This window comes from Oceaniradius stylonematis (assembly GCF_003149475.2).
Taxonomy (GTDB): domain Bacteria; phylum Pseudomonadota; class Alphaproteobacteria; order Rhizobiales; family Rhizobiaceae; genus Roseitalea; species Roseitalea stylonematis.
Genome location: NZ_QFWV02000004.1, coordinates 1 through 56,473 on the forward strand (window position 1 = coordinate 1; position 56,473 = coordinate 56,473).

Sequence of the window (56,473 nt, forward strand, 5' to 3'; positions counted from 1 at the left end):
CTTCATTCGTCCATCTCCTTTGATCGACGGACTCTACCAAAATCTGGAGGAGGTTCAGGGGCTCAGGTCACATACTCACCACGAAATACCCCAGGTCTCGCGCTTCGAGCAGCGCGGTTTCGCCGCCGGTTGCCCTGCGAATGTCTTCTACTTGCAGGAGTGGGCGGGACTGTTCGGATAGGTTGTCGCCCGAGCCGTTCACCTGATTGTTGTTCACATTAAAGCCGCGCACCATGACACTCGTGCGGCCTGATCGGTGTTCGATTTCTCGGAGCGTGTCGGTGTCTGGCAAGCCGCGATAAAGGGTGTAAGCGACGGCCTTGCGCCAGATGCGCGCCGTTTCCTTCCCGTATTTGGATTCAATCTGCGCGGCAGCGTTTTGAAAGACGCCAAGGAAATTGATGCCGCCTTCGCGGTAAAGCGTCAGAATTTCATGGAAGTTGGACACATAAAGCTGTCCCCACTCTTCGCCAACGACCAACGCGCGCAGCGAACCATGCGCATCGGCAAAACGTTCGATAACGGCGGCAGTCATCGCGCCAACAAAAGTGCGGCTTGTTTCGCTTCGTGCAGAACCGAGAATAAAGAGTGCCGAGCGTTCGCGTTTCATATCGGCAGGATCGAATGAATTTTTCTCTGTCGCCTGACGTTGAGCAGAGCCGGGTTGAAAACCTTGAAGCCGTTCGATGATGAGAGAAGAATAGGCGTTCCACTGATCGCGCGATTGCGTGAGGCTGGCGAGCTGTCGGCACATACCAGCGTCGTCTTGCATCCGATTGTCCGACGCCCAAACGAGAAGATCGTCGGCAATCTCATCCGCGCCGCGACCATAAAAATCCCAAAGACCACCTGGCGAGCATGACCAGCGCTCGGATGGATAGAGCGCAGTGATTTTGTTGTAGGTGGCAAAAGCAGATCGAACGCCTTGTCCAATCCACCGATGCGCAGGGTTGGGATCAATCGGTACGAGATAGCTCGCTGCATCATACGCCGCTTCACCGACAATCGCTCTTAGCTTTGGTTGCTGAGCGATTTCGAGAAGCCGCGTGTTGATGTTGAAGGTTTGTCCCGGGTAGCCGTAAAGCTGACCGGGGTTGATGAAGAGGACGCGGTAGCCTTGCCGTTCCAATGTCTTCCATGACACCCAGGCAAGCTCTGCATCTTTTGGATCAGTGACAATCTTTGAAAGATGTTCAGTGCGCGGCGACACCAGATTGACGCCGAGGAAGCGCGTCAGTTTTCCTTTGCCTGCTTGGGCGTCAATCGCAACCGGCTCTGTGCCGTCATAGATAATGGGCGTTCCATTCATAAACCCGATTTCAATGCCGTGTTTGATGGTGCGGGAGACCGGCACAAGATCGTTCATAGCAAGCCATCCTTTTTCAGTGCGTCGGTATCGTTCAACCTTGAATGACCGAGCGAGCCACTTGGATTGGCTTTGAGCATCGCTTCCATTTGCTCGGCAGCGCGCGCATCCGCCTTCGCTCTGGCGATGCGCGCCTCGGCGGCATCCTTCCAGGCGAGGCGTTGCTGGTGATGGGATTCAAGGCTCCAAAGAAACTGGTGCGTTTCTGTGAGAAAGCGGAGGAGCATCATTGGTGTTCCTCCTCATCGTTCCAGCTTGCATAGTGGAAAGGCTGGCGCGGCTGCGGAGGTTGCGGCGGCAATTGCTGAACGATCTGCCGGGGTTCAGGCACGACCGGTTGCACATCGTCGTCTTCCTCATCGCCAAAGTAGAACGAGAAGAGCGATCCAAACGCATAACCGCCAACAGCAGCGATCAGATAAAAGTGTGGAACGAAATCCTCGCCCATGATGAGCTGAACCGCGAGGACGCCGAACGGGCATCCGACAGAAGACATCACGCCGCTAAGAAGTATGAGCCGTGCTTTGAAAGGCGTGAAGAGGATCGAACCGACGCGCTTGGGCTTTTCCCACGCGAACAACGCAACCATTGAAATGAAAACGCACGCCACGACAGCGGCAGCGATGAACACAAAGGCGAGAACTGCAATCCCAATAAGTAGGATCGATAATTGCGCCGAGAGGGCGGCGTTTTGGTCATTGTTGTAAGACATTTGTCTTCTCCTGAAATGGCCTAAAGACCGAGCTTGAGGCCGGTTGACGTTTCCCGGCCTCGCGCCGGGGACGAAATGGATTTGGAAAAACGCAGGAAGCGGCCAACGTCTTTGCGAAGCTCGCGCAGTTGGTCGGCTTGCTCGTTGCGCAAGTCTTTGATGCGCTCTTGCAGCCTTGATCGCTGTTCAAGCTGCGTTTGGATGAGCGATTGACGTTGTTCCGCGTGACGATCTCTCGTGGCGGCGGCTTCACTCTCGTTGAAGGCGCGCACTTCCTGAAAGCGCCCGGTGAGCCGGTGCCACAGGCCGCGCAGACCGCGTGGCAGTCTTGCCGTGCGAATGAGATTTTCCCGATCCCATTCGGTGCGTTGATTTTGTTTGAGCGCAGCGCGCTCCAGCCGGTGGCGTTGAGTGAGCGCGGTTTTTTCATCGTTCAGTTCTTTCGCGCGCGTCGAAAACGCGGTGCGAGATTCTTGAACATGCCGACGAATGGCAGGCGTCATGCGCTCGCCGATGACTTTGCGCGTTTCTTCGACACCTGGAAGATCGTCGGGCTTACCAAGCCGCGCGGTGACCTCTTTGGTCTTGCAGTTCAGAAGCCGTGATAGAGCATAGACCTCGCCGTTATGGTCGAGCGCGACGAATCCGCGTCGATCACCCTTTGCGAGGAACAGGCCGTTCTCTTGCAATGCGCTGGCAAAGGCGCGCGCACCGTCCGATAGTTTCCAAGCCTCTTGTGCGACTTGCTTCAACCAGCGCGGATCAATCCCCTGGCGTTTGGCTTGCTGCCATTCCGCTAAATTGAAGTTTGTCGGATTGCGTTCGGAAGCGCTCTTTAATCCTTCCGGCAGCTTCCAACCGTTTTCGAGATAGAGATCGCGCGATACCGATTGCAGCTTGGTTTTGAAAAACGAGAGCTGCTTTGCCGTCATGGTCTGCGCGTCGATACGCGACCACACGCAATGCGCATGGCGACGACCTTCTTTCTCATGGAAGACAATCGCGCGTGGCTGGCCTTGGAGTCCGAGCCGGTCTTCGATGCGATTGATGGTCTCCTCGAAGAGCTCCACCGGCACCTGTTCTTGTTGCGGCGGATTAAGGCTCAGCGAGAAAAGATACTGACGGCAGTTCGTGCCGCGTGAGATCGCTTCACTTTCCTTGAAGGCGTCTTTGAGATTGTTGGACGCGAACCCGCGCAACTCGTGCAGCGCAATATGCTCGTTATCATTGAGCTTCATAAGATGGGCGGCCAGGTCTTGACCGCCGCCGCGTTGGGAGGCTTTCAAAATCATTGATCCGCCTCCTGCAATCCGAGCGCCTGGACAAGAAGGCGGCGCACGCCACGCACGTCCTGAACGGCTCTCAGAAGTACGCTTTCGGTTTCCGGCGTGAGCGGCAGAACGCCGATAGATGCGGCGTGAGCAATTTCGCTCAGAGATTTGGCGAGGTCGCCATTGCCGAGAAGAGCAAGGGCTTGCGCCAATGCTTGACGGTCTTTGATAGACAGCCCCGACCGGCGCAGCCGAAGCGGTGCGCCGAGTGCCTTGGCCTTGATATATGCACTGAGAGGCGCGCCTTTCGCTTCATCCAGCAGCTTTGCGAGTTCAGCATCATTCAAACGAATGCTGAACGGCGCAGGCCGCTTGCGCTTTGGTTTATGAGGTTTAGGTGTGGCCGATGCCGCAAATTCAGTGACTACGGACATGGCGGCACCGGAGGCTTTTGCCTCAGGTGCTTAAGTTGGGTGTCCCAATCGGCCAGGACTTCGAGCAATTCGTTCGAAGTGTCGCCATCAAGGCGCGCCATCATTTGAACCCTTCGCAGCGTTTTGCCGGGCATGTCGGCCGCGGCAGCATCCGGTCGATGCAATGCACTGGCGGGCTCGTGTCGGCTCGCGTGTTTTTTCGCCGCCCGGGATCCGCCTTCGGGACCGGCGGCGTGCGTCTGCGTCCCTGTCCGGCAGCCCGCGGGACATTCCCGCCCCGGAAAAGGCCTTGACACCTTCGTGCCCCGACGACCGGTGCGGGGTGGATGCGGCCGCCGGCGGCGATGCCGGCGCGCGGCGCCACAACCGACCGCTTGAATTTGGAAAAGGCCTGTCAAGGCAATATTAGAACAATAAATGGAAATAAAAATACAACTTGTGATAGCGTATACAAATCGAGATGCTTATAGTCGCTCCATCACCAAAGGAGCCGGCCATGGGCATACACCCTTTTGACAACGGATTTCATGTTACGCCGGAGCAGATCGACCAGTTCCGGCGGGATGGATTTGTCAAACTCGACGGTTTCCTCAATGCGGACGCGGTGGCGACGCTGCTCGACCGCGTCGACGTCGAGATGAGCCGGGCGCCGGACAATTTCAAAAGCGAGTTCAGCCGGCTCAAATATGATTTCGAAAGCGAGAAGACCGATGTCTACGAGCTCCTCGAACGCCCCTACTTCCAACAGGCACTCACATCACTGGTCGATCGCGATCTGTTCCTGACTTTCGAATTGTGTTTCGAACTGGAAAAGAACGTCAGCAAGGGTTTTCCCTGGCATGTCGGCGTGCAGAGCTTCGGCTATCAGGTCGCCGAGGAATTCGGGTGCACCATCTGGGCGCCGCTCCATCCGATCGACACGAAAAGCCAGCGCGGCGGCATGGCCTATGTGCCCGAACATGTCGTCTCCGGCCGGTTCATTTACGACCAGATCGAGCCGGCGATCATCTCGACCCTGGAAGCCAAGGAACGGGCCGGCATCAAGACGAGCATGGACGACTATTTCGCCATGCGGTCGGGCATCCTGAATTCACCGACCATGATGGATATTCTGGCCTTCCATCAGGTGGAGGACGATTTCGCGCCGGGCGACGTTCTGTTGTTCAACAAATATGTCGTCCATCGCAGCGTCATGCTCGGCGAAGGCGCGTTGCCGCGGCGCGCCGCCTTCGTCATGCGGTTCGTCGACATCGACTCCCATTACGACCTGCAGCGGGCCATGAACCTGGAATATCCGGCCGAGAAATACGGCTACAAGGCCTTCACCCGCTCGCATATCGAGATCGGCGCGCCCGACGGCGCCCGCCTTGCCGATTGCTCCTATTTCGCCGACCGCGACCGCCGGATGATCCGGCGCGCGCCCACCCCGCCAACCCAGTTGAGGGCCGCCCATGGAAACCCGTAACGTCGTCTTCATCGCCCTGTTTGCGGCCATCGTGGCGGCCCTGGCGGTCTTTCCGCCGATCACGCTTCCCCTGGTCGGCGTTCCGATCACCGCGCAGTCGCTCGGCGTGATGCTGGCCGGCGGCGTTCTCGGCGCCGTCCGCGGCGGGCTGGCGGTCGTCCTGTTTCTCGTTCTTGTTGCGATAGGCCTGCCGCTTCTGGCGGGCGGCCGGGGTGGCTTCGGCGTGTTTCTGGGGCCGAGCGGCGGTTTCCTTGTCGGCTGGATCGTCGCGGCCTATGCGATCGGATACATGACGGAACGGCTTTGGCATCGCCTCAACTACCTGGTTGCGGCGGGCATATGCTTCGCGGGCGGCGTGGTGCTGCTCTATGCGATCGGTGTTCCGTGGAGCGCGTTCGTTGCCGAAATCCCGATCGGAACGGCCCTTGCAGGCTCTCTGCCCTTCATCCCCGGGGATATCATCAAATGTCTGATCGCAGCCGGCGTCATGGTCATCGTCAAGCGCTCCTACCCGATCATCACGCCGAAATCGCCGGCCATGCCCCAGACGGGAATGTAACGCCCGCCCGTTCCGTCGTGATCGAGTTTGCCGACGTCTCGGTGGAAAAGAACGGCGTCCCCATTCTGAAAGACATCACCGTTCGTCTTTCGGAACGGCGCATCGGCGTCATCGGCCGGAACGGCTCGGGCAAGAGCACGTTTGCGCGGCTGTTCAACGGCATCGAAGCGCCCAGCGCGGGGACGGTGACGCTCAACGGCGTCACCGAACGCAAGGCGCTCAGGCGGCATGTGGGTTTCGTGTTCCAGAACCCGGACAACCAGATCGTCTACCCGATCGTGTCAGAGGATCTGGCATTCGGGCTCAAGAACCTCAAACTGCCGCGGGACGAAACGCAGGCCAGGATCGACGAGGTGCTGGCCCGGTTCGATCTCGCCCATCTGCGCGACCGCTTCACGCACCAGCTCAGCGGCGGCGAAAAGCAGATGGTCGCGCTGGCCGGCGTTCTGGTAATGCGGCCGACGATGATCGTTCTGGACGAGCCGACCACGCTGCTCGACCTGTGGAACAAGCGGAAATTCATGGCGGCCATCGACGCGTTGGACGAGCCCGTCGTCGTCGTGTCGCACGATCTCGATCTGCTCGGGCATTTCGACCGTGTCCTTCACATCGAAGACGGTTCGATCGCGGGCGACGGCAGGCCCGGACCCGTGCTGGCCCGCTATGTGGCAGGCTCGCAATGCTGACCGACCTTTACGTGTTCGGCGACAGCCCGCTCCACCGGACCCGGCCGGTCGTCAAGATCACAGCGCTCGTGGTGTTCTGCAGCACGCTCTTCATCGTCGAGGGCTGGGCCTCCGTGCTGGTGGCGGGCGCGCTGGTTGTGACGGGCTTCGCGGTCGCCGGGCTGAAGCCCCGACATGCCTTCGTGTCCGTTCGCCCCGCCTTGTGGATTCTGGCCGCGATCTTCGCCGTTCAGGCCTATTTGACCGATGTCGTCTTTGCCGGGTTCGTCGTTGCGCGCTTCGTCGTCCTCATTCTGGCGGCGGCTCTGGTCACCCTGACGACGCGGACCAGCGAGTTCGTCGACGGCATTTTGTCGGCACTGACCTACGCGCCGGCCTGGGTCCCCAAGGAACAGATCGCGCTGGCGATCTCGCTGTGCCTGCGGTTCATTCCGCTGGTGCGTGCGGTGCTCGAAGATGTGCGGCAGGCACAGAGCGCACGCGGGCTCGACCGAAACCTGACCGCCCTTCTGGTGCCGCTGGTGGTCCGCACGCTGAAGACCGCGGACGAAGTCTCCCAGGCCGTCTATTCCCGGTCGTTCGACTGAACGCAGACGCCAATCAGCGCACGAAGATCGCGCGGAAATCGTTGACGTTGGTGCCGGTCGGCCCGGGCACGAACAGATCGCCGATCCGGTCGAAGGCGGACCAGGCGTCGTTGTTTGTCAGAAAGGCTTGCGGATCGCCGCCGGCGGCGCGCAAGCGAGCGATGCTTCCCCCGTCGGCGAACGCACCGGCATTGTCCTCGGACCCGTCGATCCCGTCCGTATCGGCGGCCAAAGCGGTCACCCCGTCGACGCCGTCGATCGTCTGGGCCAGCCCCAAGAGGAACTCGGTGTTGCGGCCGCCCTTGCCCTTGCCGCGGACCGTCACCGTCGTCTCGCCGCCGGACAGGACCACAACCGGCCTGGCGAACGGCCGGTCGCGCAGCGCCACCTCGCGGGCGATCGCGCCGTGCATCCCCCCGATGTCGCGCGCCTCGCCCTCGATGGCGTCGGACAGGATCACGGCCTCAATCCCCGCGTCGCGCGCGGCCCGGGCCGCCGCCTCCAGCGACACGCCGGCCGAAGCGATGATGCGCACTTGGTTGCGCGCAAGGCGCGGATCGTCCGGTGTGACGCCCGATTCGGCGGCGCCGCTTATGTGCCCGACGATCGCCGGCGGCAGCTCAAGACCATGCGCATCGATCATCGCAAGCGCGTCGGCGCGCGAGACCGTGTCCGGCACGGTCGGGCCGGAGGCGACCTGCGCCGGATCGTCGCCGGGAATGTCCGAGACGATCAGGCTGACGACACGGGCCGGGTGCGCCGCAAGGGCCAGCCGCCCGCCCTTGATGCGCGAGAACTGCTTGCGCACCGCGTTCATCACCGTAATCGGCGCGCCCGAGGCCAGAAGCACCTCGTTGAGAGCGATCTCGTTTGCCAGCGTGAATCCTTCGGGCGGCGCCGGCAGAAGCGCGGAACCCCCGCCGGAGATCAGCGCCACGACCAGATCGTCCTCGCCAAGATCGGAAACGGTGTCGATCAGGCGCTGCGCGGCGGCAAGGCCCGCCTCGTCCGGCACGGGATGGCTGGCTTCGAGAACCTCGATGCGCTCGCAGGACACCGCATAGCCATAGCGTGTGACGACGACGCCGCCGAGAGCACCCGGCCAGTGCCGCTCGAACGCTCGGGCGAGCTGGGCGGCGCCCTTTCCGGCGCCGACCACAACCGTGCGCCCCTTGGGCGGGGCGGGCAGGTTGGCGGCAATGCAGATCTCCGGGTCGGCGGCGGCGATGGCCGCATCGAACAGGCCGGTGAGGAAAGCGCGCGGATCGTCGATCATCAAACCTCCATATCGACGACGGTGATGCCGTCAAGGCCATCGACGGTTAGCCCGGCCAGCCGTTCCCCAATGTCCCGGTGCCGGTCATCCGCCAGATAGGCATCGCGCGCCGCCGCATCGGTGAAGTCGACCCAGAATGCGTCGCGATTGCCGCGAATGAGGTCCGTTTCCACACTGACATTGGGGCCGGCGTGGAAACCGGTCATGCCCGGCAGATGATCCCCGAGCGCGGCCAGTTCGGCGTAGAGTGCGGCCTTGGTCGCGGCGCCCACATCGTCGCGAAAGCGCAGCATCACGAAGTGGCGGATCATGCGGTGTCCCTTTCCGGCACGGCCAAGGCTCACTGACATCATCCGCACATCGCCCGTCATGGCAAGGCACGGACATTGGTACGTGCCGTCCCCGGCCCTATATTGAGCCAGCCATGACCATCGATTTCGACAATTCCTATGCGCGCCTGCCCGAGAAGTTCTTCACCCGGCAGGCGGCCGCGCCGGTGCCCGAGCCGCAACTGGTGCGGCTGAACGTGCCGCTCGCCGCCGAACTGGGGCTCGATGCGGGCTGGCTGGCTTCGCCCGCCGGCGTCGCCATGCTGGCCGGCAACGCCTTTCCGGACAATGCAGCACCGCTCTCGATGGCCTATGCGGGCCACCAGTTCGGCAATTGGGTGCCGCAGCTTGGCGACGGGCGGGCGCTTCTGATCGGCGAAGTGGTCGATGTGAACGGCCGGCGCCGCGACATCCAGCTCAAAGGGTCGGGGCCGACCCCCTGGTCGCGGCGCGGCGACGGGCGCGCGGCGCTCGGGCCGGTTCTGCGCGAATATATCGTGTCCGAGGCGATGTCCGCGCTCGGCGTGCCGACGACGCGCGCGCTGGCGGCGGTGACGACGGGCGATTATGTGATCCGCGAAGACCGGCTGCCCGGCGGGGTTCTGACCCGCGTCGCCGCCAGCCACATCCGGGTCGGCACGTTCCAGTACTTCTATGCGCGGCAAGACCATGAGGCGGTAAGGGCGCTGGCCGATCATGTGATCGACCGGCACGATCCGGACGCGCGCAAGGCGGACAATCCTGTCGCCGCAATGCTCGAAGGCGCCATTGCGCGTCAGGCGCGGCTGATCGCCCGCTGGCTGTCGCTCGGCTTCATCCATGGCGTCATGAACACCGACAACATGACCCTGTCGGGCGAGACGATCGACTATGGCCCGTGCGCCTTTCTCGACGAATACGATCCGCAGAAAGTGTTCAGTTCGATCGACCAGTTCGGCCGCTATGCCTATGGCAACCAGCCATCCATCGGCCACTGGAATCTGGCCAATCTGGCGCAATCGCTGGTGCCGCTGCTCGACGAGAATGCCGACAGATCGGTCGAGATCGCGCGGGAACTGCTCGAAGGCTACGGCACGGCATTCGCCGACGCCTATGCAGCGGAAATGACCGCGAAGATCGGCCTTGCCGAACCGCGTGACGGCGACATGAGGCTGGTTCAGGACCTGTTGAATCTGATGGCCGAAGATGGCGCGGATTTCACCAACACGTTCCGCGTGCTGTCCGCGCTCGGCCGGGAAGCGGGCGATACCGACGACGGCTTTGTCGGACAGTTTGTCCAACGGGACGCTGCCCGCGGCTGGCTCCCAGCCTGGCGGACCCGGCTTTCCCAGGAAGCGCGGGACGACGCGGCGCGGATTGCCGCCATGAAGGCCACCAATCCGGCGATCATCCCCCGCAATCACCGGGTCGAGGCGGCGATCGCCGCCGGCTATGCGGGCGATTTGTCGGTCTTCAGCGCGCTCACCGAGACGCTGGCCGACCCGTTCGCCGACCGCATGGCGGACGATCCGCTGACCCTGCCGCCGGCGCCGGAGGAGGTGGTGCAACAGACCTTCTGCGGGACTTGAACGACCGGCGGAAACCGGCAAGAGTCCGATGCGGGAGGAATGGCCATGGATGCAGCGATCACCGGCTGGGCGCATACACGTTTCGGCCGTCTGGACGATGAGACAGCCGAAACGCTGATCGGTCGGGTGGCCGAAGAGGCGCTCGACCATGCGGGCCTCGATGCCACCGAGGTCGATGCGGTCTTTGTCGGAACCTTCAATGAGGGCTTTTCGCCGCAGGGGTTTCCCTCGACCCTCGCCTCTCTGCGGGTCGGTGCGCTGCGCCATGCGCCCGCCGTGCGCCTCGAAAATGCCTGCGCGACGGGCAGCGCGGCGATCCATGCGGCGCTCGACGCGCTCGCCGCAAGACGTATCCGCACCGCGCTCGTCATCGGCGTCGAGAAGATGACGGCGGTGCCGGGCGACGAGGTGGGCGACATTCTGCTGAAGGCCTCCTATGTGCCGGAGGAAGCGGACATTGAGGGCGGTTTCGCCGGCATGTTCGGCAGGATCGCCGATCTCTACTTCCAGGCCCATGGCGACCAGCGCGACGCGCTCGCACTGATCGCGGCAAAGAACCACGCCAACGGCGCGCAGAACCCGCTCGCCCATATCCAGAAGGATCTCGGCTTCGAGTTCTGCGCGACCGTCTCCGACAAGAACCCGATCGTGGCCGGCCCCTTGCGGCGCACCGACTGTTCGCTGGTGTCGGACGGCGCGGCGGCGCTCGTCATCACCAATCTGAACGAGGCGTGGCACGCGCCGCGCGCGGTGGGCTTCCGCGCGACCGCCCATGTCAGCGACTACATGCCGATCTCCCGGCGCGACGTGATCGCGTTCGACGGCGCCCGCAAAGCCTGGGCGCAGGCCATGGAGACGTCGAAACTGTCGCTCGACGATCTGAGTTTCGTCGAGACCCATGACTGCTTCACCATTGCCGAACTGATCGAATATGAAGCGATGGGCCTCGCCGAACCGGGCCAAGGGGCAAGGGTGATCGCCGAGGGCGAAACGACGATCGACGGCTGGCTGCCGGTGAACCCGTCGGGCGGGCTGAAGTCCAAGGGCCACCCCGTCGGGGCCACCGGCGTTTCGATGCATGTGATGGCGGCCAAACAACTGTGCGGCGAGCCCGCCGGCGCAACGGTGGCCGACGCCAAGACAGCGGGCATCTTCAACATGGGCGGGACGGCGGTCGCCAACTATGTGTCGATCGTCGAGCGGCTCAGGTAGCCGAGATGGGCTCCGGTTTTCCGCGCCGCTCCGACCGGGTGATGAATCTGGGGCATTTCCTGACCCAGGCCGCCGCACGGCGCGGCGATCATCCGGCGATGATCCGCGGCAACATCGTCCGCAGCTATGGCGAGATGAACGCCCGCGCCAATGCGATCGCCCATGCCCTCGCACGGATGGGCATTGGCAAGGGCGACCGGGTGCTGATGCATTCGGCGAACGAACTGGACTATCCCGAAGCCATGTATGCGGTCTGGAAGGCGGGCGGCGTCATCGTGCCGACCAATTTCCGGCTCGGGCCCGGGGAAATCGCGCGCATGGGCGTCGCCGCCGGCGCGAAGGCGTTTGTCGGCAATGCGCGCTTTGCCGATCACGTCACCGCCGTGCGCGACGCGGGATTTGCCGGCGACCGCGAGATCATCATCGGCGGCAATTATGACGATCTGGTCGCCGCCCACAAGGCAGACGGCCCTTTCCGGGAAGCCGAAGTCGATTACAGCGACCCGGCCTGGCTCTTCTTCACCTCGGGCACGACCGGCAATCCGAAGATGGCAGTCCTGACCCACGGCCAGCTTGCGTTCGTCTTCAACAATCATGCCGCCGACCTGATGCCGGGCCTGTCGCACGCGGACGCGTCGCTCGTCATCGCGCCGCTGTCGCATGGCGCCGGGCTGCATCTGTTCATCCAGATCACGCGCTGCGCCACGAACGTCCTGATGTCCGGCGACGGTTTCGACCCCGCCGAAGCTTGGGCGCTGATCGAAAAGCATCGCATCTCCAACATGTTCACCGTGCCGACCATCGTCAAACGGCTGGTCGAGCATGAGGCGGTGCACGAGCACGATCATACGAGCTTGCGGCATCTGATCTATGCCGGCGCGCCCATGTACCGCGCCGACCAGAAAAAGGCGCTGGATGTGCTCGGGCCGGTGCTGGTGCAATATTTCGGCATGGGCGAGGTGACCGGCGCCATCGCGTGGCTGCCGGCGGACGAGCATTCGCTCGACGACGGGGCGATGCGGGTCGGGTCGTGCGGCTTTGCGCGCATGGGGATGGAACTGGCGATCCTTGACGAAGCGGGCGAGCCGAAGCCCGCCGGCGAAACAGGCGTGATCGCGACGCGCGGCCCCGCGGTCTGCGCGGGCTATTACAACAATGACGCGGCGAACGACGAAGCCTTCGTCAATGGCTGGTTCGTCACCGGCGATGTCGGTCACTTGGACGAGGGCGGCTATCTCTACATCACCGGCCGGCAGTCCGACATGTACATCTCCGGCGGCTCGAACATCTATCCGCGCGAAGTCGAGGAAAAGCTGCTCGAGCACGACGGGATCGCCGAAGTGGCGATCGTCGGCGTGCCCGATGCCGAATGGGGCGAGGTGGGCGCCGCAGCCGTCGTCGTCGAAGCGGGCACCGCGCTCGATGTGGCAGCGCTGCGCGCCTGGATCGCCGAACACGTGCCGCGCTACAAACAGCCCAAACACATCGCCTTCTGGGACGAGTTGCCCAAGTCCGGCTATGGCAAGATCGAAAAGAAGACGGTGAAAGCGCGGCTGATCGAAACCGGCGCCGTGCCGGCGGTCGCGGCGGCGCAATGATCCGGGCGCCCGACATCGAACCCTTTTACATGGTCCATCCCGGCCCGGTTGCGGCGCGGCGCATCGAATGGGCCGGATCGCGCCTGGTCGAAGCGACCGGGCACATCGATGGCGCCGGGCGCAGCCTGCTCGACGTGATCGCTGCCTTCGCCGTCGCCCATGGTGTCGAAAGCGGCACCGGGCGAATATCCGATTGCGCCCTGACCGCCACCCGCTTCACCACCGGCGGGCCGGCGCGCGACGGCAAGGCGGCCAACTACACCTACATCCGCGATCTCGGCGCCGGGCATCTGCCCTGGGGCACGTTCAGCTACGGCCGCACGCCCGACGGCGCGCCGTTCGTTCATTGCCACGCCAGGGTCGAAGCGCAGGGAATCGCGCAGCCAGCGGGCGGGCATCTTTTTCCCGCCGACTGCATGGTCGAAGGCGAGCCGAAAATCGATCTGTGCGGATTGCCGGACATCGATCTGGTCCAGATGCCGGACGCCGAGACGCTGCATTCGGTTTTTGAGGTCGAAGAAGGATCACGGGACCGCAACACCGAGGCCCTGTTTGTGCGCGTTCGGCCCAACGAGGACGTCACCCATGCCGTGGAAGCCGCGTGCCGGGCAGCCGGTATCACCGACGCCGACATCGCGCCATCGCTCGGCAGCCTGAATGCCCCGGCGCTGACCGGCGCAGGCCGCGATCGCCGCGCGCTCGCCCATGTCGGCATGGAGGCCCTTGCCTTCACCGGAACGGTGCGCGGCGGCCGCGCCGCGCTCGATGTCATTGCGGTCGACGAGGCCGGCAACCCGCACGAGGGTCGGCTGGCGCGCGGCCTGGGCCCGGTTTGCGTGACGGCGGAAATCGCCCTCGTCCGGCGCTGAACACCGTCAGCCGGTGGCGATCTCGTACAGCTTGGCCGAGCGGGCGCCCGAGCGGCAATAGGCCAGGACCGGACCCGGCATTTCGGACAGCGCCGCCTTCATGTCGGTGACGTTCTCGGGCGTCAGTCCCACCTGGTTGGAGACCGGAATGTAGCGCGCTTCGAGCCCGGCGGCGGCGGCGGCGGCGCTGATCGCGTCAAACTGCGGTTCGGCGGGCGCTTCGCCGTCTGGGCGGTTGCAGATGACGGCCTTGAAGCCTGCCTCGGCGATCGCCGGCATCTGCTCGGGATCCAATTGCCCGGCAACGGCAAAATCGTCATTGATGGTCTTGTAGAGCGCATTTTCGTCTGGCGTCGGCATGGTCGGATGTCCCCGTTTGGCATGATGTGGCGGCCGGTCAAGCCGAGCCGCCATCGGTATATTTGCAACATCTAATATAACGGGGCACCGATTGCGAGAGCATCGGCGTTTTTTCCGGGCCAACGCCGCCGGCGGGCAAAAACGGGATTTCCCCGCCGGCCGTTTGTCGGTTTGTTTACCCTGCGACAGGCTTTCGGCCCCGCTTAAGCATTTGGTTCTTTCCTTGCGTCACCATCGCGACCCGACATGCACCTTGATGGGGTGAGGACGACGTGCGCACAAACGACCAGTTTTGCGACAAGGCCACGGAGCGGATGATCCGCCGCGTCCGGCTCGGCTATTGGACCGCGCTTCTGGTGATCGCCCTGATGGCGATGGGCACGTTTCTACTGGTCGACAGCGCCATTTCGACGCAACGCTCGGTCAACAAGCTCGTCCACATCGCCGGCGAACAGCAGATGCTGTCGCAGCGCATCGTGCTGCTGACCAACACGGCGACCGTCGAACGGGGCCGCTTCCGCCGCGCATCCTCGCTGAGCCATCTGCGCGATGCGGTGAACGATTTCGAGCGCAATTTCCGGACGCTGGAGATCAAGCTCGATCGCGACAAGGCGAGCGACGCGGTGCGTGCGATCATGACCGAGGCGCCGCACGATGTGAACTTTTTCAGCCGGGACCTGCTGGTCAAGGCGCGCGCCTTCCTCGCCGAGGCGGGCGCCAACCCCCAAAGCGACGTCCGCCCGCTGCCGCAATTGTCGGCAACGGCGGTGCTGGCGGGCTATGCGATGCTCAGCGATCACGTCGCCATGGAGGCGCAGCGCGGCATCGACAGGACATCCTCCCTGCACCGCATGGTCTTCATGATGATGATGCTGGTCCTCGCGCTGGAGGCGCTTTTGATCTTCCGGCCCCTCGTCGGCGACATCGTGCTGAAAACCGGCGATCTGATCCGCACCCGCAACGACATGGCCTTCATGGCGCAGCATGACCAGTTGACCGGCCTTTTGAACCGCAAGTCGATCGAGGATCACGTGCACCGGATGACCAGCGAAGGTGCCGCCGAGCGCCCGTTCGCGCTGATGCATGTCGACATGGACGACTTCAAATCGATCAACGACACCTACGGCCATGCGGTGGGCGATGCCTTCCTGATCGAGATCGCCAAGCGGATCAGCAAGGGGCTTCGCGAAAAGGATGCGGTGGCACGCTTTGGCGGCGACGAGTTCGTCGTCGTGCTGGACGGCGTCAGGACCCATCAGAACGCCCGCGCCGTCGCCGAGCATGTCGCAACGCTGATCGGCAAGCCGGTGCATTTCGGCGACATCACGATCGATCCGAAGGCCAGTATCGGCACCGCGCTGTGCCCGGAGGACGCGGACGGCTTCGACGAACTGATGTTCGCCGCCGATCTGGCCATGTATCACGCCAAGAGCGGCGGGCGCGGCCGGTTCAGTGCCTTCGACCCCCAGATGCGCGCCGACTATGAAAGCCGCCTGAAGGCCGGCTCCGCACCGGTCGGCGACGTGCCGCTCAAGCGCACGGCCTGATCGCCCTTCGCCGCAGCAGCCTGTTCATAAGGCGGACATGAGCGTGTGCGCCGGTTCTCCGGCGACCGCGCCTTGCCTATATTGCGGCGATGAGCATTCGCCGCCTCGATGAAACCATCGTCAACCGGATCGCCGCCGGCGAGGTCGTCGAACGACCCGCCTCGGTGATCAAGGAGCTGGTCGAAAACGCCATCGATGCCGGCGCGTCCCGGATCGAGATCGCGACCGCCGGCGGCGGCAAGACGCTGATGCGCGTCATCGATGACGGCCACGGCATGGCACCGGCGGAACTGGCGCTGGCGGTGTCGCGCCACTGCACGTCCAAGCTCGACGACGGGCTCGACGCGATCGCCACGCTCGGATTTCGGGGCGAGGCGCTGCCCTCGATCGGGTCGGTCGCGCGGATGCGCATCCGTGCGAGGCGGCACGGTTCCGACACCGGCGCGGAAATCGCCGTCGATGGCGGGCATGTCGATGGCCCGCGCCCCGCCCCGGCCAATCGCGGCACGCTTGTCGAGGTGCGCGACCTGTTCTTTGCAACACCGGCGCGGTTGAAGTTCCTCAAAGGCGAGCGCGCGGAGAACTCCGCCGTGTCCGATGTCGTCAAGCGCATCGCCATGGCGTTTCCGGCGATCCATTTCACGCTGAGTGGACCCGACCGGTCGATGCTGGACTATTCGGCCGCCGGGCAGCCCGAAGACGGTCTGCTCAGGCGGATCGGCCAGGTTCTCGGTCGCGATTTCATCGACAATGCCGTGCCGGTCGAAGCCGAAAAGGAGGGCATCCGGCTGCGCGGCCTGGTCGGGCTGCCTTCATTCCATCGGGCATCGGCAAACCAGCAGTTCGCCTATGTCAATGGCCGGCCGGTGCGCGACAAGCAGATATTGGGTGCGCTGCGCGGCGCCTATTCGGACATGCTCGAACGCGGCCGGCATGCGGCGGCGGTGCTGTTCATCGAAATCGATCCGGCCGATGTGGACGTCAACGTCCATCCGGCCAAGGCCGATGTGCGTTTCCGCGATCCGGGCCTGGTGCGGGCGCTGATCGTCGGCGGGGTGCGGCGCGCGCTGCACGAGGCCGGCATCCGCGCCTCGACGCGCGACGCCGACCGGCTGGCTGCGGCCTTTCTGGCACCGTCCGAACCGGTGCGGAACGGCTCGCCGTCAGCGGGTGGAACATCGGCGACGCATGGCTGGCAGGCACCGCTTTCGGCGATGGCCAACGAGACCGGATTTTCGGAAGCTACGCAAGCCCGGTTCGAGACCGCACCCGGCGCCCCGCCCGCTTCGGCCGACACCGCCGCCGGGACGGATATGGATCACCCGCTCGGTGCGGCGCGGGCGCAACTGCACGACACCTACATCCTGGCGCAGACCGGCGACAGCGTGGTCCTGGTCGACCAGCATGCGGCCCATGAGAGGCTGGTCTTCGAAGGGTTGAAGACGGCGATGCACAGCCGCCCCCTGCCCGCGCAGATGCTTCTGGTGCCCGAGATCGTCGATCTCGACCCGGAGCGGGCGGCCGAACTCTGCGCAATGGCCGAGACGCTTGCCCGCTTCGGCCTTGAGATCGAACCGTTCGGTCCCGGCGCGGTCGCGGTACGCGCAACGCCGGCCATGCTCGGCGAGACCGATGTCGCCGGCCTGATCGCCGACCTGTCGGACACACTGCACGCCGACGCGGCGAACGGCGGTGACGACGCGGCCGACCGCCTGCGCGACCGGCTGGAAGCGGTCGCCTCGACCATGGCCTGTCACGGATCGGTCCGCGCGGGCCGCCGCATGCGGCCGGCGGAGATGGACGCGCTGCTCCGGCAGATGGAACGGACGCCGGGCTCCGGCACATGCAACCACGGCCGGCCGACCTTCATCGAACTCAAACTGTCGGATATCGAGCGGCTGTTCGGACGGCGCTGAATACGGCACCGGCCGGCGCGGCGCCATGACGCCGACGACCGGTTTTCCTTGACGCAAGCGCCGATTTGTGGCCTTTCGCCCGGGTCGGAGAGCGCAATGAACATCCACGACATTCCAAGTTCCAACGAGGCGAAGGTCCGCTATCTGGACGCCGATTTCCGGGTCATCACACCGGGCACCTTCGTGCGCTGCGCGATCACCGGCACGCCGATCCCGATCGATGAGCTGAAATACTGGAGCGTGGCGCGCCAGGAAGCCTATGTCGACGTCAAGGCATCGCTTCAGGCCGAACGGGAAGCCGGCGCGCTGCCGACGCAATCGCGCTAACGTTCAAGTCTCCGCTGCTGGTAGCGCCGCTCTGTGGCGGTGATGATCGCGTCCATGTCGGCGGCGGTCTCAAATGTCAGGGCGACGGGCAGCACATGGGTGCGTGCGCGCAGTTCGGCCAACGGCCCTTCCCGATGCGACAGGCGCACCGCGTCCTTTTCGGTCGTCACCAGTTCCAGCCCCTCGGCATCGGCCTTGCCGATCAGCGCGCGCGCATCGGCGTCGGTGAACATGTGATGATCGCCGAAGGAGCGTGTGGCCGCCAGCATGCAGCCATAATGGTGCAGCGTCTCGTAGAACTTGCCCGGATCGCCGATGCCGCAATAGGCCAGCACCTGGCGGCCCGAGATCGCCCGCACATTGGCCGGCCGCAGATGGGCCTGCATGACCGGCTTGCCGGCGCGGGCGGCGGCACGGATGACCCGGTCGCCGCGATCGCCGTCTCCAATGCGCAATACGGCATCCGCCAGCCGCATCTGGTCCCGCAGCGGCGCGCGCAGGGGACCTGCGGGAATGACGCGGCCATTGCCGATGCCGCGCCGCGCATCGAGCGTGATCAGCGCATAGTCCATGTGCAGCGACCGGCTCTGGAACCCGTCATCCATGATGATGAAGTCCGCGCCGTCATCGATCAGCGCCTGGGCGCTGTGGGCCCGGTTGGCGCCGATCACCGTGGGCGCGGCGCGCGCCAGAAGCAGCGCCTCATCGCCGACCGAACGCGCCGTGTCGAGCTCCGGATCGACGCGATGCGGCCGCACATGCCCGCCGCCATAGCCGCGCGAGACGATGCCCGGCCGGTAGCGGTGTTTTTCGGCGGCCTTGGCGATGGTGATGGCGGTCGGTGTCTTGCCGGTGCCGCCGACCGTCAGATTGCCGATGCACAGGACCGGCGCATTGACCCGTGCGGCGACATCGCGATCCATCCGGCGCCGCGCGACCGCGCCATAGACGAGAGCCGCCGGCGCCAGCAGCCGGGCGTTGAAACCGGGCTTTTCGTACCAGAAGGGCGGCGCCTCGTTACCAGCCAAACCGGGCCCCGCCATTGGCCACAGGCATACGATCGGCGTCGCCTTCCTCACCGGTCCGACCGGACGGCGACAGGCTGGCCTTGACGACCAGCGGCTGAATGTAGGGGTTCAGCGTCTGCCAGGTGCGTTCCAGCGCACCCTCCATGTCGGCGACCACGCCCTGGCCGGCGGCGGCCATGGCATCGCACATCGCCTCGTTCGCCAAAAGGAAATTGACCGCCTTGGCCAGCATCATCTCGTCATCGACGACGCGGGCGGCCCGGGCCTGCTGAAACCGTCCGTAGACTTCCTCGAAGTTGGACAGGTTGGGACCGGCGAGCACCGCGCATCCCAGCATGGCGGGCTCGAGCGGGTTCTGCCCCCCCTCGGCAGTCAGCGAACGGCCGACGAAGGCTATCTTGCCCATGCGCAGGTAGAGCCCCATCTCGCCGATCGTGTCGCCCAGAAAGATGTCGGCCGCATCGGTGGGAAACTTGTCGTGTGTCCGCCGGACGACGGTCAGGCCCATCTCGCCGATTGCCGCCGCCAGTTCGTCGGCGCGCGTCGGATGGCGCGGCACGATGACGGTCAGAAGCCCGGGCCAGCGCTTTTTGAGCATGGCATGCACGCGGGCGGCGGCCAGTTCCTCGCCGTCGTGGGTGGAAACGGCAAGCCAGACCGGCCGGTTCTGGATACGGGCGCGCATCTGCGCGAAAACGCCGGGATCGACGGGCGGCACCGGAACATCTGCCTTCAGATTGCCCGAGACGGTGACCGGCCGGGCGCCCAGCGCACGGAACCGCTCGCCATCCCGCTCGGTCTGGGCGGCAACGTGCGAGAGGTTCTCGAACAGGGATTCGGCGAGCGCGAGCCGGCTCTTCCAGCGCCTGAACGAGCGGTCGGACATGCGGCCATTGATCAATACCTGCGGAATGCGCCGCGCACCCAGTTCGAGGATGGTCATCGGCCAGATCTCGGATTCGGCGAAGACCGCCAGATCGGGGCGCCAATAGTTGAGAAAGCGGCTGACGGCGGGTTTGAGGTCAAGCGGCACATATTGATGGATGACCTCGTCGCCGAACCGTTCGCGGGCCAGCGCCGCCGAGGTGACGGTTCCGGTCGTCAGCACCACCGGAACGCCGCGCTCGCGAAGCCGCCCGATCAGGCCGGAAACCGCGCCCGTTTCGCCGACGGAGACCGCATGCACCCAGACCAGCGGCCCGTCGGGACGCTTTTCCGACGGCCGGCCGTAGCGCTCGCCGCGCCGGTCGTGCTGCTCCTTGCCGCGCGTGGCGCGCATGCCGACATAGACGCCCATGAACGGATAGGCGGCCATGCCGGCCCAGCGATAGGTCTGAAGCGCCAGTCGCGCCCAGCGTTCGCTCATCGTCTCATACCCGCGTCCGCGCCCTTGTGCCCTTGTTCCTCATGCGCCCCTGTCGTCCCGATACGTCAGGCCGCCGGACAATGCGGCGACCGAGCCTGATGGCCGACCATGGCGACATTCGGACCGGCGCACCGAGCTCCTGCCGCCGCATCCGCTCCGCTATTGCTTGTCCGGCTCCAGCAACCGGTGCAGATGCACGACGAAATAGCGCATATGCGCATTGTCGACGGTCATCTGCGCCTTGGCCTTCCACGCGGCGACCGCGCTGGCATAGTCGGGAAAAATGCCGACCACGTCCAGCGCTTCCAGATCGCGGAAGCGGATGCCGTCGGGCGATTCCAGTTCGCCGCCGAACACAAGGTGCAAGAGCTGTTTGTCCTGAGTGCTTTCGGACATGGGGTGTCTGCCTTTCGCTGTGCGAACCGGGCCGGAAACTGGCGCCTGATTATCCGAAGCCGAGATCGCCGACAACTCCCAACATCGCCGCCTTCAGGTCGGGATGAGAGGCGACCAGCGTGCCCTTGAGCGGATCGGCGCCATTGAGCGTCACATCGGCGCCCTTGCCGTCGGTGAAGACCCCGCCCGCCTCGGTCAGGATGAGCGCGGCGGCGGCGATATCCCAGTCGGAGGCGAACGGCTTGACGAAACTTCCGTCCATCGCGCCGCTTGCGACCATCGCCAGCCGGTATGCCAGCGAGGGAACGTGGCTGTGCCGGCGCGCACGGGCCGCGCCCGAAGCGTTCAGCCGGTCGACAAGGGCGCGAGGCCCGCCGATCAGCAATTCCGCGCCCGGACGGGCGACGCGGATCGACCGGCCGTTCCGGTGTGCGCCGCCGCCGGCGGTGGCGCTGATCGTCTCGCCGAGGGCGGGGCATTCGAGCACACCGGCAACGGGCTTGCCCGCCTCCACAAGGCCGACCGAGATGCACCAGACGGCGTGGCCGGCAATGAAGGCCCGGGTGCCGTCGATCGGATCGGCGATGAAAGTGCGCGGCGCGGCCATCCGGCCCGGCACGTCGCTGTCGGCCGTTTCCTCGGACAACCAGCCATAGCCCGGCCGGGCCGCCAGAAGCGTTTCGCGCAGATAGCGGTCGACCGCATAGTCGGCCTTGGTCACCGGAGATTCGCCGTCCTTCAGCCGAACGTCGAGATCGCTGCCGCCGAAATACTGCATCGCCATGGCCCCGGCCTTGCGGGCCGTCCCGGCGATGAGCGCGAGTTCGTCGGCCAGGGCGGGAAGCGGTTCGGATGCGTTTGCGGGGGCCGCCACGGCCGGTCAGGTCCCGGCCAGTGTCATGGAGGGAACAGCCAAAGTCGGCGCGGCGGTCGAAAAGGCGCGGTCGAGATCGTTCGCCGGCACCATGGTCAGGAACATGTCGGCGAGATTGCCGGCGATCGTCACCTCGGAGACGGCGAAGGTCGGCTCACCGTTCTCGATCCAGAAGCCGGACGCGCCGCGGCTGTATTCGCCGGTGATCAGATTGACGCCCTGGCCGAACACCTCGGTGACGTAAAAGCCCGTGCCGGCATCACGGATCATCTGCTCGGGCGAAACGGTACCCGGCTCGATGGAGAGGTTGGTCGAGCCCGCATTGACGGTGGTGCCGCCGCGCACGCCGCGGCCGTTTGTCTCAAGTCCGAGTTCGCGGCCGATGGCGGTCGACAGGAACCAGTGCTTGAGCACGCCGTTCTCGACCATGGTCAGCGGGCTGGCGGCAACGCCCTCACCGTCGAACAGGCGCGAACCGGCGCCGCGCGGCCGGTGCGGGTCGTCGACCACCGTGATGGCGGGATTGGCGATCGCTTCGCCCATCTTGTCGCGCAAAAACGTCGATTTGCGGGCCACCGACGCGCCGTTGATGGCGCCCGACAGGTGTCCGAGGATCGACCGCGCGACGCGCGGGTCGAAGATCGCGGTGACTTTGCCGGTCGGCATCTTGCGCGGATTGAGCCGCCGGACGGCGCGCTCGCCGGCCTTGCGGCCGATTTCCGCAGCCGGATCGAGATCGGAAAAGTGCGTGCGGCTCGAGAACTCGTAATCGCGCTCCATCGCCGTGCCTTCGCCGGCGATCACCGACACTGACCGGCCGAACCGCGAGCCGCGATAGGCGCCCGAAAACCCGTCGGACGTGACCAGGACGAAGCCGGCCTCGCCCGCCGAGGCAGAACCGCCGGACGAATTGGTCACGCCCTTGACCGCAAGCGCCGCCGCTTCGGTCTCCAGCGCATCGTCGGTCAGGCGCTGCGGCGACACCTCGGTTGCATCAAAGAGGTCGAGGTCGGGCATCTGCCGCGCCAGACGATCCGGATCGGCCAGACCGTTATAGGGGTCGTCGGGCGACACTTTCGCCATCGCCACCGCGCGCTCGGCAAGCTGGTTGGCGTCGGCCGTCGCCGCCGCCGAGACGCTTGCCACCCGCCGGCCGACGAAGACACGCAATGAAAGGTCGTCGCTCTCGGACGAATCGGTGCCCTCGACCTTGCCGTTGCGCACGGTCACGGCCCGCGACCGCGAACGCACCGAAACGGCGTCGGCCGCATCGGCACCGGCACGCTTGGCGGCGTCGACGAGCGCCGATGCGCGGTCGAGCAGTGTCTGGCTGTGATCATCCATCGGTCTGTTCCGGGATTGCGCACGGCGGCGGGCGTACCGCCCTCGACGTGCCGCAACGGCGTTGTTTTCATTTGTCGGCGCTTCATCTATTGCTGATGCGAACGTTCATCAAGGCCGGCTGCGGTCTTGACGCCCCCGATTGACGGAACAGGACATGGCCGGCGGCGCAACACCGGGTTTTTACAGCGAGGCGATCATCCTTCTGGGCGGTGCCGTCGTCGCCGCGCCGCTGTTCAAGCGGCTCGGTCTCGGCACGGTTCTGGGCTATCTGGCCGCCGGCGTCGTGATCGGTCCCCTGCTGGGGCTTTTCGCCGATGCCGAAGCGGTCTTCCAGGTCGCCGAATTCGGCGTCGTCCTGCTGCTGTTCGTCATAGGGCTAGAACTCAAACCATCGCGGCTGTGGTCGATGCGGCGGTCGATCTTCGGCCTGGGCGCCGCGCAGGTCGTGCTCACCGGCCTTGTTCTGTGTGCGCTCGCCATGGTGCTGACCCCGTTCAGCCTGTCGGCGAGCCTCGTCATCGGTTTCGGCCTCGCCCTGTCGTCGACCGCCTTCGCATTGCAGATCCTCGAAGAACGCGGAGAGATGAGCCGCCGCCACGGGCAGAAATCGTTCGCGATCCTGCTGTTCCAGGACCTTGCGATCGTTCCCTTGCTGGCCATCATTCCGCTTTTGGCGCCCGGCGGCGCCGATGCGGGCAATATGAACGCGCTGAATTTCGCCCTCGCCATCGGTGCCGTAGCGGTGCTGATCGCCGCCGGGCGCTACCTGCTCAACCCGCTGTTCCGGATCATCGGCAACACCGGTGCGCGCGAAGCGATGATCGCCACAGCGCTGTTCGTCGTCCTCGCCTCGGCCATGCTGATGCAGGTGGCCGGCCTGTCGATGGCCATGGGCGCGTTCATCGCCGGCGTGATGCTCGCCGAGTCCTCCTACCGGCACGAGTTGGAAGCCGACATCGAGCCGTTCCGCGGCCTGCTGCTGGGCTTGTTCTTCATGGCGATCGGCATGAGCCTCGATCTGGGTGTGCTGCTGCGCGAATGGCTGGTCATCCTGATCGCGGTGCCGCTTGTGATGGCGATCAAGGCGGCGATCATCTACGGTCTGTGCCGGGCATTCGCCACTCCGCACGACGTCTCCGTGCGCACCGCGCTTGTGCTGCCGCAGGGCGGCGAGTTCGGGTTCGTGATGTTCTCGTCGGCCGTCGCCTTCGGCATTTTCGACGGCCAGACATCGTCCATCCTGATCGCCATCGTGACGCTGTCGATGGCGCTGACGCCGATCAGCGTCGCGCTGGGGCCGCTGCTCTATGACGACGACAAGCCCGAGCAGATGGACGAGGATTTCGCCGGCGCCGACCGCGGCGCCGACGTGCTGATGGTCGGTTTTTCGCGATTCGGGCAGGTCGCCTCGCAAATCCTTCTGTCGGGCGGCTCCGACGTTACCATCATCGATCATTCCGCCGACCGTGTGCGAGCCGCACAACGCTTCGGCTTTCGCATCTATTTCGGCGACGGCACCCGCAAGGACGTCCTGGAAGCGGCCGGCATCAAGCGGGCCAAGATCGTTGCCGTCTGCACGCAGAAAAAGGACGTCACCGACCAGATCGTCGCCCTGATCCAGCGCGAATATCCCGAGGCACGCCTGTTCGTGCGCGCCTATGACAGGGCGCACACGCTGGAGCTGCGCGCCGGCAATGTCGAATATGAGCTGCGCGAGACGTTCGAATCGGGCCTCGTCTTCGGCGCCCGCACGCTGCAGGCGCTGGGCGTTTCCGAAGATGCCGCCTCGGAAATCCGCGACGATGTGCGCAAGCGCGACGAGGAACGGCTGCGCATCCAGGCGGTCGAGGGCATCTATGCGGGCGGCCACATGCTGCACACCGAGCCGGTGACGCCCGAGCCCCTGACCAAGCCGACGCGCGAGGCCAAAGTCATCTACACCGACCAGAGCGACACGCCCGACCGCGAGGAGACCACCGAACCATCATGACCGCGCCCCTGACACCTTTCCACCTGGCCTTTCCGGTCACCGACCTTGAAAAGACACGCGCCTTCTATCGCGATGTGCTCGGCTGCACCGAGGGCCGCTCGTCGGATCACTGGATCGACTTTTCACTGTTCGGCCACCAGATCGTCGCGCATCAGCGCGATGCGCCCGCCGGCGAAAGCAAGACCCATGTCGACACGATCGACGTGCCGGTGCCGCATTTCGGCGTCGTGCTGCCGATCGACGACTGGCGCGCATTGGCCGGCCGGCTGGAGGCGCGCGGCGATATCGACTGGATCGAGAAGCCGCTGACGCGCTTTGCCGGCCAGCCGGGCGAGCAGGCCACCCTGTTCATCCGTGACCCGTCGGGCAATGCGCTCGAATTCAAGGGCTTTGCCTCGATGGAGTCCCTGTTCGCGACATGAGCGAGGCGCGGGCCGGCGAGGCGAAGTTCCTGACCGGTCCGACCATGGGTCATGTTGTGACGATGACCGCCACCGGCTCGATCGGGCTGGTGGCGATCTTCATCGTCGATGCGCTCAACCTGTTCTACATCTCGCTTCTGGGACAGGAGGAACTGGCCGCCGCCATCGGCTATGCCGGCACGCTGATGTTCTTTGCAATCTCGGTGGCGATCGGCATGACGATCGGAGCCAGCGCGCTTGTCGCGCGGGCGCTCGGCGCCGGCGACCGCGAGCGCGCGGCGCGCAATGGCGGCGCGGCGCTGTTGTTCATCGGCCTTTCGATGACCGCGATCGCCGCGCTGATCTGGCCCAATCTCCATTTTCTGACCGGGCTTCTGGGCGCGCGCGGCGAAACCCAGGCGATTGCCGTCGGCTTCCTGCAAATCGTCGTTCCGTCGACGCCGGCGGTGGCCATCGGCATGGGCGCGGCTGGCATATTGCGCGCCGTCGGCGACGCAAGGCGGGCCATGTATGTGACGCTGATCGGCGGCGCGATCTCGGCGGCGCTCGACCCGGTGTTCATCTTCGGGCTCGATCTGGGCGTGACCGGCGCCGCGATCGCCACCGTGATCTCCCGCTGCGCCATTCTGGCGATCGGACTTCACGGCGCGATCGTGGTGCATAATCTGGTCCGCCTGCCGGACCCGGCGACCCTGACGGGCATCGCCCGGCCGTTCCTTCTGATCGCCGGCCCGGCGGTGATGACACAGCTCGCAACGCCGGTCGGCAACGCCTACGTGACCGCGCAGATCGCGCAATTCGGCGACGATGCGGTGGCCGGATGGGCGGTCATCGGTCGGCTGATCCCGGTGGCGTTCGGCGCGGTCTTCGCGCTTTCGGGCGCGGTCGGGCCGATCCTGGCGCAGAACCTCGGCGCCCGGAAATATGACCGGCTGCGCTCGGCGATGCGCGACGCGCTGATCTTCACCATCATCTATGTCCTGTCCGTCTGCGCCGCGCTGGCGATCTTCGCCGAGCCTATTGCGGATCTCTTCGGCGCGACCGGACAGGCGCGCGAACTGATCGTCTTCTTCTGCCTGTTTGCGGCGATCAGCTTTCTGTTCAATGGCGGGCTGTTTGTCGCCAATGCCGCCTTCAACAATCTGGGCTACGCGCTCTATTCGACCATGTTCAACTGGGGCCGCTCGACGCTCGGCGTGATCCCGTTCGTCTGGGCCGGCGCAAAGCTCTACGGCGCGACCGGCGCGATCGCCGGCTGGGCGCTGGGCGCGGTGGTCTTCGGCATCGCCTCGGTGATCGTCTGTTTCAGGGTGATCGCCACGATCGAGCATCGCGACGATGCCGAACCGCCGACGGGGCCAGTGCCGCCGACCGCACAGTCGCCGTTCACCAGCGCCAAGGGCGCGACATTGGGGTAGAGCGACGCGCTATCCGTGCCGGACGCCGGCGGGGTCCATCTCCCAGGCGGCGATCGCCGCTTCCAGCTTCTGGCGGAACTCGTCGCGCACGGTCGCCGTCGCATCGAGGATCTGCTGCGCCTTGAGAAAGTCCAGAACGCGGAAGCGCGAGACAGGCGGACGGATGAAGACATCGGGCGGGCCGACCATCAGCTTGAGCTGAAGGATCGACTGCATCATCAGCTGCGAGACGCCGTAAAGACTGTCGATGGTCGTCGGCGGCTTGGACGGGTCCCCCTGCGGGGCGCCGACCACATCGATGCCGATCACGATGTCCGCCTTGCCCATCAGATGGTCGTAGGGCACCGGATTGAACAGGCCGCCATCGACATAGATGCGCCCGTCGCGGCGAACCGGCTTGAAGATCGCAGGGATCGCCGCGGACGCTGCGATCGCCGAATAGAGATCGCCGCTCTCGAAAAAGGTCTGGCGATGGCCGTAATAGTCGGTGGCGACGATCGACAGAGGGATCTCCAGCGCATCGAAATCCTCGGCGATCTCGGGCGGCAGGAACGTCCTGACGATCCGCTCGACATTGAACTGACCGAACCGGAAGCCGCCATCGACGAGTTCGCTGAGCCGCGCCGGCCGCGTCTGCCAGAACTTGCCCATCACTTCGGTGCGGTTGCCGGCCAGCTTGAGCGTGTAGTCGCGAATGTCGCGGCCGGACATGCCCGAGGCCATGCCCGCGCCCATGATCGCACCGATCGAGGCGCCGCTGATCGCCACCGGACGGATGCCCATCTCCTCGAGCACCTCGATGATGTGGATATGCGCATAACCGCGTGCGCCGCCGCCGCCGAAGGCGATCGCGACGGTCGGGCCGCTTTGCGCCGACGGCACCTGCCCGGGTCGCACCTCGTCGATGGTCGCGCTCATGATGGCTCTCCAGCCGCGATGAAGTTCAGGGCGGTGTCGCCCGTGCGCCGGCGGTCGAGCATCGTCAGGCCGTCCGGCAGCGCGATGGCGGCCGCCGCCGTCTCTTCTAGCACGATCAGCGCGCCGGGGGACAACCAACCGCCGTGCAACATCGCCGCAAGCGCCTTGTCGCCCAACCCCTTGCCATAGGGCGGGTCGGCGAAGACCAGATCGAACGGCGCCATAGTACCGATCGGTCCCAAGCGCGTCGCATCGCGCTTGAAAAGCTTCGCGGCGCCCTGAAGGCCGAGATCATGCATCGTCTTGCGGATCAGCCCGCGCCCCTCGACGGACGGTTCGACGAACAGGGCGAAGGCCGCGCCGCGTGACAGGGCCTCGAACCCCAGCGCGCCGGTACCGGCAAACAGATCGAGGACGCGGGCACCCTCGAGCTTGCCGGCGGGATTGTGCGCGATGATGTTGAACAACGCCTCGCGCGCCCGATCGGTCGTCGGCCGGATCGCCATGGCGCCGGATTTCGGCGCGGCGATGGCGCGGCCGCGCAACCGTCCGCCGACGATCCGCACCGGTCAGCCCTTGTCCGGTTTGCCGGGCTTGCGCGGGCCGGCGGGTTTCGGGCCGCCCTTTGACGGTTTGCGCTTGCTCTCCGGCCGGGCGCCGGGCGCCATCCACACGTTCGACGAGCGGTTGGCACGGTGCTTCGGCTTGCCGCCTTCGTCCTTGTCCGTACCGGGCGCCTTGGTCGACCAGCGGTCCCGCACCCGTTCGCGGCGGTCGCCGGCCTTCTCGAAGCGCTTGCCGCCCGATGCGGGCCCACCCTTGTCCGGCTTGTTGGCGTCGCGCGTGCCCGACACCCAGTCGCCATCCTTGCGGACCGTCATCGTACGCGTCTCGCCCTCTCCATCGCCGGCCCTGACGGGGCGGTTGGGAAACGAGCGCAGCACGGGCGCATCGAAATCGGCGCCGGACTCCTCGATAAGCCGCGCGCCGAGCTGGTCGCGCAGCGTCTTGCCCTTGACCTCGAGCACCGCGCCTTCTTCGAGCGCGCCCAGCTGGAACGGACCGTATGAGATGCGGATCAACCGGTTCACCTCGAGCCCGAGCGCGCCGAGCACATTCTTGACCTCCCGGTTCTTGCCCTCGCGCAGGCCCATCTCGATCCAGACATTGGAGCCCTGCTCGCGCTCCAGCGTCGCCTCGATCGCGCCATAGAAGACGCCATCGACGGCCATGCCCTCCTTGAGATCGTCGAGCCGTTTCTGGGTGATCCGGCCATGGGCGCGCACGCGGTAGCGGCGCAGCCAACCGGTCTGGGGCAGTTCGAGCGTACGGGCCAGGCCGCCATCATTGGTCAGAAGCAGCAGCCCCTCGGTGTTGATGTCGAGGCGGCCAATGCTGACCACGCGCGGCAGATCGCCGGGAAGGCGCTCGAACACGGTCGGACGGCCCTCGGGATCGCGGTTGGACGTCACGAGGCCGGCCGGCTTATGATAGAGCCACAGCCGCGTCCGCTCGACCTGGGGGATCGGCTTGCCGTCGATCTCGATCCTGTCCTCGGCGGTGACATTGACGGCAGGACTTGTCAGCACCTTTCCGTTGACCGAAATGCGGCCGTCGGCGATCAGCCCTTCGGCCTGGCGGCGGGAGGCCACACCGGCGCGCGCCAGACGCTTGGCGATCCGCTCTTCGGGGCGCGCCGTCTCCGGAATTTCGGCGGGCGCGGGATCGGGCCTCGGCTCGACACGCGGCGGGCGGTCCCGTTCCTTGCGCGGACCGCCGGGTTTGCCGCCCGCAGGCACGGTGCTGCGCGGCGCGGATTTGTAGCCGCGGCTGTCGCGGGACGGCGCATCGCCGCCGGCGTCGTTTCGCGGGCGCTTGGGGCCGCCGCCGGGCCGGTCCTTGAAGCCGCGGCTCTTCATGGGCTTGCCGCCCGCCGGGCGTTTGCCGCCGGATCTCTTGTCGTCAGCACTCATTTGGTGTTTTTGCCTTGTGTCGGCGCGTGATTACCAGCTTGGCGCGCCACGCGCGAGAGAAAGTTGCCGCCTGTGCCCGCCAGACCGTCACCACACATGCAGGCCGCCCTGGACGAGGCGCGCGCCGCCGCGGAGCGCGGTGAGGTGCCGGTCGGCGCGGTGATCGTCAAGGACGGCGAGATCATCGCCCGCGCCGGCAACCGGCCACGCGAGACGAACGACCCGAGCGCCCATGCCGAGATGCTGGCGATCCGCGGGGCCTGTTCGGCGCTCGGGCAGGAGCGGCTGACCGGCTGCGACCTCTATGTCACGCTGGAGCCGTGCACGATGTGCGCGGCGGCGATCTCTTTTGCGCGCATCCGGCGGATTTATTTCGGCGCGACCGATCCCAAGGGCGGCGCGGTGATCTCCGGCGTGCGCTTTTTCGAGCAGCCGACCTGCCACCATGCGCCGGAGGTCTATCCGGGGATCGGTGAAACCGAAGCGGCCGGCCTGCTCAAGCGGTTCTTCGCCGAACGGCGGACCTAGCGGACCGTTCTAGAACGGCAGGAAACGGCGCCAGCCGGTCTTTTCACCCTGGGCACGCTTGGCCGCGCGCTCCTTTTCCGATTCCGTCGGTCCAAGATCGCCATAGGCGGCGGTTTCGGCGGGCTGGCGGTATTCAACCGGCGGATCGGTCAGATAGACCCGGCGCACGGCGCTCGCCTGCACGCGATCCGGCCCCTCGGAAGCGCCAATCGCCTCGGCGTCGCGCCGGTTGGCGATGAAATTGGGATCGCGGAGGCCCTCATCGGCTTCGCGGCGCACCCGCGCGCGCTGCTCTTCGGGGCTTTCGGGCCACTGACCGGAGGCGGTGGCAATGCTCTCCTGCGGCGGCGGCAGATTGTTCGGATCGGCCGGACGGACGATGTCCGGGCGCGGCGTATAGTTGATCCGCGGGGGCGGCGTGCGATCGCCCAACGAGATCGCATTGTTCAGATCGTCGAACAGCTGGTCAGTCGCGGTGACACCGGTGCCGTAGGTCGGGCCGAAACAGCCGGCCAAGGCTAGGCCGCCGGCGCAAACGAGCGCCATCGACCCGGTCGAACGAAGAACTTTGTTTGACATCACTGACCCTATCGGTTTGGCGCCGCCTGATCGGGCGGACACCCGCCGAACCCTCGCCCCGAGCGCGCCATGCACGCCAAATCCGGCGATTTCGTGAAGCGCGTCTATCACATCGGCACGGACGAGGTAAATCGCCACGGTTAACGATGGTTAACCATGGCGATCGTACCGTCAAAGCCGCCCGAGATCGCGCAATTCGTGCAGGGCACGGGCATCGCGGGCGGACACGTCCGGAAACTCCGGATCAGAACCGACATCGCGCGTCACCCGCCAGGAGCGGGCGCATTTGGTGCCTTCCGCCATGGCCGGGACCACCGCGACGCCGGTAACCTCATCGAGGGTAAAGGCATCCGCCGGCGGCGCATCGCTGCTGACGACGATGTCCGAGGTGATGGCGATTTCGGCCATGTCGAGCCCGTCGATCGCGTCCATCAGCCCTTTGTCGGTGACATGGACGACGGGCGCGGCCTCCAGCGACGAACCGATCCGCTTGTCGCGGCGCTCGATTTCCAGCGCGCCGGTGATGACGCGCCGCACCTTGCGCACCTTGGCCCATTTGTCGGCAAGCGCATCGTCACGCCACTGGTCCGGGCATTTGCGGAACTGTTCCAGATGCACCGATTCGGCATCGGGATAGCGGCTCAGCCAGGCTTCCTCCATGGTGAAGGGCAGCATCGGTGCCAGCCAGGTGACCAGCCGGTTGAACAGATGATGGACGACCTGAAGCGCCGCCCGGCGGCGTTGCGACGAGGGCGGATCGCAATAGAGCGCATCCTTGCGCACGTCGAAATAAAAGGCCGACAGCTCCAGAACCATGAAATCGAGTAGCGCGCGGGTGATGCGCTTGAAGTCGAACGCGTCATAGCCCTTGTCGACCAGCTTATCGAGTTCCCACAACCGGTGCAGGACCAGCCGTTCGAGCTCGGGCATGTCCTCATATTCGACGCTCTCGCCCTCGTCATGGGCGAGCGTGCCGAGCATCCAGCGCACCGTGTTGCGCATCTTGCGATAGGCATCGATGTTGGTCTGGATAACCGATTTGCCCAGGCGCTGGTCTTCCCAATAGTCGGTCGTCATCACCCAGAGGCGCAGAATGTCGGCGCCCGACTGGTTCATCACGTCCTGCGGGAAGACCTGGTTGCCGAGCGACTTCGACATCTTCCGGCCGTCCTCGGCCATGGTGAAGCCATGGGTGATGACCGTGTCATAGGGCGCGCGGCCGCGCGTGCCGCAGCTTTCCAGAAGCGAGGAATGGAACCAGCCGCGATGCTGGTCCGAGCCTTCCAGATAGACATCGGCGGGCCATTTCAGGTCGGGCCGGTCTTCCAGCGTGAAGGCATGGGTCGAGCCGGAATCGAACCAGACATCGAGAATGTCCATCACCTGATGCCATTTGGACGGGTCGTGCTCATTGCCGAGAAACCGTTCCTTGGCATCGTCGGCGAACCAGGCGTCGGCGCCCTCTTGTTCGAAGGCTTCGAGAATGCGCTTGTTGACGCCCTCGTCCTGCAGCACATTGCCGTCATCGTCCGCAAAGACGCAGATCGGCACGCCCCATGCCCTTTGCCGGGAGAGCACCCAATCGGGCCGGTCGGCGATCATGCCGCGAAGCCGCGTCTGGCCCGAGGCCGGCACGAAGCGCGTCTCGTCGATGGCCTTGAGCGCGCGGTCGCGGAGCGTGGTGCCGTCGCCAAGGTCCATGTCCATATGGACGAACCACTGTGGCGTGTTGCGGAAGATCACCGGCTTTTTCGAGCGCCAGGAATGCGGATAGGTGTGCTTGAGCCGGCCGCGCGCGAATAGCATGTCCCTGCCGATCAGCGCCTCGATCACCGCCTTGTTGGCGTCGCCCTTCTTGCCCTTGTCGTCGATGACGCGGGCGGCACCACCCTCGCGATCGGGGCCGAAGCCGGGCGCATCCTTGGTGAAATAGCCGGCATCGTCGATGGTGAAGGGGATGGCGGCGGAGATGCCGCGTGCTTCGAGAGCGCGGGCATTGTCCATCCAGGCGTCGAAATCCTCACGGCCATGGCCCGGCGCTGTGTGCACAAAGCCGCTGCCCGCGTCGTCGGTCACGTGCTCGCCGTCGATCAGCGGTACGGCAAACTTGTACCCGCCGCCAAAGCCCTTGAGCGGGTGTGCACATTCAAGGCTGGCAAGCTCGCCTGCGCCGATATCTCGGATGCGAGTGAACTCAAGCTTGGCTTTGGCGAAGCTCTCTTCTGCCAGCTCGTCGGCGAAGATCAGCTTCTCACCCGGACGCGGCCCAAAGTCGTTTTCGGCGGTAGTGACCTCGTAGAGCCCATAGCTGATCTTCTTAGAGAAACTGATCGCCCGGTTGCCGGGGATCGTCCAGGGCGTGGTTGTCCAGATCACCACAAAAGCGCCATGAAGATCCAGCTTCTCGGGGTCGGATTGTATGGTCATGGTCACCGGAAACTTCACCCAGACCGTGTCGGACTCATAATCCTGATACTCGACCTCGGCCTCGGCCAGCGCCGTGCGCTCGACCACCGACCACATGACCGGCTTGGAGCCGCGATAAAGCTGGCCGCTCCTGGCGAACTTCAGGAGTTCGCCGGCGATGCGTGCCTCGGCGTGGTAGTTCATCGTCGTATAGGGCTTGTCGAAATCACCCTCGATGCCCAGCCGCTTGAACTCGGCGGTCTGCACCTTGATCCAGTGGGCGGCGAAGTCGCGGCATTCCTTGCGGAACTCGTTGACCGGCACCTCGTCCTTGTCGCGGCCCTTGGCGCGATACTGCTCCTCGATCTTCCATTCGATCGGCAGGCCGTGACAGTCCCAGCCCGGCACGTAGTTGGAATCATAGCCGCGCATCTGGAACGAGCGGGTGATGACGTCCTTGAGGATCTTGTTGAGCGCGTGGCCGATATGGATGTTGCCGTTGGCATAGGGCGGGCCGTCATGCAGCACGAACTTCTCGCGGCCGGCAGCGTCCTCGCGAAGGCGTCTGTAAAGGCCCATCTCCTGCCAGCGGGCGACCAGTTCGGGCTCCTTCTTGGGCAGTCCGGCACGCATCGGGAAATTGGTCTGCGGCAGATAGAGCGTCTTTGAGTAATCGAGCGCCTCGACATTGTCGTTGGCGCTGCCTTTTTCGGTGGTCTGGGTCATCGTTTCATCGCGTCGTTTGGCGTCAAGCGCGGTGCGCGGCGCCGGTGAGGATCAGGTGAAGGCGGGCAGCCCCGCAAACGCATTCCCGGCCCCGCTACGCTGGGTCAGCGGCGGGCCGGGCCGGTAATTCGGAAAATGGCGCATACGCGTGTCGACATGGCCGTGCTTCTATCAATGGTGCGGTGCGAATGGAAGGCGCAATTCAGAAGACGCTTCTGTCCAGTTTGTCGTAGATGATGCGCTTCATCGCCGACGTGACAGGACCGGGCGCCAGCCGGCTGATGAGTGCGAAGATCGTCGCGCCGGCGCCGGGCGTGATCATCGCTCTGCCCTTTTGCGCGCCAGCCAGAATGCGCCGGGCCGCTTCGTCGGGCGGCATGCGCTTTGCGGCGTCGGCGCCCTCGGGCGCATGGCGTGCGGCATGGTCTGTGCGCAGCGGACCGGGACAGGCGACCGACACCGACACGCCATAGGCCTTCTTGAACGGCGCGCGGACCGACTTGGCATAGACGGCCAGCGCATCCTTGGACGCGCCATAGCTCGCCGCGCCCGGATAGCCGGTGAAGTGGCTAAGCGAGGAGACGAAGACGAGCCGCCCGCCCGGCGCCAGCGCGCCCGCCGCCGCAAGGCCTGCGCAGAGCACCATCGGCGCTTCGGTGTTGACCGCGAGTAGCCGTGCATAAGCCTCGGGCGGGATCGCCTCGAACGGGCCGGTGGCCGAAATGCCGGCATTGAGGACGATCCAACCGAACGGCCCGCGCCCCGCGAGGTCGCCAACAAGCGTATCGACGGCGCCGGGATCGGCAAGGTCACAGCGCAGATGGTCGAACGGCGCATCGGCGCCCGGCGCATCCCGGTCGATGCCTGTGACGGCGTACCCGCCGGCGGCAAGCTGCTCGGCAAAGGCGCGGCCAAGACCGGCGCTCGCCCCGGTCACAAGGGCTCTGCGTGCCGCGCTCACAGCTTTCCGCTCCACGCGGCGCGGCCGGTCCAGTATCGCCCGAAGGACAGGGTGACGGGCGAACGGCGCGCGGCGATCGCGCCTTCCAGCATCGCGGCCATGCGGTCCGCCGGTATGAAGATGTCGCGCAGGCGGCCAGGATCGTGCCCGGCCTTGGCGTGCATCTCCGTGCGGGTCGGGCCGGGATGGACGATCTGCACGGCAACGCGCCCGGACCACTCGGCTCGGAGCGCGCGCGCCAGCCCGTGCAATCCCGCCTTGGAGGCCGCATAGGCGGGAAACAGCCCCTGCCCTGTGTGCGCGACCGAGCCGACCAGCGTCAGCGTGCCGCCGGCCTTTTCCAGCCACGGGAACAGTGCACGCGCCAGAAGCACTGACGCCGTGAGATTGACGGCGAGCGTCTCGCGGATTTGCGCGGCGGACTCGATGCCGCCCTCGACCGCAAACCCGGTACCGGCGTTCAGGACGAGATTGTCGAGTTTCACCCAGCCGGCTTTCAACATCGCTTCCGCGATCGCTTGCGTTGCGGCCTCGGGATCGGTCAGCGGCGCATGGACGTAGCGCACGCCTTCGGGCAGCACGGGCAGCGCATCGGTATCGGCGCGACGGCCGGCCACGAGAATGTCGTGGCGGTCCGCCAGCCGCCTGACCAGTTCGAGGCCGATGCCGCTTGTGCCGCCGGTGACGACGATCCTGCGGCGCGCCTCCGCCATCTCAACCGCCGCCGAAGGTGAGCGTGGCATCGAGCGGCGACAGCGGCTCCACCGTGGCCAAGGTTTGGCGCGCGGACGCCTCGTCCCGCGTCATCTGCGCAACGAGGGTGTCGAGATCGTCGAACTTTTCCTCGCCGCGCTGGAAGGCGACGAGGCAGACCGTGCAGGTCTCGCCGTAAAGATCGCCATGGAAATCGAACAGGAAAGTTTCGAGCAGCGGCGCGCCGTTCTCGGTGACCGTCGGGCGGCGCCCGAAGCTGGCGACGCCGTCATGGATGGTGCCATCGGCGCGGATGAACCGCACCGCATAGATGCCATGGGCCAGCGGCGTCGTTTCCGGAAGCGCCATGTTGGCGGTCGGATAGCCGAGTGTCCGCCCCAATTGCTCGCCCTTGGCCACCTCGGCCCGCACCCGGTAGCGGTAGCCGAGCAGCCGGTTGGCGTCGTCCAGCCGGCCGGTCTGCAACTCGTCGCGGATGCGGCTCGACGAGATGACATGGATGTCGGTGTCGCGTTCGGCATCGACGAGGATGACATCAAAGCCGCGGTTCCTGCCGGCCTCCATCAGAAAGGCCGGTCCGCCCTGGCGCTTGGCGCCGAAATGAAAGTCGAAGCCGGTGACCACATGGCGCACGCCAAAACCGGAAACCAGAACATCGTCGATGAACTGGTCGGCGGTGAGCGCGGCGAAATCGAGCGTGAACGGCATTTCGACCACGGCATCGAAGCCGAGCGCCTCGAGGATTTCGGCCTTCATCGGCGCAGGCGTGATCCGCGCTGGCGCCCTGTCGGGCGTGAACACTGCGCGCGGATGCGGTTCGAAGGTCAGTACCGTCAGAGGCGTCGCATCGCGCTCAGCGGCCGCGCCCGCCGCTTCCAGCACCGCCTGGTGGCCGCGGTGTACGCCGTCGAAATTGCCGATGGCAACCGTTGCGCCGCGCAGACGGGCAGGCAGGCCGGCAAGGGACGAATGGCGCGCGATCATCGATTCGGCCTTTTTGGCGCGCGGGCGCCACGACATTTCAGGGTCGCCGGGCGCATGCGATTGACGGCCCCGACGGAGCCGCGAAAGTGCACACTTTGTGGACCGTTTCAAGCCTGCGCCGGGACCGCGAGACACGTTGCGGGGCGCCGTTCCGACAATTTGCTTCGCGGCGGCGGTTGCGGCACAGGCCCCACCGCGCAACGATGGTGTCGGGAGGAGTTGACCATGGCAACGCCGTTTCTTGCGCATCTCGAGGAAAGCCTTGCCGCAATGGAGGCCGACGGCCTCTTGAAGCGCGAGCGCGAGATCACCTCGCCGCAGGGCGGCCATATCGCCGTCGGCGACCGGGATGTCATCAATCTGTGCGCCAACAACTATCTCGGCCTTGCCGATCATCCGGCGCTGATCGGCGCCGCCAAGATGGCGATGGACGATCACGGTTACGGCATGGCGAGCGTGCGCTTCATCTGCGGCACGCAGGATCTGCACCGGGCGCTGGAGCGGCGTCTCGCGGCGTTCCTCGGCAAGGACGATGCGATCCTGTTTGCCGCCTGTTTCGATGCCAATGGCGGGCTGTTCGAGCCGCTGCTCGGGCCTGAGGACGCGATCGTCTCGGACGCGCTCAACCATGCCTCGATCATCGATGGCATTCGCCTGTGCAAGGCGAGGCGCTACCGCTACGCCAATTCGGACATGGACGATCTGGAAGCGCAATTGAAAGCGGCACGGGCCGACGGCGCGCGCTTCGTCATGATCGCCACCGACGGCGTCTTTTCCATGGACGGCTATCTGGCCCGGCTGCCTGAAATCGTGGCGCTCGCCGAACGCCACGATGCGCTGGTGATGGTCGACGATTGCCACGCCACCGGTTTCATGGGGCCGCAGGGGCGCGGCACGCACGCCCATTTCAACGTCGCCAATAAGGTCGATATCCTGACCGGCACGCTTGGCAAGGCGTTGGGCGGGGCGATCGGCGGCTACATTGCCGGCCCGCAGGCGGTGATCGGCATGCTGCGCCAGCGCGCCCGGCCCTACCTGTTCTCCAACTCGCTGCCGCCGGCGGTCGTCGCGGCGGGCATCGCCGCCATCGATCTGGTCGAAAAGGCCGACGATTTGCGCACGCAACTGTTCGGCAACACCGCCCATTGGCGCGCCGGGCTGACCGATCTGGGATTTGAGCTTTTGCCCGGCGAACATCCGATCGTGCCGGTGATGCTCGGCGAAGCCCGTCTGGCGCAGGACATGGCGGCGGCCCTGTTCGAGCAAGGCGTCTATGTTTCCGGCTTCTTCTTCCCTGTCGTGCCCAAGGGCAAGGCGCGCATTCGCACGCAGATGAACGCGGCCTTGTCGCGCGGCGATCTGGACACGGCGCTCGGCGCGTTCGAGCGGGCGGGCAAGGCGACGGGGGTGCTGTCATGACGGAGCGGCCCAACATGATGCGGGCGCTGGTCAAGGCCCATGCGGGTCCCGGCCTTGAGATGCAGCGCCTGCCGGTGCCGGAGATCGGGCCGGACGATGTCCTGATCCGCATCCGCAAGACCGGCATTTGCGGCACCGACATCCATATCTGGAACTGGGATGCGTGGGCAGAGAAGACGGTGCCCGTGCCGCTCGTCACCGGCCACGAGTTCGCGGGCGAAATCGTCGAGCTGGGCGCAAACGTGGACGATCTGGAAATCGGCCAGCGCGTGTCGGGCGAAGGCCATCTGGTCGGCAAGCACAGCCGGGCGAGCCGCGCTGGCCGGTTTCATCTCGATCCCGAAACACGCGGTATCGGTGTCAATGAACAGGGCGCCTTCGCCGACTATCTGCGCCTGCCGGCCTTCAACGTCGTGCCTCTGCCCGATGCGGTGTCCGACGATATCGGGGCGATCCTCGATCCGCTCGGCAATGCGGTGCACACGGCGCTGTCCTTCGATCTGGTGGGCGAGGATGTGCTGATCACCGGCGCGGGGCCGATCGGCATCATGGCCGGCGCGGTGGCCCGGCATATCGGCGCGCGCCATGTGGTGATCACCGATATCAATGAGGACCGGCTGGCGCTCGCAGGCCGGGTCGCGGACGTGGTGCCGGTGAACGTGGCCGAGACCGACCTCCAATCGGTCGCCGATGGTCTGGGCATGAAGGAAGGCTTCGATGTCGGGCTCGAAATGAGCGGATCGCAAGCCGCGCTCGACCAGATGGTCGAAGCCCTTGTGATGGGCGGCCACATCGCCATGCTCGGCATTCCGCCGGGCAAGTCGCCGGTCGATTGGTCCCGCATCGTCTTCAAGGCGATCACCATCAAGGGCGTATACGGCCGGGAGATCTTCGAGACCTGGTACAAGATGATCGCCATGCTGGAGAACGGGCTCGACGTGTCGCAAGTCATCACGCACCGCTTTTCCGCCGAGGATTTCAAGGACGGGTTCGCAATCATGCGTTCGGGCCAAAGCGGCAAGGTGGTGCTCGACTGGGGGTGAGGTTGCACGCTGTGCTATCAATCATGCATGGCGGCGCGAATCAGGGAAACCGAGCTCTACGCTCCCATCAAGCGGCTGCTTGAAGGCCAGGGCTATGAGGTCAAGGGCGAAGTCGGCGCGGCCGATATCGTCGCCGTGCGCGGCGACGAAGACCCGGTCATTGTCGAACTGAAAACCGCGTTCTCGCTGTCGCTTTTCCATCAGGCGATCGAGCGGCAGGCGATGACCGACCATGTCTATGTCGCCGTGCCGCGCGGCGAAGGCCGGCCGTTCCTGAAGGCGCTCAAGCAGAACCGCAAACTGTGCCGGCGGCTGGGCCTTGGCTTGATCACCGTGCGGCTGGCAGACGGGCTGGCCGAGATTCACGAAGACCCTGCCCCCTACCGGCCCCGGCCCTCAAGGCCGAAGAAGGCGCGGCTTCTCAAAGAGTTTGCGCGACGGGTCGGCGACCCCAACGAGGGCGGCATGACGCGGCGTACGCTGATGACGGCCTACCGGCAGGATGCACTGCGCTGCGCCCGGTGCCTTGGCGAGAACGGGCCGACCAAGGCGGCAGAGGTGGCGCGGCTGACCGGCGTCCGGCGCGCCCGCCCGATCATGTATGACGACCATTATGGCTGGTTCGAACGCGCCGGTACCGGCGTCTATACGCTCAGTCCGAAAGGCCGGGCGGCGCTCGATGCGCACGCGCCGGACATCGCAATTCTCATTGAAACCGTCGACGCCGCCGCGTCAATGCCCGCCGCCCAGTGACCCGATCCTGACGCCATAGTCGACCGCGACGCCGTAATCGGGATCGTCGTCGGAATCGACCATGAGCTGGCCGGCGCGGTTCAAAAGCTGATGACAGTCGCGCGACAGGTGCCGCAATTGCAGCGTCTTGCCGGCGGCCTCATACCGCGCGGCAATCTGCTCGATCGCCTGCAGGGCCGACTGGTCGGCGACCCGGCTGTTCATGAAATCGGCGGTGACGAGTACCGGATCGTTTTCCGGATCGAACAGTTCGACAAAGCCGTCGGCGGAGCCGAAGAACAGCGGACCCTCGATCTGGTAGGTCTTGGCGCCTTCGGGCGTGACGTGGGTCGTCGCGCGGATGCGCGTGGCGTTGCTCCAGGCATAGGCAAGCGCCGAGACGATGACGCCGACGATCACCGCGATGGCCAGGTCGGTCAGGACGGTGACGATGGTGACCAGAAAGATGACGAACGCGTCGGTCGCCGGGATGCGGCGCAAAATGGTCAGGCTCTGCCAGGCAAACGTGCCGATGACGACCATGAACATGACGCCGACGAGCGCGGCCAGCGGGATCTGCTCGATCAGCGACGAGCCGACGAGGATGAAGGCAAGCAGGAACAGCGCTGCCGAAATGCCCGACAGGCGCGTCCGTCCGCCCGATTTCACATTGATCATCGACTGGCCAATCATCGCGCAGCCGCCCATGCCGCCGAAGAAGCCGGTCACGGTGTTGGCCGTGCCCTGGGCGACGCATTCCTTGGATGCGCCGCCGCGCTGGCCGGTGATCTCGCCGACGAGGTTCAGCGTCAGAAGGCTCTCGATCAGTCCGATGGCGGCGAGGATCAGCGCATAGGGCAGGACGATCCGCAGCGTTTCGAGCGTCAGCGGCACGGCCGGCAGGTGAAACTGCGGCAGCCCGCCCTCGATCGAGGCGAGATCGCCGACGCGCGGCACATCGATGCCGAAGACGATGACCAGCGTGGCGACGACCGCGATGCCCGCGAGCGGCGCCGGCACCGCCTTTGTCAGTTTCGGCACGATCCAGATGAGCGCCATGGTGAGCGCGACGAGGCCCAGCATCAGGGCGAGCGGCCAGCCGGTCATCCAGACCTGGCCGCCGCCGGGCCCAGGCACCTTGAACTGGGTCAATTGCGCCATGAAGATGACGATCGCCAGCCCGTTGACGAAACCGAGCATGACCGGATGCGGCACCAGGCGAATGAACTTGCCGAGATGAAAAAGGCCGGCGAGGATTTGAATGATGCCCATGAGCACAACGGCGGCGAACAGATATTCGACGCCATGCTGGGCGACCAGCGACACCATCACCACGGCGAGCGCGCCCGTGGCGCCGGAGATCATGCCCGGCCGGCCGCCCATCACCGCGGTGATCAGGCCGACGATGAACGCCGCATAGAGCCCGACCAGCGGATGAACGCCAGCCACAAAGGCAAAGGCGACCGCTTCGGGAACGAGCGCGAGCGCCACGGTCAGGCCGGACAGAAGCTCGGTCTTGATGCGCGACGGCGTCAGCGCGGGCGGTGTGTGCGGGACAGTGTCGGCAAACGACATGCGCCCGGCCAGGGCTGCCAGGGTGGCTTTCATGAAACAAGCAATCCGGGGAAGGCGATCAGGGGATGTGCCCTCCTACAGCATCCTGTGTGCAATGCAACACAGGCTGGCGTCCGGCTGCCATGCAGATCTGCATGGCCAAGACGAGAAAGGCGGGGATCGCTCCCCGCCTTCAAAAGCTGATGCTGCAAGCCGGATGGCTTACATCATGCCCATGCCGCCATTCGGGCCCGCTTGCCGGGCCCGAACGCTTTTCAGTCGCGGGCGGCCATTTCGGGCATGATTACATCATGCCCATGCCGCCCATGTCGGGCATGCCGCCGCCGGCCGGAGCCCCCGATTCCTTCTTGGGCGCATCGGCGATCATCGCCTCGGTGGTGATCAGCAGGCCCGCAACCGAACCGGCGTCTTCGAGCGCGGTGCGCACGACCTTGACCGGATCGACGATGCCCATGGCGACCATGTCGCCGAACTCGCCGGTCTGCGCGTTGTAGCCGAACTTGTCGTCATCGCTTTCGAGGATCTTGCCGGCGATGATCGAAGCTTCGGCGCCCGCATTGGTGGCAATCTGGCGAGCCGGTGCCTGCAGGGCGCGGCGGATGATGTTGATGCCCGCTTCCTGGTCGGCATTCTCGCCCTTGGCGCTGATCGTCTTGGAGGCGCGCAGCAGCGCGGTGCCGCCACCGGGCACGATGCCCTCTTCGACGGCGGCGCGGGTTGCGTTCAGCGCGTCGTCGACGCGGTCCTTGCGCTCCTTGACTTCCACTTCGGTCGAACCGCCGACGCGGATGACGGCAACGCCGCCAGCCAGCTTGGCCAGACGCTCCTGCAGCTTCTCGCGGTCATAGTCCGAGGAGGTTTCCTCGATCTGCTGCTTGATCTGGGCGACACGGCCTTCGATGTCGGCCTTCTCGCCGGCACCGTCGACGATGGTCGTCTCTTCCTTGGAGATGTTGACCTTCTTGGCGGTGCCCAGCATGTCGAGCGAGACGTTTTCGAGCTTGATGCCGAGGTCCTCGGAGATCACCTGGCCGCCGGTCAGGATGGCGATGTCCTCGAGCATGGCCTTGCGGCGGTCACCGAAGCCCGGTGCCTTGACGGCGGCGATCTTGAGGCCGCCACGCAGCTTGTTGACGACGAGCGTGGCCAGCGCCTCGCCTTCGACGTCCTCGGCGATGATCAGCAGCGGACGCGACGACTGCACGACCGATTCGAGGATCGGCAGCATGGCCTGCAGGTTGGACAGCTTCTTCTCGTGGATCAGGATGTAGGGATCCTCGAGATCGGCGACCATCTTTTCGGGGTTGGTGACGAAGTAGGGCGACAGGTAGCCGCGGTCGAACTGCATGCCTTCGACGACTTCCAGTTCGGTCTCGGCGGTCTTGGCTTCCTCGACGGTGATGACGCCTTCATTGCCGACCTTCTGCATGGCCTCGGCGATCATCGTGCCGATTTCCTTTTCGCCATTGGCGGAAATCGTGCCGACCTGGGCGACTTCGTCGGAGGTGGCGATCTTGGTGGCGCTCGACAGCAGCTTTTCGACCACTTCGTTGACGGCCAGATCGATGCCGCGCTTGAGGTCCATCGGGTTCATGCCGGCGGCAACCGCCTTGTGGCCTTCCTGGACGATCGACTGGGCCAGAACGGTGGCGGTGGTGGTGCCGTCGCCGGCAATGTCGTTGGTCTTGGAGGCGACTTCGCGCACCATCTGGGCGCCCATGTTCTCGAACTTGTCTTCCAGTTCGATTTCCTTGGCAACGGTGACGCCGTCCTTGGTGATGCGCGGCGCGCCGAACGACTTGTCGAGCACGACGTTGCGGCCTTTCGGACCGAGGGTGACTTTCACGGCGTCGGCGAGAATGTTGACGCCATCGAGCATGCGCTCGCGGGCCGTGCGGCCGAATTTGACTTCCTTAGCGGACATGATCTTCTACTCCCGGGCAATGTGCCCAATGCAATTTGCGTTTGATGATCGACGGGACGCGGCTCAGCCCAGAACGCCCATAATGTCGCTTTCCTTCATGATCAGCAGGTCCTCGCCGTTCAGCTTGACCTCGGTGCCGGACCATTTGCCGAACAGGACACGATCGCCGGCCTTGACGTCCATGGCGATCAGATCGCCGTCATCGTCACGGCCGCCCGGACCGACGGCGACCACTTCGCCTTCCTGCGGCTTTTCCTTGGCGGTGTCGGGGATGATGATGCCGCCGGCCGTCTTCTCCTCGGACTCGACGCGGCGAACGACCACGCGGTCGTGCAGCGGACGAAAGTTCATCTCTGCCATTTTCGTTACCCTTGATTGCGTTGAATGACATCTTCTTGCAAAGACAGGAACGCGGATGCGTTCGCTAGCACTCACATCGAGAGAGTGCTAGCGCCGGTCAGATAAGGATGGGAAAATCCGGAGTCAAGGGCCACGGAACGAAAACGGGCGCCCGAAGGCGCCCGTTCCGAACGGATGGTTTGTGGACCCGACGATCAGTCCTCGGGCGGGGTGTAGTGGCTCAGCCGCAACTTGCCGATATCGTCGCCGATCTTGCGGAAGGCGGCGACCAGTTCGTCTTCATTGCTCGCCGCGATGGCCGTTTCCTCGGAAGTGGCGCAATGGTTCATCACACCGGTGGCGTTGGCGCTCGGCGTGCCGAAATAGACGAAGTAGATCTTGACGCCGAGGTCCTTGATGGCCGTGCAATATTGCTTGGACGCATCGTCGAGCGCGGCGTCGGCCTCGGCCTTGGACGGATCGTCGCCCCAGCCTTTGCGCATCGGATCGTCCTTCAAGTAACCGAAGCTCGACATGCTGGTCATGTATTCATCCGGGTACACTGCAGAGTTGTCGCCGTCGGTCATGAAGACGAGGATTTTCTCGGCTTCACCGAAGTCGGCGGCGCCGGCCAGCGGTTCCCAGGGCGTCAGCGTGTTCATCGCCCAGGACAGGCCGATCGACAGGTCGGTGCCGCCATTGGCGTCCATGCCGTCGATGGCTTGATCGATGACAGTCCGGTTGTCGGTCAGCCCCTGAAGCTTGGCCGTGTTGCAGCGCCCGTTCGGGCCCGTGAAATAGCCCCAGGGATGCCAGTTGCCCGTCGTGCTTTGCGAGACGGCATATTTGGCGGTGTTGAAGGTTCGAGCGCGCATGATATCGGCCCGAGAGAAATCGGCGTCGTGGTTCCAGATCGAAAGGTAGTCCTCGTCATAATCAGTGTCACCGCCGAGATCGTCGACATAATCGTTGCGATAGTTACGCTGCCAACTGTCCCCGCCGCCGTCGCGGTCGTATTCGTCAGGCGCCATGTGCGGCACAAAGAGCGAGTCGCCGTCGTCATCGTTGGGCGCGTCGAAGCTGTAACGATAGTCGCCGGCGCGGTGTTCGAAACACCCGTTCCAGGTGACATTGCTGAAGGCATCGAACACGTCCTTGCGCGTGATGACGACCGTATCGCCGTTTCTCGTGAGCTGATCGATGTCAACGCCGTCGCCGTCGGCCTCGAGCGGCAGAACCTCGGTGAGCCGGTTGGGGTCGTAGTAGACCAACTCGCGGCTCTGCGGAATTTGCCAATCGGTTTCGCGCCGCGGCATCAGCCATTTCATGTCACCGGCATTCGCGCCGTTGCGCTTATACGGCGGCAGGTAGCGGAAATGGCCCGTGGAACGGCCTTCCCAGTCGATCCAGTCGGCATCGTGATCCGGCCCGCCCAGATACTCGTCAGGCACGCTGACATGGGTGTGCCAGGGGATGACCGAGAACTTCAGATCGGAGTTGGCATAGTCTGCCACGGCATCACTCGCCGCGTCGATCAGCACGCCAGCTGCGGTCTTGGCCGCATCCATCTTGCGGCTGCCGCCTGCAAACCAGTCCATCGAACCGGAATTGTCGATGGCGATCGCAACTTCCACGACGCGGCGGCCGAACTGCGCCTGCTTGCGGCCGACGACGGTCAACTCGTCCTGACCGAACAGGTGCATCAGGTACGTGTCGATGCTGGTCTTGGCGACGATACGCACCAATCCGCTGGACGGATCGACCTGAAAGACGTCGTAGGAAAGGGTGCGGCCCTTGACCATCTCGGCCATCAGGCCCTTGCCTTCGGCGATCAGGTCTTCGGCCGGAATGTTCGGGTTCAGCGTGGTCCGCTTGGCCAGATGCAGCGCCACCGACTGGGCCGCCGTCTCGATCTGGGTTTCGGTGCGCACCGCGTTCGTATAGTCGACCGCAAGGCCGGTCATGCCGAACAGCGGAACGACGGCGAACGCCGCCATGATGTAGGCCGTGCCTTTTTCGTCGGCGGCAAAACGCTTGAACAGGTTTTTCATCTTCTTCGCCTCGTTCCTTGCGGCATCGGTGCGCGGCGATCCCGCCCGCACCATGCGCCACAGCTTTGGCGGGTAATCTAAGGCAAACACCTAAATACCCGTTTAACGAGCCGTTCGAACTTGAACGGTCGGCGAAAACGGAAATGAAACCCTTTGCGGGTAGCCTGTCCGGCAAATCGGGAAGCAGGGGCCATGCTCAGCCACATCAGATCGTTCATCGTCAGGGAAAAGGACGGGGTTGCCGCAATCGAGTTCGGATTGCTGGCGCCGGCCTTCTTTGGGCTGCTGATCGCGATCTTCGAGATCTGCTATTTCGTCTACGCGTCCACATCGACGCAGCGCGCGGTTGAAAAGGCGGTGTTCGACCTGCGCACCAACCATGCCGCCACCGTCGTTCAGCAACGCAATCTGACGATCGAGGAATGGTATCGCGAAACGATCTGCGGGCGAGTCAGCCTTTCGACCTGCGAAAGCACCTTGCAGATCACCATCGAACGCTACGATCAGGACATGAACCAGGTCTGGTCGACGTCCGATCCCGACCAGCTGACACTGGCGCCGCGCGAGACGATCATGCGTGTCGAAGCACAGGTGGACATGCCGTCGATCATGTTCACCGACCTGCTGTTCGGCGATCAGGCAGCCAGGCTGAGCAGCGGCATCACATTCATGACGGAGCCGTGATCATGGGTTCGATTGTCTCCACCACATATCAAGCGATCCGGCGCAGGCGCGCGCTGGCCCGACTGTTCGCACGCAATGGCCGCGGTTCGGTTTCCGTGGAAATGGCGTTCGTGCTGCCGATCTTCGCGGCGATGGCGTTTCTGACCTGGGACGCCGGCACGATCTATACGCAGTACAACCGTGCGGTCAGCAATCTCTATTCGGTCGGCGACATCATCACCACCCGCACCGAGGACCTGACCTGCAACCAGCTCGATGCGATCTCCGAACTCGTCTACGACTCCTATGCTCACGGCAACTGGGCCAGGCGGCAACGGAGCGGCGACGACTTCCCGGCCAATGGCGCGCTCGATTTCCGGTTCCTGGCGACGATGATCCGCGTTGAAACGCGCCCCAACGGGCGTATTCGCGGCCGAATCGAATGGGAATACCGGCGGCACCAAACCCGCGCCCGCAATCCCGGACGCCTGGTCAACATCCCGAACGAACTCCAGATCGACGGCATGCGCTATCTGCATCTGGATGGCTTTTTCCATCTGGCGCCCTCCTTCAATTATCTGGGCATCTTCGACATGCACCCGGCCGCAAACAGGGACGACGGCCTGTTCCGGGTAAACCAGTATTTCCCGCTTCGCTACGTCCCCAATATCGATCTGGTGGAAGAGCCCGGCGACCAGTTCGACTACAAGTGCAGGGGCTGAAATCGCCCCCAGCGCCGCAAAGTCCGTGACTTGAAAGACCCGCCGGGTTAAGCGCCCGGCGGGTTTGTTGTCGGGCAGGACGGAGAGCGGCATGGCCATGGCCAACATCGATACGCTGGATGCTTTGCACGATCGCTATGACGCGATCCTGTGCGACGTATGGGGTGTGCTGCACAATGGCGTGGTTTCGTGGCCGGCCGCCTGCGAAGCCCTGCAACGGGCGCGCAAGGCGGGCAAGACCGTCATCCTGATCACCAATTCGCCGCGGCCGACCGCGCAGGTGCTGGCGCAGCTGGCGCGATTGGGCGTGCCGGCGGACTGCCATGACGGCATCGTGACATCGGGCGACGTCACCCGCACGCTGATCGCCGAGGGCCCGCGCCGCATCTTTCATATCGGCACCGAGGAAGACCTGCCGATCTTCGACGGCATCGATGTCGAGCTTGTCGAGGATTTCGAGGCGTCGGCGATCGTGGTGACCGGGCCGCGCGACGATGAGCGCGAAACGCCGGACGACTATGCCGACCTTCTGGCACGGCTGCGGGCGCGCGACCTGCCGCTGATCTGCGCCAATCCGGACATCGTCGTCGAGCGCGGCGACCGGCTTGTCTATTGCGCAGGCGCGATCGCCCGCGCGTACGGGCTTCTGGGCGGGCGCACGCTGATCGCCGGCAAGCCGCACGCGCCGATCTATGAGGCGGCGCTGGCGCAGATCGGCGCGACGGCCGACAGGAGCCGGGTGCTTGCCATCGGCGACGGGATGACCACCGACGTCAAGGGCGCGATGGACAACGGGTTCGACCTGTTGTTCGTCTCCGACGGCATCCATGCGCGCGAATATGGCGAACCGGGCGCGCCGGACCCGGCGCGGCTGGCCGCCTTTCTGCACGATTTCGGAGCGAACCCGGTGGCCACCATGGTCAATCTGCGCTGACCGGCATCCCGGGGCGGCACGGCCGACCTGATCGAGATCAATGCAAGCGCCGCGCGCTGCCGGCAGGCTCGGACGAAAACGCGGAGCGCTCCCATGTTCAAGACCATCATCGCCGCCTATGACGGCTCGGACCATGCGCAGGAGGCACTCAAGGCCGCCTGCGATCTCACCTCGAAATACGGTGCGAGGCTGCACATCGTCCACACGCCGCAAGTGGCCAGCGAAACGATGATGGTCGGTTATTCGGCCGTGCCGCTGCCGCCAAGCGCCGAGGAACTTGAAAAGGCCGGCGCCGATGCCATCGAGAAGGCCACGGCCATCGTCGGCGAGCAAGGCATCGACAATGCCGTTACACACGTTCAGCCCGGCGATCCAGGCCGGGTGATCGTCGAATATGCGAAGGCCGAGAACGCCGACCTGATCGTGATGGGTCGCCGCGGTCTGGGCGACTTCGGGTCGCTGCTCGTCGGCAGCATCACCCACAAGGTCTCGCAACTGGCCGAATGCGCGGTGCTGACGGTCAAGTAACCGGCACCGACGCGATCACTCGACCGGCGGCTGGACGAGTCCGCGCCCGGAGGCTGGGCGCGCGATGCAGCGGTCGAGCCACGCCATGACGTTTGGCCGCGCGGCCATCTCGAACGGCTCTTCGGCCTTGTAGAATATCTTGGCGCCGCGCACCCAGGGGAAGATCGCGATGTCGGCGATCGTGTACTCGTCGCCCATGATCCAGTCGCGGCCATCGGCAAGCCGACCTTCGAGCACACCCAGGAGCCGCCGCGCCTCGTTCACGTAACGCTCGCGGGGCCGCGGATCCTCGATTTCCTTGCCGGCGAAGACGCCGAAGAAGCCATACTGGCCGAACATCGGCCCGACGCCGCCCATCTGGAACATCAGCCATTGCAGCGTTTCGCCGCGCCGCGCCGCGCCCGATGGCAGAAGTCCACCATGCTTTTCAGCCAGATAGATGAGGATGGCGCCCGATTCCCAGAGGCCGAACGGTTCGCCATCGGGTCCGTCGGGATCGATGATCGCCGGTATCTTGTTGTTGGGGTTCAGCGACAGGAAGGCCAGTGTCGTCGTCTCGCCCAGCGGCACGGTGTGCGCGTCATAGGGCACGCCCAGTTCCTCGAGTGCGATCGACACCTTCACCCCGTTGGGCGTGGGGTAGGAATAGAGCTGCAGCAGTTCGGGATTGCGCGGCTTCCAATGCCGCGTGATCGGAAAATCGTCGAGTGTCCTGGCCATGGTGTCCCCTCCGCCTCGCGGCTTGTTGCGCGCCATCACTTAAGCGCCGGGCGCAGCGATGCAAGCGCATCACGCATGACGCTGCGTTCACAAAAAAGTTCGGCCGTCGGTTGGACGGGAAGCCCGCGCACCCATATCCGATCGAAGGAGATCGCGATGAGCCAGGCCGACACACGCACCGAAACCGACACGATGGGCGCCGTCGAGGTGCCCGCCGACCGCTATTGGGGCGCCCAGACCCAGCGCTCCATCGGCAATTTCCCGATCGGCGACGAGCGGATGCCGGTGCCGCTGATCCGCGCGCTGGGGTTGATCAAGAAGGCGGCGGCGGAGACCAATGCGGCGCTCGGCGTGCTCGATGCCGATATCGCTCGCGCCATTGCCGATGCGGCCGCCGAAGTCGCCGACGGCACGCTGGACGATCATTTCCCGCTTGTCGTCTGGCAGACCGGCTCAGGCACCCAGACCAACATGAACGCCAATGAGGTGATCGCCAACCGGGCCATCGAAATGCTTGGCGGCGCGATGGGCTCGAAGGTGCCGGTGCACCCGAACGATCATGTCAATGCCAGCCAGTCTTCGAACGACACGTTTCCGACGGCGATGCATATCGCCACGGCGCTGGAGACCCATGACCGGCTGCTGCCGGCGCTCGACCGGATGATTGCGGCCCTCAACGAAAAGGCGCGAGAGTTCGACGATATCGTCAAGATCGGCCGCACCCATACCCAGGACGCGACGCCGCTGACCCTGGGGCAGGAGTTTTCCGGCTATGCGGCGGCACTGGACCTGTCGCGCACGCGCATCGACCACGACCTTGTCAACGTTTATGCGCTGGCCCAGGGCGGCACGGCGGTCGGCACCGGGCTGAACGCGCCGAAGGGTTTTGCGACCGGCTTTGCCGCGCGCATTGCCGAGGCGACCGGCCTGCCCTTCAAGACCGCGCCCAACAAGTTTGCCGCGCTCGCCTCGCACGCCGCGCTGACCGATTTCCACGGCAGCCTGAACGCGCTGGCTGCCGACCTGTTCAAGATCGCCAACGACATCCGCTTTCTGGGCTCGGGGCCGCGCTCGGGCTTGGGCGAACTGATCCTGCCGGCCAACGAGCCCGGTTCTTCGATCATGCCCGGCAAGGTCAACCCGACCCAGGCCGAGGCGCTGTCCATGGTGGCAACGCAGATCATGGGCAACCACACGACGATCACCATGGCCGCCGCGCAGGGCCATTTCGAACTGAACGTCTTCAAGCCGGTGATCGCGCTCAACGTGCTGCAGTCAATCCGGCTCGCCGCAGACGCGATGGCATCGTTCACCGAGCGCTGCCTTGAAGGCATCGAACCGGACAGGGAGCGGATCGCGGAACTGGTCGAACGCTCGCTGATGCTGGTGACGGCGCTCGCGCCCCATGTCGGCTATGACACGGCGGCGGCGATCGCCAAGGCGGCGCACGCCAACGGCACGACCCTGCGCGAGGAAGCGGTTGGCGGCGGCCATGTCTCCGGCGAGGATTTCGACCGGATCGTTCGTCCGGAGTTGATGGTCGGGCGCAGGACATGAGAGGGCACAGACGGTGACCGGGCCGGCCAAGCGCGTGATCGAGAACGTCGAAGACTATCCGCGCCCGCCGGCGCTGGAGCGGGTCGACGACACCATCCGGATCGTCTTTGCCGGACAGACCGTCGCGGAGACAGACCAGGCATACCGCGTGATCGAGACGTTTCACGCGCCGACCTACTATCTGCCGATGGCCGCCTACGCAGAAGGTGTGCTGCAGCCCGGCGAGGGTTCGTCGCTGTGCGAATGGAAGGGCCAAGCGAGCTATTTCGACATCGTGGCGAACGGCCAGCGGGCCAGCCGCGCGGCGTGGTGCTATCTGCGCCCAACACCGGACTTCGCCCCGATCAGGGGCTTTTTCGCCGTCTATGCCGAACCGATGGACGCCTGTTTCGTCGGCGGCGAACGCGTCACGCCGCAGCCCGGCAACTTCTACGGCGGCTGGGTGACAAGCCGGATCACCGGGCCGGTCAAGGGCGCGCCGGGCACCACCGATTGGTAGGCGGGCAAACGCCCGGCAAAAAAGTTAACGAAATGTGATCCGGGCATGATCGGTGGCGTAGACAGCCATGCCGGTCCGATGGTTCCCCCGATCAACCGCAATCCGGCACCTTTGAAGGGCCCCCGATCGCCCGGAGAAGTTTTGCGCCGCGCCACTTCGCTCAACGCGATGGCGCGGCTTTTTTTTGGCCGTTTGCAGAGAGCCGGGCCGCGATTGCGGCGATCTGCGGCGGCACGCCTTGTTTGGCGGTGAACAGACACGCTTCGGAGCGCAGGATCACGCCGTCCGACAGGATCTTCAGCCGGTTGGCGCGCAGTGTGGAGCCGGTCGACGTAATGTCGACGATGATGTCGGCCTGGCCGGCGGCCGGCGCGCCCTCGGTGGCGCCCAGGCTCTCGATGATGCGGTAGAGCTGGATGCCGTGCTCTTGCGAAAAGTGGCGCTGGGTCAGCCGCCAGTATTTCGTCGCGATGCGCAGGCGGCGGCCGTGGCGGGCGCGAAAGCCCGCCGCCACCTCGCCCAGATCGGCCATGGTCTCGACATCGAACCAGGCTTCGGGAACGGCAACGACCACGTCGGCATGGCCGAAACCGAGGCGGGCGGCGCAATCGAGCCGGTCCTCGCTGTCGGCCAATCCCTCGCGCACCAGGTCTTCGCCGGTGATGCCCGCATCGATGCGGCCCGCGCCCAGTTCGCGCGCGATCTCCGAGGCCGACAGGAACGCCACCTCGACATCGTCACGGCCCCTGACCGTGGCGCGATAGGAGCGCGCATCGGCGGGCGGCACCACGTTCCAGCCCGCCTGGGCAAGCCGTTCCAGCGCGGTTTCGCGCAAGCGCCCCTTGGAGGGCACGGCCAGCGTGGCGATGCTCATGACACCCCTCCCGCAGCCCGGGCAACCCGGTCGAGCCAGACCGAAAAGCCGACGCCGGGCGTTGGCGCCTCAGCGCCCAGCAGCGGCAGCAGCCGGTCGTACCGCCCGCCGCCCGCGAGCACGTCGCCGCCGGTGCTGCGCATTTCGAAGACCAACCCGGTGTAGTAGTCGAGCCGGCGGCCGAAGCTTGCCCGGTAGGTGGTCGCCTGCGGATCACGCCCGCGCGCGGCAAGCGCGTCGGTGCGGGCGGCCAGCGCGGCAACGGCGTCTGAAATGTCGACGCCGGCATCGGACTGCCATTGCGCCAAAGCATCGGGCGCCGCAGCGAGCGGTGCGGAGATGGCCAGAAACGAACGCAGCGCGTCCAGCCTTGCGGGGTCTGGCAGATGTTGAGCCGCTTCGACCTTTGCCAGCAGCCGGCCGGCTATGTCGGTAGCGGCACGGCCGCCGGCTTCGGGCAGGCTCGCCGCGCGCATCTCGCCGGCGATCGCCGCTTCGAGCGCCGCCCGGTCGCCGGCGCGGGCCGGATCGGCGATCGCGGCGGGCATCTCAGGCATCGGCGCGGGGCGCGACAGCCGGTCGAGCGTCGCCGCAAGGGCCGCATCGCTGCCAAAGGCATGGGCCAGCGCCAGGCGCCAGCCGGCCGGCAGGCCGAGCGCTGCCAGCACCGCATCGAACACCGTCTGGTCGCCGAGCACGGTTTCAACCGCGCCTTCAGGCACACCCAGCCGGCCGATCATCGTCGCCGCATCGGCCACCGAGCGCGCATCGGCATCCAGCGTGTCGGCGGCGCCGATATCCTCGATGCCGGCCTGCAGGAATTCGCTGGCGCCGGCGCGGCGCTGGCGAAAGACGGTGCCGACATAGCCGTGCCGCGCCGGCCCGCTCTGCGCGGACAGATGAGCCATGCAGACGGGAATGGTGAATTCGGGGCGCAGGCACAGCGCCTCGCCCGTCTCGCTCTGGGTGACGAAGATGCGCCGGCGCAGTTCCTCGCCGGCCATGTCGAGGAACGGGTCGGCCGGCTGCAGCACCGGCACATCGATGCGCGCCGCGCCGAGCCCGGCGAGGATGGTCTCGATGTCCGCCCGCGCGGCAAAGGAGCGATGGGCGTTCATCGGGTAATTCCCGTGGTGGGCATCACCGTCTCGCAATACCCCCACCCTTTATCCCTCCCCTCAAGGGGGAGGGAAGACAAAGACACCTCGCGCAATTGATCAACGGCGGCGCCTGGCTCGACCTTCGGCAGATCGGGGCGCAATGCCAAGGTCTTCCCTCCCCCTTGAGGGGAGGGATGAAGGGTGGGGGTACGGCGCGGTGTCATGTCACGCCCAGTTCCCGCAAAAGGGTCTCAATGCAGCCATCGAGGTTTTCGTCCAGTTCGCCGGTGTTGATCCGGTGCACGCGATAGCCCAGATCGGCGAGCTTTGCATCCCGCAGCGCATCGCGCGCCATGCCCACGGCGGTGGCATGATGTTCGCCATCGAGTTCGATGACGAGGCGGTGGGACTGGACGACGAAATCGACAATGTATGGACCGATGGGCGCCTGCCGACGGACGTGGACGCTGTAGTTGCCACGGAACTGTTTCAGCTCAGACCATAGGCGACTTTCACCCTCGGTCATGTCGCGGCGCAGCGAACGGGCGCGCTTGATCGCAGAACGTTCTACGCGCGTCGGAGACATCGCTACCCCCACCCTTCATCCCTCCCCTCAAGGGGGAGGGGGGACCAAGGCATCTCGCCCGATTCATCAAGGGCTGTGCCTGGCTCGACCTTCATAATATTGGAGCGCAATGCCGAGGTCTTCCCTCCCCCTTGAGGGGAGGGATGAAGGGTGGGGGTAACTGCGCCGTGGCACATTCACCCACCCGCCTGTGCCGCCAGCAGTTTCGTGACCTCTGCCACCAGATCGCCTTCGGCCACTTCGAACTGGCCCGGGCGGGCGGCGCGATATGCCTCGTTGCTCTCGATGGCGGCGGCTTCCTTGCGGCCCTCGATCATGTCCTTGATCTGGACGATGCCGCGCTCGCGTTCGTCGGAGCCCTGGATGATCGCGACCGGGCAGCCGCGCCGGTCGGCATAGCGGAGCTGGTTGCCGAACTTCTTCCAGTTGCCCTGATACATCTCGGCGCGGATGCCGGCTTCACGAAGGTCCTGCGTCATCTTCTGGTAGCGGCCGAGCGCCTCGGTGTCCCCGTCCATGACGGTGACAAGCACCGGCGCGACCATCTCGTCGGCGCCGAGCTTGCCGAGGTTTTTCAGCGCCGTCATCAGGCGCGAGACGCCGATGGAAAAGCCGGTCGCGGGCACATCCTGTCCGGTGAAGCGCTTGACGAGGCCGTCATAGCGCCCGCCGCCGCCGACCGAGCCGAACTGCACCGTCTCGCCCTTCTCGTTGACGACATCGAACAGCAGTTCGGCCTCGTAGACGGGGCCGGTATAGTATTCGAGACCGCGGACGACCGTTTGATCAATCCGTATTCTATCGTCCCCGTAGCCTGCCGACCAGCAAATACGTTTGACTTGCAGAAGTTCGCTCAGACCGTCCGACAATCGGGCATTATCGAGTGCACCAAGCTGGGAGATCTGATCTCTATCGAGGCCAAGCTCCGGCGCCCACAACTCTATCTCCGCCCCGCCCGAATCCGTAGGCGTGGCTCCGACCGGGTCGGTCCATCTGGTCAACACCAATCCTAGAAGGCTATCGGATTGCCTCTCCTCCAAATCCGCCCCCGGCGTGAAGTCCCCGCTCTCATCCTTGCGACCCTCGCCGAGCAGTTGCCGCACGCCGTCAATGCCGAGCCGGTCCAGCTNCGCCATCCAGCACCTTCCTATTGTTGACGCGGATCACATAGTCGCCGCGCGCAATCCCCAGCGCCTCCATCGTGTCGGCCATCATCATCGCCATTTCGGCGTCGGCCTGCACGCCTGGCGCGCCGACCGTATCGGCGTCGAACTGCATGAACTGGCGGAAGCGGCCCGGCCCCGGCTTTTCGTTGCGAAACACCCAGCCCTGCCGATAGGTGCGGTAGGGCAGCGCGATTTCATTGATGTTCTGCGCCACATGACGCGCGAGCGGCGCGGTCAGGTCGTAGCGCAGGCTCATCCACTGCTCGTCATCGTCCTGCAGCGAGAAGACGCCCTCGTTCGGCCGGTCCTGGTCGGGCAGGAACTTGCCGAGCGCGTCGGTATATTCGAACGCCGGCGTCTCGACCGGATCGAAGCCATAGCGCTCGAACACGGCGCGGATCTTCGCCACCATCTCATCGGTCGTGCGTATGTCCGAGGCGCTGCGGTCGGTGAACCCGCGCGGCAGGCGCGCTCTCAGCTTTTGCGGCTTTTTGGTCTTCTTGTCGGACATGAGGAAAGCGCCGTTTCATCGGGTGTGTGGGTCGCGCGTCTCCTAGACGACCCGCAAACGCGCCGCAAGACGAGGCGGCGTTCACGCGCCGGTGCCGGCAAAATGACGGGCGCGGCGCGCCAGCTGTGCTAACGGAACCCGATGCGCCTTTTTCTTCTCACCGCCCTGACCATGACCGCCTTTGCCGCCAACTCCGTCTTTGCGCGGCTGGCGCTGGGCGATGGCGCGATGGACCCGGCCAGCTACACGCTGATCCGCATCCTCGCCGGCGCGCTGATGCTGGTGCTGCTGGTCGGCCTCGGCGCGCGCGGGCGAAGCCGCATCCGGTCAGCCGGCTCTCTCGTGTCCGCGCTGGCGCTGTTCGGCTATGCGGCCGGCTTTTCCTACGCCTATGTGGCGCTTGAGACTGGCATCGGCGCGCTGATCCTTTTTGCCTGCGTGCAAGCGACGATGATCGGTTGGGCGGTGGCGCGGGGCGACAGGCCCTTGCCGCTCGAATGGCTGGGGCTGATCGCCGCCTTTGCCGCTTTCGTCTGGCTGGTCTCGCCGGGGCTGGCCGCGCCCGATCCGCTCGGCGCGGCGCTGATGGCCGGTGCGGGCATTGCCTGGGGCATCTATTCGCTGCGTGGACGCGGTGTCGGCGATCCGCTGGCCGGCACGGCGGGGGCCTTCGTGCTCGCGGCGCCGCTCGGCGTCGGGCTCGCCCTCATTGGACTGGCCGGCCTTGCGGCAAGCCCGTTCGGCGTCCTCATGGCTGTGGCGTCAGGGGCGCTGGCGTCCGGTCTCGGCTATGCGCTGTGGTATCGCGTGCTCGGATCGCT

At 65.4% G+C, this 56,473-nt stretch carries 53 protein-coding genes and 2 pseudogenes (1 of these 55 cut by a window edge); 25 read left to right on the forward strand and 30 right to left on the reverse strand.

Annotated elements, in window-relative coordinates:
* Positions 1-67 precede the first annotated feature (67 nt).
* The 5 genes from DEM25_RS03675 to DEM25_RS03695 are packed head-to-tail and all read right to left on the reverse strand — an operon-like array spanning position 68 to position 3,783.
* Positions 68-1,366, reverse strand: a complete 1,299-nt coding sequence (locus tag DEM25_RS03675; RefSeq protein WP_109769321.1) for a type IV secretory system conjugative DNA transfer family protein — start codon at positions 1,364-1,366, stop codon at positions 68-70.
* A complete protein-coding gene (locus DEM25_RS03680) occupies positions 1,363-1,596 on the reverse strand; it encodes a hypothetical protein (protein ID WP_245412750.1) in 234 nt (77 codons plus the stop codon). The genes DEM25_RS03675 and DEM25_RS03680 overlap by 4 nt, the downstream gene beginning before the upstream one ends.
* Positions 1,593-2,078, reverse strand: a complete 486-nt coding sequence (locus DEM25_RS03685; protein ID WP_109769322.1) for a hypothetical protein — start codon at positions 2,076-2,078, stop codon at positions 1,593-1,595. The genes DEM25_RS03680 and DEM25_RS03685 overlap by 4 nt, the downstream gene beginning before the upstream one ends.
* 20 nt (positions 2,079-2,098) lie before the next feature.
* Positions 2,099-3,370 carry a relaxase/mobilization nuclease domain-containing protein gene (locus DEM25_RS03690; RefSeq protein ID WP_109769323.1) on the reverse strand — a complete coding sequence of 424 codons (1,272 nt, stop codon included), beginning with the start codon at positions 3,368-3,370 and terminating at the stop codon, positions 2,099-2,101.
* Complete coding sequence (locus tag DEM25_RS03695; protein WP_109769324.1) at positions 3,367-3,783, reverse strand: hypothetical protein; 417 nt, start codon at positions 3,781-3,783, stop codon at positions 3,367-3,369. Before DEM25_RS03695 ends, DEM25_RS03690 begins: the two co-directional genes overlap by 4 nt.
* Positions 3,784-4,279: 496 nt before the next feature.
* On the opposite strand from DEM25_RS03695, the gene DEM25_RS03700 reads away from it, so the two are divergent.
* From DEM25_RS03700 to DEM25_RS03715, 4 genes are read left to right on the forward strand one after another with little or no spacing between them, the layout of a single operon-like run.
* Complete coding sequence (locus DEM25_RS03700; RefSeq protein ID WP_109769326.1) at positions 4,280-5,248, forward strand: phytanoyl-CoA dioxygenase family protein; 969 nt, start codon at positions 4,280-4,282, stop codon at positions 5,246-5,248.
* Entirely contained in the window at positions 5,235-5,807 is a 573-nt protein-coding gene (locus DEM25_RS03705; RefSeq protein ID WP_109769327.1) for a biotin transporter BioY, read from the forward strand. The genes DEM25_RS03700 and DEM25_RS03705 overlap by 14 nt, the downstream gene beginning before the upstream one ends.
* Positions 5,808-5,824: 17 nt before the next feature.
* Positions 5,825-6,493, forward strand: coding sequence for an energy-coupling factor ABC transporter ATP-binding protein (locus DEM25_RS03710; RefSeq protein ID WP_245412751.1), 669 nt, complete (start codon positions 5,825-5,827; stop codon positions 6,491-6,493).
* Positions 6,487-7,080, forward strand: coding sequence for an energy-coupling factor transporter transmembrane component T family protein (locus DEM25_RS03715; RefSeq protein WP_109769328.1), 594 nt, complete (start codon positions 6,487-6,489; stop codon positions 7,078-7,080). Before DEM25_RS03710 ends, DEM25_RS03715 begins: the two co-directional genes overlap by 7 nt.
* 13 nt (positions 7,081-7,093) lie before the next feature.
* Here the strand turns inward: DEM25_RS03715 and DEM25_RS03720 are convergent, their stop codons facing one another.
* Together DEM25_RS03720 and DEM25_RS03725 are read right to left on the reverse strand one after the other, a co-directional pair.
* Positions 7,094-8,356: a glycerate kinase type-2 family protein gene (locus tag DEM25_RS03720; RefSeq protein WP_109769329.1), complete on the reverse strand. Its 1,263-nt coding sequence runs from the start codon at positions 8,354-8,356 to the stop codon at positions 7,094-7,096.
* Positions 8,356-8,667: a Dabb family protein gene (locus DEM25_RS03725; protein ID WP_109769339.1), complete on the reverse strand. Its 312-nt coding sequence runs from the start codon at positions 8,665-8,667 to the stop codon at positions 8,356-8,358. Before DEM25_RS03725 ends, DEM25_RS03720 begins: the two co-directional genes overlap by 1 nt.
* Before the next feature lie 113 nt (positions 8,668-8,780).
* Here DEM25_RS03725 and DEM25_RS03730 point away from each other — a divergent pair, with 113 nt between their 5' ends.
* The 4 genes from DEM25_RS03730 to DEM25_RS03745 are packed head-to-tail and all read left to right on the forward strand — an operon-like array spanning position 8,781 to position 13,932.
* Positions 8,781-10,253: a protein adenylyltransferase SelO gene (locus DEM25_RS03730; RefSeq protein ID WP_109769330.1), complete on the forward strand. Its 1,473-nt coding sequence runs from the start codon at positions 8,781-8,783 to the stop codon at positions 10,251-10,253.
* 45 nt (positions 10,254-10,298) lie between these two features.
* Positions 10,299-11,465 carry an acetyl-CoA acetyltransferase gene (locus tag DEM25_RS03735; RefSeq protein WP_109769340.1) on the forward strand — a complete coding sequence of 389 codons (1,167 nt, stop codon included), beginning with the start codon at positions 10,299-10,301 and terminating at the stop codon, positions 11,463-11,465.
* Between the two features lie 5 nt (positions 11,466-11,470).
* Positions 11,471-13,063 carry an AMP-binding protein gene (locus DEM25_RS03740; protein ID WP_196780262.1) on the forward strand — a complete coding sequence of 531 codons (1,593 nt, stop codon included), beginning with the start codon at positions 11,471-11,473 and terminating at the stop codon, positions 13,061-13,063.
* Complete coding sequence (locus tag DEM25_RS03745; RefSeq protein ID WP_109769331.1) at positions 13,060-13,932, forward strand: PPC domain-containing DNA-binding protein; 873 nt, start codon at positions 13,060-13,062, stop codon at positions 13,930-13,932. The genes DEM25_RS03740 and DEM25_RS03745 overlap by 4 nt, the downstream gene beginning before the upstream one ends.
* Positions 13,933-13,938: 6 nt before the next feature.
* Here the strand turns inward: DEM25_RS03745 and DEM25_RS03750 are convergent, their stop codons facing one another.
* Positions 13,939-14,292, reverse strand: a complete 354-nt coding sequence (locus tag DEM25_RS03750; protein WP_109769342.1) for a protein tyrosine phosphatase family protein — start codon at positions 14,290-14,292, stop codon at positions 13,939-13,941.
* 272 nt (positions 14,293-14,564) lie between these two features.
* Between DEM25_RS03750 and DEM25_RS03755 the strand changes: the two genes are divergently transcribed.
* The 3 genes from DEM25_RS03755 to DEM25_RS03765 all read left to right on the forward strand — a co-directional run bounded on the left by DEM25_RS03755 (position 14,565) and on the right by DEM25_RS03765 (position 18,082).
* Entirely contained in the window at positions 14,565-15,839 is a 1,275-nt protein-coding gene (locus DEM25_RS03755) for a diguanylate cyclase domain-containing protein (RefSeq protein ID WP_109769332.1), read from the forward strand.
* An 89-nt stretch (positions 15,840-15,928) separates the two neighbouring features.
* Positions 15,929-17,755, forward strand: coding sequence for a DNA mismatch repair endonuclease MutL (mutL, locus tag DEM25_RS03760; protein ID WP_109769333.1), 1,827 nt, complete (start codon positions 15,929-15,931; stop codon positions 17,753-17,755).
* A gap of 96 nt (positions 17,756-17,851) precedes the next feature.
* Entirely contained in the window at positions 17,852-18,082 is a 231-nt protein-coding gene (locus tag DEM25_RS03765) for a DUF2093 domain-containing protein (protein WP_109769334.1), read from the forward strand.
* On the opposite strand, the gene lpxK is transcribed toward DEM25_RS03765, so the two are convergent.
* From lpxK to DEM25_RS03790, 5 genes are all read right to left on the reverse strand, one after another.
* On the reverse strand, positions 18,079-19,110 hold the full coding sequence (gene lpxK, locus DEM25_RS03770) for a tetraacyldisaccharide 4'-kinase (RefSeq protein ID WP_109769343.1): 1,032 nt from the start codon (positions 19,108-19,110) through the stop codon (positions 18,079-18,081). The two genes, DEM25_RS03765 and lpxK, sit on opposite strands and share 4 nt — an antisense overlap.
* On the reverse strand, positions 19,100-20,476 hold the full coding sequence (waaA, locus tag DEM25_RS03775; protein WP_109769335.1) for a lipid IV(A) 3-deoxy-D-manno-octulosonic acid transferase: 1,377 nt from the start codon (positions 20,474-20,476) through the stop codon (positions 19,100-19,102). The genes lpxK and waaA overlap by 11 nt, the downstream gene beginning before the upstream one ends.
* 159 nt (positions 20,477-20,635) lie before the next feature.
* Positions 20,636-20,872 carry a DUF4170 domain-containing protein gene (locus tag DEM25_RS03780; RefSeq protein WP_109769336.1) on the reverse strand — a complete coding sequence of 79 codons (237 nt, stop codon included), beginning with the start codon at positions 20,870-20,872 and terminating at the stop codon, positions 20,636-20,638.
* A gap of 49 nt (positions 20,873-20,921) precedes the next feature.
* Positions 20,922-21,746, reverse strand: coding sequence for an inositol monophosphatase family protein (locus DEM25_RS03785; RefSeq protein ID WP_245412752.1), 825 nt, complete (start codon positions 21,744-21,746; stop codon positions 20,922-20,924).
* 6 nt (positions 21,747-21,752) lie between these two features.
* Positions 21,753-23,090, reverse strand: coding sequence for a TldD/PmbA family protein (locus DEM25_RS03790; RefSeq protein ID WP_120222627.1), 1,338 nt, complete (start codon positions 23,088-23,090; stop codon positions 21,753-21,755).
* A gap of 154 nt (positions 23,091-23,244) precedes the next feature.
* Here DEM25_RS03790 and DEM25_RS03795 point away from each other — a divergent pair, with 154 nt between their 5' ends.
* Genes DEM25_RS03795 through DEM25_RS03805 form a run of 3 tightly spaced genes read left to right on the forward strand, consistent with a single transcriptional unit; the run spans position 23,245 to position 26,920 of the window.
* On the forward strand, positions 23,245-25,080 hold the full coding sequence (locus tag DEM25_RS03795) for a monovalent cation:proton antiporter-2 (CPA2) family protein (protein WP_109767871.1): 1,836 nt from the start codon (positions 23,245-23,247) through the stop codon (positions 25,078-25,080).
* Between the two features lie 8 nt (positions 25,081-25,088).
* Positions 25,089-25,502 carry a VOC family protein gene (locus DEM25_RS03800; RefSeq protein WP_196780310.1) on the forward strand — a complete coding sequence of 138 codons (414 nt, stop codon included), beginning with the start codon at positions 25,089-25,091 and terminating at the stop codon, positions 25,500-25,502.
* A complete protein-coding gene (locus DEM25_RS03805) occupies positions 25,499-26,920 on the forward strand; it encodes an MATE family efflux transporter (protein ID WP_245412753.1) in 1,422 nt (473 codons plus the stop codon). The genes DEM25_RS03800 and DEM25_RS03805 overlap by 4 nt, the downstream gene beginning before the upstream one ends.
* A 9-nt stretch (positions 26,921-26,929) precedes the next feature.
* Here the strand turns inward: DEM25_RS03805 and DEM25_RS03810 are convergent, their stop codons facing one another.
* From DEM25_RS03810 to DEM25_RS03820, 3 genes and pseudogenes are all read right to left on the reverse strand, one after another.
* A complete protein-coding gene (locus tag DEM25_RS03810) occupies positions 26,930-27,838 on the reverse strand; it encodes a patatin-like phospholipase family protein (protein ID WP_109767836.1) in 909 nt (302 codons plus the stop codon).
* Complete coding sequence (gene rsmD, locus DEM25_RS03815) at positions 27,835-28,404, reverse strand: 16S rRNA (guanine(966)-N(2))-methyltransferase RsmD (protein ID WP_109767835.1); 570 nt, start codon at positions 28,402-28,404, stop codon at positions 27,835-27,837. Before rsmD ends, DEM25_RS03810 begins: the two co-directional genes overlap by 4 nt.
* Positions 28,405-28,461: 57 nt before the next feature.
* A pseudogene (locus DEM25_RS03820) lies at positions 28,462-29,811 on the reverse strand (pseudouridine synthase); the annotation flags it as partial.
* 96 nt (positions 29,812-29,907) lie between these two features.
* Between DEM25_RS03820 and DEM25_RS03825 the strand changes: the two are divergent.
* Positions 29,908-30,339, forward strand: coding sequence for a nucleoside deaminase (locus DEM25_RS03825; protein ID WP_109767833.1), 432 nt, complete (start codon positions 29,908-29,910; stop codon positions 30,337-30,339).
* Between the two features lie 9 nt (positions 30,340-30,348).
* Here DEM25_RS03825 and DEM25_RS03830 read toward each other — a convergent pair whose 3' ends face one another.
* The 5 genes from DEM25_RS03830 to DEM25_RS03850 all read right to left on the reverse strand — a co-directional run bounded on the left by DEM25_RS03830 (position 30,349) and on the right by DEM25_RS03850 (position 36,745).
* Positions 30,349-30,918 (reverse strand): hypothetical protein, encoded by a 570-nt coding sequence (locus tag DEM25_RS03830; RefSeq protein ID WP_245412754.1) that lies wholly within the window; start codon positions 30,916-30,918, stop codon positions 30,349-30,351.
* Between the two features lie 171 nt (positions 30,919-31,089).
* Entirely contained in the window at positions 31,090-34,050 is a 2,961-nt protein-coding gene (gene ileS / locus DEM25_RS03835) for an isoleucine--tRNA ligase (RefSeq protein ID WP_109767832.1), read from the reverse strand.
* Positions 34,051-34,252: 202 nt separating this feature from the next.
* Entirely contained in the window at positions 34,253-34,987 is a 735-nt protein-coding gene (locus tag DEM25_RS03840) for an SDR family NAD(P)-dependent oxidoreductase (protein WP_245412755.1), read from the reverse strand.
* A gap of 20 nt (positions 34,988-35,007) precedes the next feature.
* Positions 35,008-35,724, reverse strand: a complete 717-nt coding sequence (locus DEM25_RS03845) for an SDR family NAD(P)-dependent oxidoreductase (protein WP_109767830.1) — start codon at positions 35,722-35,724, stop codon at positions 35,008-35,010.
* A gap of 1 nt (position 35,725) precedes the next feature.
* Complete coding sequence (locus DEM25_RS03850; protein ID WP_439650648.1) at positions 35,726-36,745, reverse strand: bifunctional riboflavin kinase/FAD synthetase; 1,020 nt, start codon at positions 36,743-36,745, stop codon at positions 35,726-35,728.
* Positions 36,746-36,934: 189 nt separating this feature from the next.
* Between DEM25_RS03850 and DEM25_RS03855 the strand changes: the two genes are divergently transcribed.
* The 3 genes from DEM25_RS03855 to DEM25_RS03865 are packed head-to-tail and all read left to right on the forward strand — an operon-like array spanning position 36,935 to position 39,924.
* Complete coding sequence (locus DEM25_RS03855; protein WP_109767829.1) at positions 36,935-38,128, forward strand: glycine C-acetyltransferase; 1,194 nt, start codon at positions 36,935-36,937, stop codon at positions 38,126-38,128.
* Positions 38,125-39,171, forward strand: a complete 1,047-nt coding sequence (gene tdh / locus DEM25_RS03860; protein ID WP_109767828.1) for an L-threonine 3-dehydrogenase — start codon at positions 38,125-38,127, stop codon at positions 39,169-39,171. Before DEM25_RS03855 ends, tdh begins: the two co-directional genes overlap by 4 nt.
* Positions 39,172-39,198: 27 nt before the next feature.
* Complete coding sequence (locus DEM25_RS03865; protein ID WP_196780263.1) at positions 39,199-39,924, forward strand: DUF2161 domain-containing phosphodiesterase; 726 nt, start codon at positions 39,199-39,201, stop codon at positions 39,922-39,924.
* Here DEM25_RS03865 and DEM25_RS03870 read toward each other — a convergent pair.
* The 4 genes from DEM25_RS03870 to DEM25_RS03885 all read right to left on the reverse strand — a co-directional run bounded on the left by DEM25_RS03870 (position 39,904) and on the right by DEM25_RS03885 (position 45,792).
* The gene (locus tag DEM25_RS03870) at positions 39,904-41,511 is read right to left on the reverse strand and encodes a SulP family inorganic anion transporter (protein ID WP_109767827.1); all 1,608 of its coding nucleotides are present in this window, start codon (positions 41,509-41,511) and stop codon (positions 39,904-39,906) included. The two genes, DEM25_RS03865 and DEM25_RS03870, sit on opposite strands and share 21 nt — an antisense overlap.
* Before the next feature lie 250 nt (positions 41,512-41,761).
* Positions 41,762-43,402 carry a chaperonin GroEL gene (gene groL / locus DEM25_RS03875; protein ID WP_109767826.1) on the reverse strand — a complete coding sequence of 547 codons (1,641 nt, stop codon included), beginning with the start codon at positions 43,400-43,402 and terminating at the stop codon, positions 41,762-41,764.
* Between the two features lie 63 nt (positions 43,403-43,465).
* Positions 43,466-43,762 (reverse strand): co-chaperone GroES, encoded by a 297-nt coding sequence (groES, locus tag DEM25_RS03880; RefSeq protein ID WP_109767825.1) that lies wholly within the window; start codon positions 43,760-43,762, stop codon positions 43,466-43,468.
* A 194-nt stretch (positions 43,763-43,956) separates the two neighbouring features.
* Positions 43,957-45,792 (reverse strand): TadE/TadG family type IV pilus assembly protein, encoded by a 1,836-nt coding sequence (locus DEM25_RS03885; protein ID WP_158585152.1) that lies wholly within the window; start codon positions 45,790-45,792, stop codon positions 43,957-43,959.
* A gap of 192 nt (positions 45,793-45,984) precedes the next feature.
* Here DEM25_RS03885 and DEM25_RS03890 point away from each other — a divergent pair, with 192 nt between their 5' ends.
* The 4 genes from DEM25_RS03890 (at position 45,985) to DEM25_RS03905 (ending at position 48,639) form a co-directional block, all read left to right on the forward strand.
* The gene (locus DEM25_RS03890) at positions 45,985-46,476 is read left to right on the forward strand and encodes a TadE/TadG family type IV pilus assembly protein (protein ID WP_109767823.1); all 492 of its coding nucleotides are present in this window, start codon (positions 45,985-45,987) and stop codon (positions 46,474-46,476) included.
* A gap of 2 nt (positions 46,477-46,478) precedes the next feature.
* Positions 46,479-47,177: a TadE/TadG family type IV pilus assembly protein gene (locus DEM25_RS03895; protein ID WP_158585153.1), complete on the forward strand. Its 699-nt coding sequence runs from the start codon at positions 46,479-46,481 to the stop codon at positions 47,175-47,177.
* A gap of 97 nt (positions 47,178-47,274) precedes the next feature.
* Positions 47,275-48,111 carry a TIGR01459 family HAD-type hydrolase gene (locus tag DEM25_RS03900; protein ID WP_109767866.1) on the forward strand — a complete coding sequence of 279 codons (837 nt, stop codon included), beginning with the start codon at positions 47,275-47,277 and terminating at the stop codon, positions 48,109-48,111.
* Positions 48,112-48,204: 93 nt separating this feature from the next.
* Positions 48,205-48,639: a universal stress protein gene (locus tag DEM25_RS03905; protein ID WP_109767821.1), complete on the forward strand. Its 435-nt coding sequence runs from the start codon at positions 48,205-48,207 to the stop codon at positions 48,637-48,639.
* A gap of 15 nt (positions 48,640-48,654) precedes the next feature.
* Here the strand turns inward: DEM25_RS03905 and DEM25_RS03910 are convergent, their stop codons facing one another.
* The gene (locus tag DEM25_RS03910) at positions 48,655-49,359 is read right to left on the reverse strand and encodes a glutathione S-transferase family protein (protein ID WP_109767865.1); all 705 of its coding nucleotides are present in this window, start codon (positions 49,357-49,359) and stop codon (positions 48,655-48,657) included.
* 156 nt (positions 49,360-49,515) lie between these two features.
* Here DEM25_RS03910 and fumC point away from each other — a divergent pair, with 156 nt between their 5' ends.
* Positions 49,516-50,916: a class II fumarate hydratase gene (fumC, locus tag DEM25_RS03915; RefSeq protein ID WP_109767864.1), complete on the forward strand. Its 1,401-nt coding sequence runs from the start codon at positions 49,516-49,518 to the stop codon at positions 50,914-50,916.
* A gap of 13 nt (positions 50,917-50,929) precedes the next feature.
* Positions 50,930-51,415: a DUF427 domain-containing protein gene (locus DEM25_RS03920; RefSeq protein ID WP_196780264.1), complete on the forward strand. Its 486-nt coding sequence runs from the start codon at positions 50,930-50,932 to the stop codon at positions 51,413-51,415.
* Positions 51,416-51,575: 160 nt separating this feature from the next.
* Here the strand turns inward: DEM25_RS03920 and hisG are convergent, their stop codons facing one another.
* From hisG to hisS, 4 genes and pseudogenes are all read right to left on the reverse strand, one after another.
* On the reverse strand, positions 51,576-52,289 hold the full coding sequence (hisG, locus tag DEM25_RS03925; protein ID WP_109767820.1) for an ATP phosphoribosyltransferase: 714 nt from the start codon (positions 52,287-52,289) through the stop codon (positions 51,576-51,578).
* Positions 52,286-53,407, reverse strand: coding sequence for an ATP phosphoribosyltransferase regulatory subunit (locus DEM25_RS03930; RefSeq protein WP_109767819.1), 1,122 nt, complete (start codon positions 53,405-53,407; stop codon positions 52,286-52,288). The genes hisG and DEM25_RS03930 overlap by 4 nt, the downstream gene beginning before the upstream one ends.
* Positions 53,408-53,609: 202 nt before the next feature.
* Positions 53,610-53,975, reverse strand: coding sequence for an endonuclease domain-containing protein (locus tag DEM25_RS03935; RefSeq protein ID WP_109767817.1), 366 nt, complete (start codon positions 53,973-53,975; stop codon positions 53,610-53,612).
* A gap of 176 nt (positions 53,976-54,151) precedes the next feature.
* Positions 54,152-55,652: pseudogene (gene hisS / locus DEM25_RS03940) on the reverse strand (histidine--tRNA ligase).
* 141 nt (positions 55,653-55,793) lie between these two features.
* On the opposite strand from hisS, the gene DEM25_RS03945 reads away from it, so the two are divergent.
* Positions 55,794-56,473, forward strand: partial view of a DMT family transporter gene (locus tag DEM25_RS03945; RefSeq protein ID WP_109767815.1) — the 5' portion only. Its footprint extends 199 nt past the window's final position; 680 of the gene's 879 nt are visible here — the first part of the coding sequence; its start codon is at positions 55,794-55,796; the stop codon falls past the right edge of the window.

Coding starts and splice junctions, on each gene's coding strand:
- waaA (WP_109769335.1), bottom strand. CDS start 20,476: ATGAGCGAACGCTGGGCGCGACTGGCGCTTCAGACCTATCGCTGGGCC.
- DEM25_RS03790 (WP_120222627.1), bottom strand. CDS start 23,090: ATGGATGATCACAGCCAGACACTGCTCGACCGCGCATCGGCGCTCGTC.
- DEM25_RS03795 (WP_109767871.1), top strand. CDS start 23,245: ATGGCCGGCGGCGCAACACCGGGTTTTTACAGCGAGGCGATCATCCTT.
- DEM25_RS03715 (WP_109769328.1), top strand. CDS start 6,487: ATGCTGACCGACCTTTACGTGTTCGGCGACAGCCCGCTCCACCGGACC.
- groL (WP_109767826.1), bottom strand. CDS start 43,402: ATGTCCGCTAAGGAAGTCAAATTCGGCCGCACGGCCCGCGAGCGCATG.
- DEM25_RS03935 (WP_109767817.1), bottom strand. CDS start 53,975: ATGTCTCCGACGCGCGTAGAACGTTCTGCGATCAAGCGCGCCCGTTCG.
- DEM25_RS03845 (WP_109767830.1), bottom strand. CDS start 35,724: ATGGCGGAGGCGCGCCGCAGGATCGTCGTCACCGGCGGCACAAGCGGC.
- DEM25_RS03740 (WP_196780262.1), top strand. CDS start 11,471: ATGGGCTCCGGTTTTCCGCGCCGCTCCGACCGGGTGATGAATCTGGGG.
- DEM25_RS03730 (WP_109769330.1), top strand. CDS start 8,781: ATGACCATCGATTTCGACAATTCCTATGCGCGCCTGCCCGAGAAGTTC.
- DEM25_RS03870 (WP_109767827.1), bottom strand. CDS start 41,511: ATGAAAGCCACCCTGGCAGCCCTGGCCGGGCGCATGTCGTTTGCCGAC.
- DEM25_RS03885 (WP_158585152.1), bottom strand. CDS start 45,792: ATGAAAAACCTGTTCAAGCGTTTTGCCGCCGACGAAAAAGGCACGGCC.
- hisG (WP_109767820.1), bottom strand. CDS start 52,289: ATGAGCATCGCCACGCTGGCCGTGCCCTCCAAGGGGCGCTTGCGCGAA.
- tdh (WP_109767828.1), top strand. CDS start 38,125: ATGACGGAGCGGCCCAACATGATGCGGGCGCTGGTCAAGGCCCATGCG.
- DEM25_RS03705 (WP_109769327.1), top strand. CDS start 5,235: ATGGAAACCCGTAACGTCGTCTTCATCGCCCTGTTTGCGGCCATCGTG.
- DEM25_RS03830 (WP_245412754.1), bottom strand. CDS start 30,918: ATGTCAAACAAAGTTCTTCGTTCGACCGGGTCGATGGCGCTCGTTTGC.
- DEM25_RS03930 (WP_109767819.1), bottom strand. CDS start 53,407: ATGAACGCCCATCGCTCCTTTGCCGCGCGGGCGGACATCGAGACCATC.
- DEM25_RS03735 (WP_109769340.1), top strand. CDS start 10,299: ATGGATGCAGCGATCACCGGCTGGGCGCATACACGTTTCGGCCGTCTG.
- DEM25_RS03720 (WP_109769329.1), bottom strand. CDS start 8,356: ATGATCGACGATCCGCGCGCTTTCCTCACCGGCCTGTTCGATGCGGCC.
- DEM25_RS03890 (WP_109767823.1), top strand. CDS start 45,985: ATGCTCAGCCACATCAGATCGTTCATCGTCAGGGAAAAGGACGGGGTT.
- fumC (WP_109767864.1), top strand. CDS start 49,516: ATGAGCCAGGCCGACACACGCACCGAAACCGACACGATGGGCGCCGTC.
- DEM25_RS03805 (WP_245412753.1), top strand. CDS start 25,499: ATGAGCGAGGCGCGGGCCGGCGAGGCGAAGTTCCTGACCGGTCCGACC.
- ileS (WP_109767832.1), bottom strand. CDS start 34,050: ATGACCCAGACCACCGAAAAAGGCAGCGCCAACGACAATGTCGAGGCG.
- DEM25_RS03695 (WP_109769324.1), bottom strand. CDS start 3,783: ATGTCCGTAGTCACTGAATTTGCGGCATCGGCCACACCTAAACCTCAT.
- DEM25_RS03910 (WP_109767865.1), bottom strand. CDS start 49,359: ATGGCCAGGACACTCGACGATTTTCCGATCACGCGGCATTGGAAGCCG.
- DEM25_RS03690 (WP_109769323.1), bottom strand. CDS start 3,370: ATGATTTTGAAAGCCTCCCAACGCGGCGGCGGTCAAGACCTGGCCGCC.
- DEM25_RS03685 (WP_109769322.1), bottom strand. CDS start 2,078: ATGTCTTACAACAATGACCAAAACGCCGCCCTCTCGGCGCAATTATCG.
- DEM25_RS03865 (WP_196780263.1), top strand. CDS start 39,199: ATGGCGGCGCGAATCAGGGAAACCGAGCTCTACGCTCCCATCAAGCGG.
- DEM25_RS03810 (WP_109767836.1), bottom strand. CDS start 27,838: ATGAGCGCGACCATCGACGAGGTGCGACCCGGGCAGGTGCCGTCGGCG.
- DEM25_RS03700 (WP_109769326.1), top strand. CDS start 4,280: ATGGGCATACACCCTTTTGACAACGGATTTCATGTTACGCCGGAGCAG.
- DEM25_RS03675 (WP_109769321.1), bottom strand. CDS start 1,366: ATGAACGATCTTGTGCCGGTCTCCCGCACCATCAAACACGGCATTGAA.
- DEM25_RS03825 (WP_109767833.1), top strand. CDS start 29,908: ATGCAGGCCGCCCTGGACGAGGCGCGCGCCGCCGCGGAGCGCGGTGAG.
- DEM25_RS03905 (WP_109767821.1), top strand. CDS start 48,205: ATGTTCAAGACCATCATCGCCGCCTATGACGGCTCGGACCATGCGCAG.
- DEM25_RS03850 (WP_439650648.1), bottom strand. CDS start 36,745: ATGTCGTGGCGCCCGCGCGCCAAAAAGGCCGAATCGATGATCGCGCGC.
- DEM25_RS03765 (WP_109769334.1), top strand. CDS start 17,852: ATGAACATCCACGACATTCCAAGTTCCAACGAGGCGAAGGTCCGCTAT.
- DEM25_RS03745 (WP_109769331.1), top strand. CDS start 13,060: ATGATCCGGGCGCCCGACATCGAACCCTTTTACATGGTCCATCCCGGC.
- DEM25_RS03855 (WP_109767829.1), top strand. CDS start 36,935: ATGGCAACGCCGTTTCTTGCGCATCTCGAGGAAAGCCTTGCCGCAATG.
- DEM25_RS03895 (WP_158585153.1), top strand. CDS start 46,479: ATGGGTTCGATTGTCTCCACCACATATCAAGCGATCCGGCGCAGGCGC.
- DEM25_RS03750 (WP_109769342.1), bottom strand. CDS start 14,292: ATGCCGACGCCAGACGAAAATGCGCTCTACAAGACCATCAATGACGAT.
- DEM25_RS03780 (WP_109769336.1), bottom strand. CDS start 20,872: ATGTCCGAAAGCACTCAGGACAAACAGCTCTTGCACCTTGTGTTCGGC.
- DEM25_RS03900 (WP_109767866.1), top strand. CDS start 47,275: ATGGCCAACATCGATACGCTGGATGCTTTGCACGATCGCTATGACGCG.
- groES (WP_109767825.1), bottom strand. CDS start 43,762: ATGGCAGAGATGAACTTTCGTCCGCTGCACGACCGCGTGGTCGTTCGC.
- DEM25_RS03680 (WP_245412750.1), bottom strand. CDS start 1,596: ATGATGCTCCTCCGCTTTCTCACAGAAACGCACCAGTTTCTTTGGAGC.
- mutL (WP_109769333.1), top strand. CDS start 15,929: ATGAGCATTCGCCGCCTCGATGAAACCATCGTCAACCGGATCGCCGCC.
- DEM25_RS03725 (WP_109769339.1), bottom strand. CDS start 8,667: ATGATCCGCCACTTCGTGATGCTGCGCTTTCGCGACGATGTGGGCGCC.